Annotated in this window: 53 protein-coding genes and 3 tRNA genes (2 of these 56 cut by a window edge); 7 read left to right on the top strand and 49 right to left on the bottom strand. The window is 45.4% G+C overall.

Annotation, left to right across the window (positions count from 1 at the left end; genetic code table 11):
• The 15 genes from DWX00_RS06215 to DWX00_RS06155 form a co-directional block, all read right to left on the bottom strand.
• On the bottom strand, positions 1 to 591 hold the 5' portion of the coding sequence (locus tag DWX00_RS06215) for a SigB/SigF/SigG family RNA polymerase sigma factor (RefSeq protein WP_055220004.1). Its footprint begins 126 nt before the window's first position; 591 of the gene's 717 nt are visible here — the first part of the coding sequence; it begins with the start codon at positions 589 to 591; its stop codon lies beyond the left edge, outside the window.
• A gap of 33 nt (positions 592 to 624) precedes the next feature.
• On the bottom strand, positions 625 to 1,095 hold the full coding sequence (spoIIAB, locus tag DWX00_RS06210; protein ID WP_270423031.1) for an anti-sigma F factor: 471 nt from the start codon (positions 1,093 to 1,095) through the stop codon (positions 625 to 627).
• Positions 1,096 to 1,133: 38 nt separating this feature from the next.
• Positions 1,134 to 1,457: an anti-sigma factor antagonist gene (locus DWX00_RS06205; protein WP_022461763.1), complete on the bottom strand. Its 324-nt coding sequence runs from the start codon at positions 1,455 to 1,457 to the stop codon at positions 1,134 to 1,136.
• A gap of 207 nt (positions 1,458 to 1,664) precedes the next feature.
• Positions 1,665 to 3,080, bottom strand: a complete 1,416-nt coding sequence (locus tag DWX00_RS06200; RefSeq protein ID WP_022461762.1) for a tetratricopeptide repeat protein — start codon at positions 3,078 to 3,080, stop codon at positions 1,665 to 1,667.
• Between the two features lie 9 nt (positions 3,081 to 3,089).
• The gene (locus DWX00_RS19850; RefSeq protein WP_022461761.1) at positions 3,090 to 3,263 is read right to left on the bottom strand and encodes a hypothetical protein; all 174 of its coding nucleotides are present in this window, start codon (positions 3,261 to 3,263) and stop codon (positions 3,090 to 3,092) included.
• 26 nt (positions 3,264 to 3,289) lie between these two features.
• The gene (locus tag DWX00_RS06195; protein WP_055220006.1) at positions 3,290 to 4,585 is read right to left on the bottom strand and encodes a bifunctional folylpolyglutamate synthase/dihydrofolate synthase; all 1,296 of its coding nucleotides are present in this window, start codon (positions 4,583 to 4,585) and stop codon (positions 3,290 to 3,292) included.
• A gap of 182 nt (positions 4,586 to 4,767) precedes the next feature.
• A complete protein-coding gene (locus DWX00_RS06190; RefSeq protein WP_070100823.1) occupies positions 4,768 to 6,984 on the bottom strand; it encodes an LTA synthase family protein in 2,217 nt (738 codons plus the stop codon).
• Positions 6,985 to 9,636 (bottom strand): valine--tRNA ligase, encoded by a 2,652-nt coding sequence (locus DWX00_RS06185; protein ID WP_118594857.1) that lies wholly within the window; start codon positions 9,634 to 9,636, stop codon positions 6,985 to 6,987. It abuts the gene before it with no gap.
• 426 nt (positions 9,637 to 10,062) lie between these two features.
• Positions 10,063 to 10,863, bottom strand: a complete 801-nt coding sequence (locus tag DWX00_RS06180; RefSeq protein WP_055220012.1) for an MBL fold metallo-hydrolase — start codon at positions 10,861 to 10,863, stop codon at positions 10,063 to 10,065.
• A gap of 72 nt (positions 10,864 to 10,935) precedes the next feature.
• Entirely contained in the window at positions 10,936 to 11,376 is a 441-nt protein-coding gene (locus tag DWX00_RS06175; protein ID WP_226906325.1) for an SseB family protein, read from the bottom strand.
• Between the two features lie 83 nt (positions 11,377 to 11,459).
• Positions 11,460 to 12,419: a hypothetical protein gene (locus tag DWX00_RS06170; RefSeq protein ID WP_118594856.1), complete on the bottom strand. Its 960-nt coding sequence runs from the start codon at positions 12,417 to 12,419 to the stop codon at positions 11,460 to 11,462.
• Between the two features lie 18 nt (positions 12,420 to 12,437).
• The gene (locus DWX00_RS06165; RefSeq protein ID WP_118594855.1) at positions 12,438 to 13,010 is read right to left on the bottom strand and encodes a M48 family metallopeptidase; all 573 of its coding nucleotides are present in this window, start codon (positions 13,008 to 13,010) and stop codon (positions 12,438 to 12,440) included.
• Positions 13,011 to 13,167: 157 nt separating this feature from the next.
• Positions 13,168 to 13,305: a hypothetical protein gene (locus DWX00_RS19595; RefSeq protein WP_156327580.1), complete on the bottom strand. Its 138-nt coding sequence runs from the start codon at positions 13,303 to 13,305 to the stop codon at positions 13,168 to 13,170.
• A gap of 22 nt (positions 13,306 to 13,327) precedes the next feature.
• Positions 13,328 to 14,083, bottom strand: a complete 756-nt coding sequence (locus tag DWX00_RS06160) for a transglycosylase domain-containing protein (protein ID WP_238046220.1) — start codon at positions 14,081 to 14,083, stop codon at positions 13,328 to 13,330.
• A gap of 292 nt (positions 14,084 to 14,375) precedes the next feature.
• Positions 14,376 to 14,936, bottom strand: a complete 561-nt coding sequence (locus DWX00_RS06155) for a biotin transporter BioY (protein WP_022461328.1) — start codon at positions 14,934 to 14,936, stop codon at positions 14,376 to 14,378.
• Between the two features lie 278 nt (positions 14,937 to 15,214).
• Here DWX00_RS06155 and DWX00_RS06150 point away from each other — a divergent pair, with 278 nt between their 5' ends.
• Positions 15,215 to 16,588, top strand: a complete 1,374-nt coding sequence (locus tag DWX00_RS06150) for an MATE family efflux transporter (RefSeq protein ID WP_118594854.1) — start codon at positions 15,215 to 15,217, stop codon at positions 16,586 to 16,588.
• 206 nt (positions 16,589 to 16,794) lie between these two features.
• Here the strand turns inward: DWX00_RS06150 and DWX00_RS06145 are convergent, their stop codons facing one another.
• On the bottom strand, positions 16,795 to 19,224 hold the full coding sequence (locus DWX00_RS06145) for a glycoside hydrolase family 3 protein (protein ID WP_118594853.1): 2,430 nt from the start codon (positions 19,222 to 19,224) through the stop codon (positions 16,795 to 16,797).
• 405 nt (positions 19,225 to 19,629) lie between these two features.
• Here DWX00_RS06145 and DWX00_RS06140 point away from each other — a divergent pair, with 405 nt between their 5' ends.
• From DWX00_RS06140 to DWX00_RS06130, 3 genes are read left to right on the top strand one after another with little or no spacing between them, the layout of a single operon-like run.
• Entirely contained in the window at positions 19,630 to 20,745 is a 1,116-nt protein-coding gene (locus DWX00_RS06140; RefSeq protein ID WP_055220026.1) for an MGDG synthase family glycosyltransferase, read from the top strand.
• Between the two features lie 6 nt (positions 20,746 to 20,751).
• Complete coding sequence (locus DWX00_RS06135; RefSeq protein ID WP_243037969.1) at positions 20,752 to 21,408, top strand: glycerol-3-phosphate acyltransferase; 657 nt, start codon at positions 20,752 to 20,754, stop codon at positions 21,406 to 21,408.
• Positions 21,409 to 21,463: 55 nt separating this feature from the next.
• Positions 21,464 to 22,651, top strand: coding sequence for a pyridoxal phosphate-dependent aminotransferase (locus tag DWX00_RS06130; RefSeq protein ID WP_118594852.1), 1,188 nt, complete (start codon positions 21,464 to 21,466; stop codon positions 22,649 to 22,651).
• 271 nt (positions 22,652 to 22,922) lie between these two features.
• Here the strand turns inward: DWX00_RS06130 and DWX00_RS19590 are convergent.
• The 22 genes from DWX00_RS19590 to DWX00_RS06040 form a co-directional block, all read right to left on the bottom strand.
• Positions 22,923 to 23,041 (bottom strand) — tRNA-Phe (locus DWX00_RS19590).
• A 280-nt stretch (positions 23,042 to 23,321) separates the two neighbouring features.
• Positions 23,322 to 24,011, bottom strand: a complete 690-nt coding sequence (locus DWX00_RS06125) for a hypothetical protein (protein WP_117814101.1) — start codon at positions 24,009 to 24,011, stop codon at positions 23,322 to 23,324.
• A gap of 97 nt (positions 24,012 to 24,108) precedes the next feature.
• The gene (locus tag DWX00_RS06120; protein ID WP_055228117.1) at positions 24,109 to 25,569 is read right to left on the bottom strand and encodes a DUF2828 family protein; all 1,461 of its coding nucleotides are present in this window, start codon (positions 25,567 to 25,569) and stop codon (positions 24,109 to 24,111) included.
• Between the two features lie 212 nt (positions 25,570 to 25,781).
• Positions 25,782 to 25,904: transfer RNA gene (locus tag DWX00_RS19585), tRNA-Phe, on the bottom strand.
• A 345-nt stretch (positions 25,905 to 26,249) separates the two neighbouring features.
• Positions 26,250 to 26,876 (bottom strand): HD domain-containing protein, encoded by a 627-nt coding sequence (locus tag DWX00_RS06115; protein WP_117804915.1) that lies wholly within the window; start codon positions 26,874 to 26,876, stop codon positions 26,250 to 26,252.
• Between the two features lie 207 nt (positions 26,877 to 27,083).
• On the bottom strand, positions 27,084 to 29,141 hold the full coding sequence (locus DWX00_RS06110; protein WP_118594850.1) for an AAA family ATPase: 2,058 nt from the start codon (positions 29,139 to 29,141) through the stop codon (positions 27,084 to 27,086).
• Positions 29,142 to 29,244: 103 nt separating this feature from the next.
• Positions 29,245 to 29,736, bottom strand: a complete 492-nt coding sequence (locus DWX00_RS06105; RefSeq protein WP_055228060.1) for a DnaB-like helicase C-terminal domain-containing protein — start codon at positions 29,734 to 29,736, stop codon at positions 29,245 to 29,247.
• Positions 29,733 to 30,557 carry a hypothetical protein gene (locus DWX00_RS06100; RefSeq protein ID WP_055228061.1) on the bottom strand — a complete coding sequence of 275 codons (825 nt, stop codon included), beginning with the start codon at positions 30,555 to 30,557 and terminating at the stop codon, positions 29,733 to 29,735. Before DWX00_RS06100 ends, DWX00_RS06105 begins: the two co-directional genes overlap by 4 nt.
• Positions 30,558 to 30,571: 14 nt before the next feature.
• Positions 30,572 to 31,882 (bottom strand): hypothetical protein, encoded by a 1,311-nt coding sequence (locus DWX00_RS06095; RefSeq protein WP_055228062.1) that lies wholly within the window; start codon positions 31,880 to 31,882, stop codon positions 30,572 to 30,574.
• A 49-nt stretch (positions 31,883 to 31,931) separates the two neighbouring features.
• Positions 31,932 to 32,498 (bottom strand): hypothetical protein, encoded by a 567-nt coding sequence (locus tag DWX00_RS06090; RefSeq protein WP_117509817.1) that lies wholly within the window; start codon positions 32,496 to 32,498, stop codon positions 31,932 to 31,934.
• Positions 32,488 to 33,078 carry a GNAT family N-acetyltransferase gene (locus DWX00_RS06085; protein WP_055228064.1) on the bottom strand — a complete coding sequence of 197 codons (591 nt, stop codon included), beginning with the start codon at positions 33,076 to 33,078 and terminating at the stop codon, positions 32,488 to 32,490. Before DWX00_RS06085 ends, DWX00_RS06090 begins: the two co-directional genes overlap by 11 nt.
• A gap of 54 nt (positions 33,079 to 33,132) precedes the next feature.
• Positions 33,133 to 33,237, bottom strand: a tRNA-OTHER gene (locus tag DWX00_RS19580).
• 12 nt (positions 33,238 to 33,249) lie between these two features.
• Positions 33,250 to 33,411, bottom strand: a complete 162-nt coding sequence (locus DWX00_RS19575; RefSeq protein ID WP_158578767.1) for a hypothetical protein — start codon at positions 33,409 to 33,411, stop codon at positions 33,250 to 33,252.
• 214 nt (positions 33,412 to 33,625) lie between these two features.
• Entirely contained in the window at positions 33,626 to 34,453 is an 828-nt protein-coding gene (locus DWX00_RS06080) for a hypothetical protein (protein WP_147398240.1), read from the bottom strand.
• A 32-nt stretch (positions 34,454 to 34,485) separates the two neighbouring features.
• Positions 34,486 to 34,929 carry a DUF4253 domain-containing protein gene (locus DWX00_RS06075; protein ID WP_055220049.1) on the bottom strand — a complete coding sequence of 148 codons (444 nt, stop codon included), beginning with the start codon at positions 34,927 to 34,929 and terminating at the stop codon, positions 34,486 to 34,488.
• Positions 34,930 to 34,951: 22 nt separating this feature from the next.
• A complete protein-coding gene (locus tag DWX00_RS06070; protein ID WP_055228065.1) occupies positions 34,952 to 35,149 on the bottom strand; it encodes a hypothetical protein in 198 nt (65 codons plus the stop codon).
• Positions 35,150 to 35,209: 60 nt separating this feature from the next.
• Positions 35,210 to 35,785 (bottom strand): hypothetical protein, encoded by a 576-nt coding sequence (locus DWX00_RS06065; RefSeq protein ID WP_055228066.1) that lies wholly within the window; start codon positions 35,783 to 35,785, stop codon positions 35,210 to 35,212.
• Positions 35,786 to 35,926: 141 nt separating this feature from the next.
• Positions 35,927 to 36,373: a hypothetical protein gene (locus DWX00_RS06060; protein ID WP_055228067.1), complete on the bottom strand. Its 447-nt coding sequence runs from the start codon at positions 36,371 to 36,373 to the stop codon at positions 35,927 to 35,929.
• A 96-nt stretch (positions 36,374 to 36,469) separates the two neighbouring features.
• Entirely contained in the window at positions 36,470 to 37,153 is a 684-nt protein-coding gene (locus DWX00_RS06055) for a hypothetical protein (RefSeq protein WP_147398239.1), read from the bottom strand.
• 231 nt (positions 37,154 to 37,384) lie between these two features.
• A complete protein-coding gene (locus DWX00_RS06050; protein ID WP_118594848.1) occupies positions 37,385 to 38,203 on the bottom strand; it encodes an endonuclease/exonuclease/phosphatase family protein in 819 nt (272 codons plus the stop codon).
• A gap of 19 nt (positions 38,204 to 38,222) precedes the next feature.
• Entirely contained in the window at positions 38,223 to 38,711 is a 489-nt protein-coding gene (locus DWX00_RS06045) for an HAD domain-containing protein (RefSeq protein ID WP_118594847.1), read from the bottom strand.
• A gap of 110 nt (positions 38,712 to 38,821) precedes the next feature.
• Positions 38,822 to 39,118 carry a hypothetical protein gene (locus DWX00_RS06040; RefSeq protein ID WP_118594846.1) on the bottom strand — a complete coding sequence of 99 codons (297 nt, stop codon included), beginning with the start codon at positions 39,116 to 39,118 and terminating at the stop codon, positions 38,822 to 38,824.
• 551 nt (positions 39,119 to 39,669) lie between these two features.
• Here DWX00_RS06040 and DWX00_RS06035 point away from each other — a divergent pair.
• The 3 genes from DWX00_RS06035 (at position 39,670) to DWX00_RS06025 (ending at position 45,260) form a co-directional block, all read left to right on the top strand.
• On the top strand, positions 39,670 to 40,377 hold the full coding sequence (locus DWX00_RS06035; RefSeq protein ID WP_118594845.1) for a hypothetical protein: 708 nt from the start codon (positions 39,670 to 39,672) through the stop codon (positions 40,375 to 40,377).
• Between the two features lie 390 nt (positions 40,378 to 40,767).
• A complete protein-coding gene (locus DWX00_RS06030) occupies positions 40,768 to 44,244 on the top strand; it encodes an RNA dependent RNA polymerase (RefSeq protein ID WP_118594844.1) in 3,477 nt (1,158 codons plus the stop codon).
• Entirely contained in the window at positions 44,238 to 45,260 is a 1,023-nt protein-coding gene (locus tag DWX00_RS06025; protein ID WP_118594843.1) for a hypothetical protein, read from the top strand. Before DWX00_RS06030 ends, DWX00_RS06025 begins: the two co-directional genes overlap by 7 nt.
• Before the next feature lie 124 nt (positions 45,261 to 45,384).
• Here DWX00_RS06025 and DWX00_RS06020 read toward each other — a convergent pair whose 3' ends face one another.
• From DWX00_RS06020 to DWX00_RS05970, 11 genes are all read right to left on the bottom strand, one after another.
• Positions 45,385 to 46,062 carry a hypothetical protein gene (locus DWX00_RS06020; RefSeq protein WP_118594842.1) on the bottom strand — a complete coding sequence of 226 codons (678 nt, stop codon included), beginning with the start codon at positions 46,060 to 46,062 and terminating at the stop codon, positions 45,385 to 45,387.
• Positions 46,063 to 46,106: 44 nt separating this feature from the next.
• Positions 46,107 to 46,403: a hypothetical protein gene (locus tag DWX00_RS06015; protein WP_118594841.1), complete on the bottom strand. Its 297-nt coding sequence runs from the start codon at positions 46,401 to 46,403 to the stop codon at positions 46,107 to 46,109.
• Positions 46,404 to 46,432: 29 nt separating this feature from the next.
• Positions 46,433 to 46,678, bottom strand: a complete 246-nt coding sequence (locus DWX00_RS06010) for a hypothetical protein (protein WP_118594840.1) — start codon at positions 46,676 to 46,678, stop codon at positions 46,433 to 46,435.
• Positions 46,679 to 46,990: 312 nt separating this feature from the next.
• Positions 46,991 to 47,695, bottom strand: a complete 705-nt coding sequence (locus DWX00_RS06005) for a metallophosphoesterase (RefSeq protein ID WP_118594839.1) — start codon at positions 47,693 to 47,695, stop codon at positions 46,991 to 46,993.
• The gene (locus DWX00_RS06000) at positions 47,692 to 48,084 is read right to left on the bottom strand and encodes a response regulator (RefSeq protein ID WP_118594838.1); all 393 of its coding nucleotides are present in this window, start codon (positions 48,082 to 48,084) and stop codon (positions 47,692 to 47,694) included. Before DWX00_RS06000 ends, DWX00_RS06005 begins: the two co-directional genes overlap by 4 nt.
• 96 nt (positions 48,085 to 48,180) lie before the next feature.
• Positions 48,181 to 49,029, bottom strand: a complete 849-nt coding sequence (locus tag DWX00_RS05995) for a TIGR02452 family protein (protein WP_118594837.1) — start codon at positions 49,027 to 49,029, stop codon at positions 48,181 to 48,183.
• Positions 49,030 to 49,116: 87 nt separating this feature from the next.
• Positions 49,117 to 49,344: a hypothetical protein gene (locus DWX00_RS05990; protein WP_118594836.1), complete on the bottom strand. Its 228-nt coding sequence runs from the start codon at positions 49,342 to 49,344 to the stop codon at positions 49,117 to 49,119.
• 123 nt (positions 49,345 to 49,467) lie between these two features.
• On the bottom strand, positions 49,468 to 51,210 hold the full coding sequence (locus tag DWX00_RS05985; protein ID WP_118594835.1) for an AAA family ATPase: 1,743 nt from the start codon (positions 51,208 to 51,210) through the stop codon (positions 49,468 to 49,470).
• Positions 51,211 to 51,463: 253 nt separating this feature from the next.
• Entirely contained in the window at positions 51,464 to 52,459 is a 996-nt protein-coding gene (locus DWX00_RS19845; RefSeq protein ID WP_199669500.1) for a hypothetical protein, read from the bottom strand.
• A 278-nt stretch (positions 52,460 to 52,737) separates the two neighbouring features.
• Positions 52,738 to 54,657: a hypothetical protein gene (locus DWX00_RS05975; RefSeq protein ID WP_118594834.1), complete on the bottom strand. Its 1,920-nt coding sequence runs from the start codon at positions 54,655 to 54,657 to the stop codon at positions 52,738 to 52,740.
• Positions 54,658 to 54,781: 124 nt separating this feature from the next.
• On the bottom strand, positions 54,782 to 57,671 hold the 3' portion of the coding sequence (locus tag DWX00_RS05970; protein ID WP_118594833.1) for a PEGA domain-containing protein. Its footprint extends 959 nt past the window's final position; only the last 2,890 of its 3,849 coding nucleotides appear in the window; its start codon lies beyond the right edge, outside the window; its stop codon occupies positions 54,782 to 54,784.

Genomic DNA, 57,671 nt, shown 5'->3' with positions numbered 1-57,671 from the left:
GAGCTGCCGCTCCTTCGCGGGCAGTCGTCCCAACAGCTCTTCCAAGAAAATCCGGTTCAGCAGCTTTTCCTGCCCGTTCTCTTTTTCCGGAATGCGGTCCATCAGAGAAATATCGTGGTTTTCCCCCTGATAGATGGTCTTCTGCAGCGATTCCACCTCCGCGCCGGACTCCATCGCCTCCACGATTTCCTCCACGGTAACATCAAGCTCCCCCGCTATCTCCGCCAGCGTCGGATCGCGCCCGTTCTCCCGCTCCAGCCGCTCCCGCACCGCATACGCTTTCCACGCCAGTTCCCGGATCGGGCGGCTCACCTTCACCATCCCCTCCGACCGCAGAAACCGCCGGATCTCCCCCGCAATCATCGGAACCGCATACGTCGAAAAACAGACTTCAAACGAAGGATCAAATTTATCAATCGCCTTCAACAGCCCAATGCTCCCGATCTGGCACAAATCCTCCATCTCCACCCCGCGGTTTGCAAACCGCCTCACCATGCTCCAGACCAGTCCCATATTTTCCTCTGCCAGTGTATCCCTTGCCGCTTTATCCCCTTCGTGTGCCTTTTCGATCAGGGCAAGCGTATGTTCCATGCATTCTGACTCCTATGACTTCCGATCCGGCCCTTACATTTCCGGATGCACACCGATTTTCCGTTTCATCACCACTTCCGTCCCCCATCCCGGATGCGACCTTACTTCCAGCTCATCCATAAACGCCTCCATAAACGAAAACCCCATCCCCGACCGCTCCAGCTCCGGGCAGGTCGTAAACATCGGCTCCATCGCCTTCTCCACATTTTCGATCCCGACGCCGGTATCTTTTACCGTCACCTGAAACACCTTCTCCTCCAGATCCAGCACACACTTCATCTGAATTTTCCCTTTTTCCTGCCGGTATCCGTGAATCATCGCATTCGTAACCGCCTCCGAAATCGCCGTCTTGACATCCGCCACTTCCTCCACCGTCGGATTCAGCTGCGCCAGAAACGCCGCCGCAGACACCCGCGCAAAACTCTCATTGCAGGGACGGCTCTCAAATTCCAGCGTCATCGTATTCCACCGCATCTTCTCTTCTGTTTTCATCCTTTCTCGCATCATCCCATTCCCCTTTCTGCCCACTCCCCGTCCAAAACCTACTTCCACGTCTTCTCCTCTTCCACCTCAATCACCCGCGTCACCCCCGACATCACCAGAATCCTCCGCATCCGCTCTCCCACATGCACCGCTCTCACCTTCCCGCCAATCAGCTCCATCTCCCGAAACCTCCCCATCACCAGTCCAATCCCCGAACTGTCCATAAACACCGTCTTCCGAAAATCAAACACCACCTCCCTCACATTCCTCTCCACCAAAATCTCCCCCGCCTCCTCCCGAAGCCGGTCAGCCACAAAATGATCCACCTCTTCCGGAAGCCGAATCGTCATCACCGCATCCTTCACCCAAACACGATTATCCATTTCCTATCCTCCCTCTTTCCTGTCATAAAATAAAAAACACAAAAGATTTTTCGCCGTAAAGCGAATTTCATCTTTTGTGTTTTATCTTCTCACTTTTATACTTTTTTGCCCTTCGTCCCACGCAACCTCCGCGTAGTCAGTGGTATCAGCCCGACGAAACAGCGCCGCATCTCCTGCGGCATTCTGCCCCGTGGGCATCCGTCCTCACTATTCCTCCGTCTTCACAGTCCCCCCCAGCGCCTCAATCTGCTGCTCGGCCTTAGTAGCCTTCTGGGTTCCCGGGAACTTATCGATGATCTCCTGGAACACCGAAATCGCATTATCGGTATCCCCACTCAGCCGATACGCATGCGCCAGATAGTTAAGCACCGTATAGTCACTGTCGTTGATATTCTTAGCCTTCGAAAGCTTATCAATCGCCTCAGTGTAATTCGCATCGTCAAATGCATTCACACCCGACTGCGAAAGCTCCTGGAACATAGACGACTGCATGCTCTTGTAAATAGTGTCATACACAGCCTTTGCGTCCACAGAAAGCACCTCCGGGTTGACCTCGGTCAGTGCGTTTGTTGCGTTGCTCGTGTTGCCCTGCTGCTGCGCTTCCACAGCCTTTAAAAGGTTCTCGTAGGAAGCCGCCGTATCCTGTGCCGTCTGGATCTGCTGCTGCGCAGAAGCCGTCGTTTCGTTCAGAGAATCCACCTGGCTCTGGAGCTGGTTCAGCTGGGCCTCCTGGCTCGCCATCTTGCCGCTGTATTCCACAACCTTCTCGTCCGCCTGCCGGTTAATTCGCTGCGTATTCGCAGGCCCGATCAGGAACCACACAACCAGTGCGCCAAGCACCAGCCCAATACCGATATTCAGCATCGTTGCCGCTGTAGACGTCTCGCGGAACGTCGGCGGAATAATCACCGTATCCCCGCTTACCACGCGCTCACGCTCGTCCTCGCGCTGCTCCTCCGTACGCTCCCTGCGGCCGAACCGCCGCGGCTCCAGCGACGTCTGCGTACCCGTCTGGAAATCAACCTCCTTCAGGAAACGAAGCGTCGTCGAGTTCGTCTTGTCAATTTTCGCCGCCTTTTTCAGAATCTTCCGCGCTTTCTCATACTCACCCTTGTGAATATAAATCAGCGCCAGCAGATGATATCCCTTGATCAGCTTCGGATTCTGGTTCAGAATCTTGCGCAGCTGGATCGCAGCCACATCCTCATTGTTCTCGCGGCAGCATTTCAGCGCACTGTTGTATTTCTTGATCGTCTGATTGATCATATCCAGCTTCGCCTGCTCCGCCTGCAGCGTCGCAATATACTCCGTCGCCACATTATTCTCCGGCATAATATTCTTGCTGATGATCCACTCACTTAACGCCGCAACCGCTTCACCCGTCTCAAAATAGACAAGGCCTAACAAGTTCCGCGCATGGATATTGTATTTGTTAAACTTCAGGCTCCGCCGCAGCATATCGATCGCTCCGGAAAGATCCCGGATCTCCGCCTTGTCGAGGCCCAGATTGTAGTACATATTCGAAAGAGAAAAACATTTTCTCTGTACTCTCAGGTTAAAACCACAGTTGGGACAGATCTCCATTCCGACGTCCACAACCGATTTACAATTCATACAGTTCATTCCGGCACCTTACTCTTCCTTTTCCGCTTCTGTCTCGTTTTCCTGTTCCGGCTTGTCGTTTTTCATCATTTCTTTCAAAATGTCGATCACATCCGTCAGATCACGGCTGTAAATCGCATCCTCCACCTCATCCACATCGAGACACGGTTTAAACTTCTTCAGTTCTTCTTCGTAATTTAACATAAACAAAAAATTCCTTCCTGTATTCACTAACCATTCCGCTTTGCAAGATATGCTTTCAGTTCGCCCGCCAGATACAGAGAACCCACGCAGAACAGCATGCCGCTGCCCTTTTTGCCCAGTGCCTTCTCATACGCTGCCCCGATCTCCGGTTCCGCGCAGACATCCGTGCATCCTGCTTTTCTGAAGTCCTCTGCAAGCACTTCCGCCGGTACGACGCGGCTTCCGTCGATCTGCGTTGCAACAACATGGGACGGATGAATTCCCTCGCAGATTTCACCGATCATCTCATGATAGTGCTTGTCTGCAACTGCCGTGAACAGAATCGTGATCTCGTTTTCTTTCGCAAAATAGCCTGCCGTGCTGACAAACTGTGCAATGCCGTCCTCGTTGTGCGCGCCGTCGATGATGACGCCCGGCGCAGCCATTTCCATACGGCACGGCCATTTGATCTTCGAAAGGCCTTCCGCAAGCACGTTCTTAGGAATGTCGTGCACGTCCTGCAGAATATGCATCATGTAGAACGCAAGGCTTGCATTCATCATCTGGTATTTTGCCACATACGGAATCGCAAGCTCTGCTTTTTCGCCGCCCGGATATGCAAAGGTAAAGGTGATACCCTCGCGGCTCTGTGTTTTCATCTCATAGAACGACGGCTCCATCGGCCATGCCGGGCTTCCCATCTCTTTCGCCTTTGCGGCAATGACAGAAGCCGGACCTGGCTGGCTGGCGTCGTAGATTACCGGGACACCGGCTTTGATGATGCCGGCTTTCTCTCCCGCAATCGCCTCGAGGGTGTCGCCGAGATACTCGGTGTGGTCGCGGCTGATGGACGTGATGATGCATGCCAGCGGCTTTTCGACCACATTTGTCGCATCCAGCCGTCCGCCAAGGCCGGTCTCCATGACCAGGTATTCCACGCCGGCTTCTTTGAAAATCAGCATTCCCATCAGGAACAGCGTCTCAAAATAGCTCGGATGGCCTTCGCCCTCCGCCTCGTATTCTTTGGCTGCTTTTTCCACTTTGAGAAATGCGTCGAGAAACTGCTCATCCGACACATCTTCCCCGTTGATCTGGAACCGCTCGTTGATGCGTACAAGGTGCGGGGAGGTAAAAAGTCCTGTCTTTTTGCCGCCTGCAAGCAGCATCGCATTCAAGTACGCGCAGACGCTTCCCTTTCCGTTCGTGCCCGCCACATGGATAATTTTGATCCCTTCCTGCGGATTCCCAAGGCGCGAAAGAAGCTCCCTCGTATGTTCCGGCGGATGCTTCACCGTAAATTTCGGTATTGTTTCGATATAATCAACTGCTTCTGTATAATTCACTTTATTTCACCATTCTTCAGTATTTTAGGGCTGCTTTCAAACCCTAGTATCATTATAATCGAGTGACCGGATATGTCCATAGCAATTTTCAAAATTTTGTCCCGACTTTTCGACTTTCCCCGTAAAAAGATACAGTGGGACGTCAAAATCCGCCCCACTGTATGATCTTTCGGACACTCTTTTTAATTCTGCAGACCGCCGTCTTCGGCCGGTTTATCGCTGTTTTCTGTTTTTGACGGCTCAATCTTGTCGCCTTCGCCCTCCGGCGCACCGGACGGCGCTGCCGTCAGTTCATCCTGCGGCGCAGTGCTCGTATTGGCATTTTCCTGCGTCACATCTGTTTTCGTGCTGTCCGGGTTCGGCGTCGGCGTCGGTGTAGATACCGTTTTTGGCTCTTCATACATCATCGGCTCTGTCCTTGTCAGCACCTTCTTCGTCGAGCTGTTGCTCTGCTGCGCGATTGTAATCTGATCACCGTCTTCCAGGGTCAGACTATGCACCATCAGAATCGACGGGCTGACATAAACGGTATCCTGTATCTCCTCGTTGACTTCCACACGGCTCGATGCCGTAAAGTTTTCTCCGTAAAAATACCAGGTATCTTCTCCGGATTTTTCGATTCGTTCCAGTGTTACCGGCAGAGCACCCATCTGCAGCTTCACACGCTCATACGGTGTCTCTCCGTCTTCTCCGTAAACGTACCGTTTTCCATACAGCATATCATACTGCAGCACCTCGAGATCCACCTGATAATTCTTCGTATTCCGTCTCGTCTGATGATACCGGAAAATGGTTCCGTCATGAATTCCCACACGGTTCATAACCTCTGCTGCAATCTGGTAGGAAGCAATGTTTTCCTGTTTTCTTTTCAGTCCCATATTATCCCAGATTACGTATTCGGTCTGATACAGATAGCGGTTCTCCAGATCTTCTACTTTCAGTCCCATCGTTGGCAGATGGTCCCCGTACATCACAAGTACCACCGGCTCCGGATAATCCGCAAGCTTTGTCGTCAGCTCTTTGACAAATTTGTCCATCTCATGGATCTGATTTACATAATATTCCCAGGAGTAATTATTTTTTTCCCGGTCTTCCGCGCCTGTCACTGTAATCTCCGGATCGTCAAGCACCGGCTCTGTCGGATAATCACCGTGGCCCTGTACCGAAATCGTATAGATATAATCCGGTTCGTCTGTCGCATCGAGCGTTTTTATGATCTCTTTTGTCAGAATATGGTCTTTTACCCATCCTGTCGCCGTCACATCCGAGATATCCGGCATATATTCCTCCGAGGTAAAGGTATCAAAACCAAGACGTGAGAATACACTTCTTCTGGAATAGAAGTTTGCTTCATTGTTGTGGATCGCATGGGTCGCATAGCCAAGATTCTTTAAAACATACGGCGCACTCTCACAGGTCTCCTCTGAAAGCACCGATTTGTACGGATACTCACCCGCTCCGAAATACCGGAGGCTCATGCCGGAAATAGTTTCAAACTCTGTGTTTGCTGTTCCGGCTCCCACCACCGGCACGCGGAGATAACCGGAAGAATAATCCTTCATCAGCTGCCGGTAATACGGGATCGGATCCTCGGAAATGTTGAGGAAATTAACCAGCTCCGGATCGAAAAAGGACTCCAGCTGCAAAAAGATAATATTCGGTTTTACCGTATCATCCTCTTTTTGTTCGCCTTCACTCGTCTCAATCTGTTTCACGAGCTGTTCGGAATAGCCGTTCGGCTCTGAAATTCCCGTATCAAACAGGGTGACTGCCAGACAGTACGGATAGCCGTAATCCTGGTAGGCAAATGCGATGTTGACGAAATAGCTGGAAAGCACACGCTTTGCAAGCGCCAGATTTGTTGCTCCCGTAAAGAGTACAATTACCAGAGCAATCAACGGCACATTCAGATACCAGCGGATTTTCCCCTGAAATTTCGGTCCTTTGATCCAGACCCATACAAAAAATGCCAATAATGCCACAAGGGCTGCTACGACGAGGATCATGGTACCTTTCGACAGATACTTCGTCACGACCTTTGCGCCGTCACTTAAATTCCGCAAGTCCGGTCCGGTAAACGGCGTGACGCGGTTTGCCAGAATCACACCGTTAATGATGCCGAGCAGCAGCCAGAAACAGCTCATCACCAGCCGTACCAGCACACGTCTGCGGAACAGATAAACTACCATAAAAGTAGTGAAGATCAAAAATGCATTGTACAAAAAGACCCATGGGCTTTCCACCATGTAGCTCCATGCAGATGCCAGCGAATGGCGGGAAAATGCTTCAATCACCAGATACAGAATACAGCATCCCAGGGCCTGCAGCGGCAAAGAGAGCCAGTTGCAGACTTTCACTACGGTTTCCTTGTTTCCATGCAGTTTTTTTCCTTTTTTCATTTATTTTTTCAGCTGCTCCAATCTTGTCTGAACCTGCTCCATCATCTGCTGATAGTTCGCCAGTTTTTCTTTCTCTGCCTGAACTTTTGCTTCCGGAGCTTTGTTAATAAAGTTCGGGTTGCCAAGCATGCCGTTGGAACGTGCGATCTCTTTTGTCAGACGCTCTTCCTCTTTTTCAAGGCGGGCGATCTCTTTTTCAAGGTCAACCAGCTCGGCAAACGGGATATAGATCGTCGCCTGCGGGATCACTGCGGATACTGCGTCGTCTGCAATACCGGCTTTATCTGCCTGTACGTGAACTTCGCTTGCACCTGCCAGTGTTCCGAAGAATACGGCGCCGTTTCGGAAGGTTTCCTGTACAGCAGCATCTTCCGTTACAACGAATACGCTTGCTTTCTTTGACGGCGGTACGTTCATACTGGTGCGGACACCACGGATGCTTCTTACCGCCTCTTTCATCATCTCAACGGCTGCCTCATCCTCTGCGTATGCAAAGTCTTCGGTCTCTTTCGGCCATGCGGCGATCATGATGGAATCCTCGTCCGGATTCAGTGTGCAGTAGATTTCCTCTGTGATGAACGGCATAAACGGATGCAACAGCTTTAATGCATTGCCAAGAACGGTTTTTAAGGTCCACAGTGCAGCGCCCTTCGTCTCGTCGGTCTCGCTGTACAGACGCGGTTTTACCATCTCGATGTACCAGTCGCAGAACTCCTCCCAGATAAAGTCGTAAACCTTCTGTACGGCGATACCGAGCTCGTAGCGGTCCATGTTGTCCGTTACTTCCGTTGCCAGCGTGTTTACCTTAGAAAGAATCCATTTATCTGCCAGTGTCAGTTTGTCTTTTGGCATTTCAGACGGAACTTCTGCTTTTTCCAGGTTCATCATGATGAAACGGGAAGCGTTCCATACTTTGTTTGCGAAGTTACGGCTGGCTTCTACACGCTCCCAGTAGAAACGCATATCGTTTCCAGGTGCATTACCGGTCATCAAAGTCAGACGGAGAGCATCTGCACCGTATTTGTCAATGACTTCGAGCGGATCGATACCGTTTCCGAGGGATTTACTCATCTTGCGACCCTGGGAATCACGAACGAGTCCGTGGATCAGTACGTGGTGGAACGGAACCTGTTTAGTCTGCTCCAGTGCGGAGAATACCATACGGATAACCCAGAAGAAGATGATGTCGTATCCGGTTACGAGTACGTCGGTCGGATAGAAGTAATCAAATTCCGGTGTTTTCTCCGGCCATCCTAAAGTGGAGAACGGCCACAGAGCGGAGCTGAACCAGGTATCCAGGGTATCCGGGTCCTGGGTGAGATGGGTGCTGCCGCATTTCGGGCATTTTTCCGGCATTCCACCTCTTACAACCGTGATCTCGCCACAGTCATCACAGGTATAGGCCGGGATACGATGACCCCACCAGAGCTGACGGGAAATACACCAGTCGTGGATATTGTTCAGCCAGTTCTGATAAATCTTGCTGAAACGATCCGGGATGAAGTTTACTTCCCCGTTCTTCTCTGCTTCGCTGGCAGCGGCAGCCATATCCGCCATTTTTACAAACCACTGTGGTTTGATCATCGGCTCTACGGTTGTCTTACATCTGTCGTGGGTTCCTACGTTGTGAACGTGATCCACTACTTTTACAAGAAGGCCAAGCTTCTCGAGATCCTCTACCATGGCTTTTCTTGCCTCGTAGCGGTCCATGCCGGCGTATTTGCCGCACTTGTTGTTCATGGTTCCGTCATCGTTTAAGATGTTGATCTCTTCGAGGTTGTGGCGTTTTCCTACCTCAAAATCGTTCGGGTCGTGTGCCGGTGTAATTTTAACGCATCCAGTTCCGAACTCTTTGTCTACGTAAGCATCTGCGATAACCGGGATTTCACGGTCGGTCAGCGGCAGTTTCAGCATTTTTCCTACAATATCGGTGTATCTTTCATCCTCCGGATTGACAGCTACGGCAGTATCGCCGAGCAGAGTCTCCGGACGGGTCGTTGCGATTTCTACGAAGCGGCCTTCTTCTCCAACTACCGGGTAGTTGATGTGCCAGAAGTGGCCTGCCTGCTCCTGATATTCAACCTCTGCATCGGAGATGGAAGTCTGGCATACCGGGCACCAGTTGATGATGCGGCTTCCTTTGTAGATCCATCCTTTTTCATACAGACGGCAGAATACTTCTTCTACGGCTTTGGAGCATCCCTCGTCCATGGTGAAGCGTTCTCTCTCCCAGTCTGCAGAGGAGCCGATCTTTCTTAACTGGCTGTTGATGCGTCCGCCGTACTCTTTCTTCCACTCCCAGCAGTGCTCCAGGAATTTTTCGCGTCCGATTTCATCTTTGTCGATGCCCTGCTCTTTGAGCATATTGGTAACTTTTACCTCGGTTGCAATCGCCGCATGGTCGGTTCCCGGCTGCCAGAGGACTTCATATCCCTCCATCCGTTTGAAACGGCAGAGAATATCCTGCATGGTGTTGTCGAGTGCATGGCCCATGTGAAGCTGTCCGGTTACGTTCGGAGGCGGCATCATAATGGTAAACGGTTTTTTGTTCGGGTTTACAGTGGCGTGGAAATATCCTTTATCCAGCCATTTCTGATACAGTCTGTCCTCGAGTCCCTTCGGATCGTAGGTCTTTGCGAGTTCTTTGCTCATGAGATCCTCCTTTTATGTTTGGTGTATTGTGGTATTTATTCCCGCAGAGGCTTGTCTTAAATCAAAAACGCCCTTCACATACACATAACATGCATGCAAAGGGCGAAAATTCCGCGGTACCACCTTAATTTGTATCTCGTTTCGGAGTCTGTAACGTGACTCATGCGTGAGAACCTAATCATCACATCTTCTGTGCTTTTCAGCTCTCCGGTTCAGAAGCTACCTTCCATGACCACCTTCCCGGACAGCCTTTCAGCCGGTGAACCATCCTCTCTTTTGGGGCCTGCCATGTACTCCTCTTCCTCATAACCTTTTCTTTTTCTGTTGGAATAGAAACTGCATTTATCATAATCGCGTTTTTTTATTTTGTCAAGCCGCCGCGGGCAAAAACCTTTCTTCTTATGGAAGTTTTAAGATTTCACGCGCTTATTTTCGGTGAATCCGCGATGCACAGTACTGCATTTCTGCGCGGCCGTACGACGCGTAGCGGACCTGTTCTTTCGAAAACGGCTTCGCATTGCTTGGCCGTCCCAGGTTTTCGCCGTGGATCACCTGATCCACAAGGTCGATGAGATCTGCGAGAACGCCGAGGCTGAGCGGATTGTAAACCGGATGCGCCGTCGATTCAAACACCTGCGTGTGATGACCGCCGAAGAATTTCATGCGGCCGCCCCTCTTCACAAGCCACACCATCAGTCCGACCAGCCCGTCGTAATACTCTTCCAGGCTCGTTCCGCCCGGCACCTGCATCCAGACACCGCAGCCGCTTCCGATCGCATCTCCGGTGAACAGGTAATTCTGTTTCGTCTCAAGCACAACGACGCTGCCCGGCGTATGGCCCGGTGTCTGACAGACGGCCAGCTCTGTGCCGCCGAGCGGAATCACGGAATCGGTACGGATGTCATGAATCTCCTCCCACGGTTTTAATTTTCCCGCTGTCAGCATCACAAGCGTCTCTGGATCCATCTTCTTTTCATCGTGGCACATGTACACCTCATCAAACTCATCCATGTGATACATGTGATCCGGATGCGCATGCGTGATGACCAGCAGAAGCGGCTTGTCCGTCAGCTCACGGATCACCGGCAGAATCTTTGTGCCTGCCGTAATGCCGGTATCAATGACAGCCGCTTTTTCTTCACCTTCTACTACATAGAACGATGAATTTCCTGCGTCCAAAATACAGTAAATTTTTTCCCCGATTTCTGTTACCTGAAAACCCTCCATGATGTAAAACCTCCTTAAAATAATAATGTACCCTCGGAGTCTTTCTGTGCTTGCTTTTTTCCTTTCGGCAATTCAGTGCCCCGCATTCTCTTCCCCGATGATAATCGAAAGCAGCGTATGATCCAGCATGATCGTGCGGTTCCACGGATTGAAAATCACACCGCTGATCTCCTTTGTTTCGGATGCCATGTGGATCAGCTGTTCCAGACTCACGAGAAACGTAGATTTCACGCTGCTGCTCCCCTTTAATTCCTCATCAAAGCTCGTAAACGCGGCCCACCAGACTTTTCCGTCTGCGCTCTTTACCGTTCCGATCCGGATCTGATCGTCGCCGGATGGCGGTTCCACGGAAAGAATCGCCTGTCCGCCCTCTTTCATTCTGCGGCGGATTACCGTCAGCACATGTGCCAGCAGTTCCGGCGTCGGCTCCTTTTGCAGTCCCAGAATTGCTTCCTCTATCGTTTCATTCCCCTGCAGCCCTTCGTCCTTTAGAGTTTCCATTTCTTTTGCCATTGCTCTTGTCCTTTCTTTTTCGCTTTTCCCACACAGAATCTGTGTACCATCATCCCCGGCAGCTTCGGCACTTCCGATGACCTTTACTCTGCGCCTACCCAGATGCCATCTTCCCCGCAGAATCTGCACTCTTTTGATACATCCAAAACGTTTTCCATCCGCTTTAAGATCTGATCGTACTTCCCTTCCCGCATCAATGCAATCGTCACCTGATCCGTTCCGATCTGCAGATGGCGGAAGCCGCGTTTTCCTTCCTCTGTCCACGGCAGAGTCAGCTCCAGTTCAAAGCCGCCGCTGCTTCCGTACAGCTCACCCGGCTGTTCGTCCGCAAACAGCTCGAAAAGCGGCTGATAATATGCTTTGAAATAATTCTCCTCTGGAAACCAAAGTGTCCCGTCCCCGGTCCGCTCCGGCTCTTTTACAACGGCATTCAGATAGCCTCTCTCGTAATACGTCATGCACGCCGCGCTCTTCGCCAACGGATTTTCATTGATCTTCTCGATCTCCGACGCCGCCCGGCATCCATTTCCAAAGGCCGCCTGGCTGTTCTCGCTCCTGCCGACCGGCTCCCAGACGCTCCATGCGTTCTGCTTTCCGTATCCGATCAGATCCTGGCGGTATGCACCGTTGTATTTTACAAATTTTTTCTCCCCCGGCTGCTCGATCAGGTTCAGCGGTACCATACAGTCAATTCCGTACAGCTTCTGCGCAATCAGCCGCGTGTAGATGATGCCGAGATAATGACAGATTGCACTGCGCTCCGCCGTGTCGAGATACATAATCTGCTCCGCTTTTGCCAGCTGGTCGCCGCGTGTTTCGAGCACACTCTCCACCATCGCAATCCGTGACTGCAGCTCCGCCTTCCGTTTTCCGCGGTAGCGCGCCGACAGACGGCCGTACGGCATCGTGCTTGCAAGAACCGCGTGCAGCAGCTCCAGATTCGTGTATTCGATCATAATATCTTTCTTATTTAAACCGAGCTCCGCGTCGGTATCGACTTCCGTCACATTGATGATATATGTTTTTTCTTCGGTCAGTATCATTTGTTTTGCCTCTCTTTTTCAGTACTCTCTTCCATGCTCCTTCAGCCAGCTCTGCCACACTTTGTAATCGGGCATCTGCTGTGCCACCACCGCGTAAAACCGTGCGGAATGGTTCATCTCTTTCCGGTGCGCCAGCTCGTGGATAACGACGTAATCCATCACGCGCTCCGGCATCAGCACCAGTTTCCAGTTGTAGTTCAGGTTTCCGGCGCTGCTGCAGCTGCCCCAGCGGGTTTTCTGCTCACGAATTGTGATTCTGCCATACGTTACGCCCATCTCTTTTGCAAAATGTGCCGTCTTTTCCGCCAGCATCTGCGCCGCACGTTTAACCACCGCTTTTCGCTCTGCTTCCGTCAGACGGTTCGCTGCTTTCTGCTCTGCGGCCGCCAACGCTTTTTCCCGGTGTGTGTGAATCCAATCCTGTTTTTCTTTTAAGAATGCTTCGATTTTGTATTTTGCCATCCGTTTCGGTGCGCGCACCACCACGCTTCCATCCGCTTTGACCTGGACGGCGAGCGTTTTGCGGGCGGAATACACGATCTCATAGGGAATCTGTTTTAAAATCCGTTCTGCGCTGTCTTTCTGTTCCATTTATTTTTCCTCAAAAGCTGTCTGTTTTACCATTTTTTTGCCTGTTTTTCATTATACCTTTTTCCCGGCGGAAACGCAATCGGATTGCTCACAGAAAAAAAACGCGAGCAGAATCACCGTTTTTCTTCCGGCAATTCTGCTCACATTTTTCTTTCTCTTATTTCAGCTCAATTTTTTTCTGCTTTCTTCGGATGCACAGCCTCACAAATAAAATCGCCGCCTGCACACAGAGAATCATCACCAAAATTCCAATCATGGACAGCGCTGTTGCCCCCAGTCTGATCAGTTTTCCCATTCTTTTTTCCTCACTTTTCTTTCTATCGTGCCAGAACCGGATCGGCTGCCGCATCCCACAGCAGGCTGTCCGTCTCACTTTGTTCCAGGTATCCATATTTTACCATTGCCGCCAGCACCTGCTTTTCCCGCTGCAGCGCCAGATCCGCGTGGCGCGACGGTGCGTAGGCGGACGGTGCATTCGGGATTCCGGCGAGGAGAATGGCTTCGCTGTCGGTCAGATCCTGCGGCTCTTTTCCGAAATAACCACGCGATGCTTCTTTGAGTCCGTAATAGCCATCCCCGAAATAAATAGTGTTGATGTACAGCTCCAGAATTTCTTCCTTGGAGAGCTGTCGTTCCACATAGAGTGCTGTCCACGCCTCTGCCGCTTTTCTGGCAAGTGTCTTATTCTGATCGTAATACATGTTTTTTACCAGCTGCTGTGTGATAGTACTGCCTCCCTGCTCCGGTTTCATCACGCGGATGTCATGTACAACCGCGCGCGCCATGCTGATCCAGTCTATCCCGTGATGTGTGTAATACCGGTGATCCTCGACAGCAAGCACCGCTTTTTTGTACAGCTCCGGCACCTGTTTCAGGGGAACCCACTGTGCTTCGCTTCTGATTTCCTCTACCGCCTGCGCGAGCGGCTTTTCCTTCACTGCCTTCTGATAGGAAACATATCCCTGGATTGCCCAGAACATTCCGGCCGTCAGCAGGATCAGGCAGAAAAATGCCAGAAAACCTCCAACCATTTTTCCCGCTGTTCCCCGGTGTTTTCGTGTTCTTTTTCTCATAGTTTCAAACCCCTTTGTTGTTCTTTCCTGCTTTCTATCCTACCATATCTCCCTTAACGCCTTCTTGCCTCTTTCTTAGGAATTCATTAAAATTTTGAAACTGTATGAAATGCATTTTGCACGTTTTTTCAAATAACCGCTGCTGCTGCGGAATACTTTAACCGAATCAGGCAAGTAGCGAAGCGGATTGCGAATATCCGCTTGACAAAACAGAAAAAGACAGACACCTGGCAGATTGTCAGGATGCCTGTCTCTTGTTTTTATCTTTTGGTTTTTCAGAAACGCTCTGTGATTATGCTGCGGTTCCGTAGTTCATTACATGAGCTGCTGACAGTGCTTTTCGAACGGCTACACCGAGAATTTCAGCTACTACAACGGAAATCACATCTTTTACGATGTACGGAACGGAAACTGCAAGGAACGAAGCCGGGATCGTGTTTCCTGTTACAATGGAAAACTGTACCACACCGAATGCGTGACATACCGCAAGACCTGCGATTCCAAGAACGAATGGTTTGCCCGGGAAGCCTTTTTTAATTCCGGCACCGCAGAGCATTGCCATCGGAATAAATCCGAAAATAAAGCCGCCGGCCGGTCCGAGAAGAGCGCCGAATCCACCGCTCATGCCGGCATAAACCGGAACGCCGATCGCGCCGAGGATCAGATAAAGAGCGGACGATGCACCTCCCAATTTCCAGCCAAGCACGTAGCCGCAAAATGCCATTGCAAAGGTCTGCAGCGTCACCGGAACGCCGGTCGGAAGCGGAATCGTCACAATGGACAGTACCGCAAGCACTGCCGTCATCATGCCGGTCAGTACAATCTGTTTTGTGGTAAGTTTTGATTTTTTCATGAATGTAAGTCCTCCTCGCAGGTTCTTGTATCCAATTCTTTCTGCTTTCGAATTGTTAACCTTGTTTCAATATAGGTTAATATTTCATTTTTGTCAATCCCTTTTTTAAAAATGCAGAGAGTTCTGCTACGATTCTGTTACACTTCCTGAAAATAGCGGTCACCCTCTTGTTTTCTGTTTTCTTTCTATGGTATACTATATAGTCTCGGAGTTTTTCCGGGAATGTTCACCCGATACAAACGATGAATTTTTATTCCATTTGAAAGGAGATACCCTCTATGAAACCTTCCGAAAATCCTCTCGGCTCGGAACCGGTCAGCTCTCTTTTGCGGCGTTTTGCGATTCCGAGCGTCATCGCGATGCTCGTCAGCGCCCTCTATAACATGGTAGACCAGCTCTTTATCGGTCACAGCATCGGCGTGCTCGGAAACGCAGCGACCAACGTAGCGTTCCCACTCAGCATGGTCTGCACATCCATCGGTCTGCTCTGCGGCATCGGCGGTGCTGCAAACTTCAATCTCTGCATGGGCAGAAAGGATCCGGAGCACGCGAAATCCTATGTTGGAAATGCCATCTCCATGCTGGCAATCCTCGGTGTGATCCTCTGCGTTGCCGTTCAGCTTTTTCTGCGTCCGATGATGCTTCTCTTTGGTGCGACGCCGGATGTCATTGATTACGCCTGTACTTACACCAGAATTACCTCCATCGGCTTCCCGTTTCTGATCGTCACAATCGGCGGCTCCAACCTGATCCGCGCGGATGGCAGCCCGAAATTTTCCATGCTGTGCAACCTGGTCGGCGCGATCGTCAACACGATTCTCGACCCGCTGTTCATCTTCGTTTTCCACATGGGCATGGCAGGTGCAGCGCTCGCCACGATCACCGGACAGATTTTATCATTCGCGCTCGTTGTCTTCTATCTGCGCGGTTTTAAAACGCTGCCGCTTTCTCTTTCCGATCTGAAGCCAAAAATAGCCTGCTGGGCACGGATCGCTGCGCTTGGTGCAACTCCGGCATTCAATCAGGTGGCAATGATGGTTGTTCAGATCGTTATGAACAACACACTGACCTACTACGGCTCCAATTCCGTCTATGGAAGCGACATTCCGCTTGCATGCGCCGGTATTATTTCAAAGGTGAATATGCTGTTCTTCTCCTTTGTCATCGGCATTTCCCAGGGACTTCAGCCGATTGTCAGCTTCAACTTCGGTGCACAGAAATATGACCGCGTGAAGGACGCTTATAAAAAAGCAGTTTTTGCGGCGACTGCCATTTCCATCGTCGCCTTCCTCTGCTTCCAGCTCTTTCCGCGCCAGATTATCGGCATTTTTGGTTCCGGTTCAGAAGAGTACCTGCATTTTGCAGAGCGGTACTTCCGTATTTTCCTGTTTTTCACATTCCTGAACGGTATCCAGCCGGTCAGCTCAAACTTCTTTACCTCAATCGGAGCACCGAAGAAGGGTATTTTTCTTTCGCTGACGAGACAGATTATTTTCCTGCTTCCGCTGCTGCTGATTTTTCCGTATCTCTTCGGCATTGACGGCGTGATGTACACTGCACCGATTGCAGACCTTGCAGCCGCATCAGTCAGCATCGTTATGGTCGTGCGGGAATTTAAGATCATGGCAGAGCTACAGAAGGCTACTGCCTGAAAACAGGTTTCTTTCCCGGAGCGTTTCTGCAAAAGACTTTTCGTGAGCTGCGGTCGCCAGAGTCTTGCTACAGATCATTGCCGTGTAAACAGGAAAGAATCCTGTCCGGAAAGTAAAAAATCGTATGCTGTTGCTTTTTCCACAACAGCATACGATTTTTTTATGCGTTATCTACACTTTTCTTTATTTATTCACATGCATCCACATCAGTCCATGCGAAGAATCATGGTCAGGATTCGTTTTGCACAAAGAGCGATTTCGTCGCGGGTGATGTATCCCTTCTCAAATGCCTCCTGTACGCGCTCCTCGTATCCGTTTGCCATCTTGATATCATTTCCGGCTTTTGTCTCGCGGTAATGCTCGCCGTGTGTCCACCAGTCGGTCGTTACCATTCCCTTAAAGTCCCACTCACCGCGCAGAATACCGGTCAAAAGATCCTTGTTCTCAGATGCCTGAACGCCGTTGATCAGGTTGTAGGACGACATGATTGTGTATGGATCTGCCTCTTTTACGATGATCTCGAAGGCTTTCAGGTAAATCTCACGCAGCGCACGCTCGGAAACGCGGGAATCGCTGTCTTTTCGGTTTGTTTCTTTGTTGTTGCAGCAGAAGTGTTTCACACTTGCCCCGATATGCTCGGACTGCATACCGCGTACCATTGCCGCACCGGATTTTCCGGCTACAAGCGGATCCTCGGAATAATACTCAAAGTTTCTTCCGCAGAGCGGGCTTCTGTGAATGTTGACAGCCGGGGTCAGCCAGATGCCGATGTTGTTTTCTTTGACTTCCTCTCCGCCGGCTTTACCGATCTCTTCGATCAGCTCCGGATCCCAGGTGCAGGCAAGCAATGTTGCGCACGGCCATGCGGTCGTGTTGACGCCACACTGCGGCTGAATGCGAAGGCCTGCCGGTCCGTCTGCGGTCATGATATTCGGGATGCCGTACTCAGGCAGATTTCCCATGCCAAACGTGTTGGCAACTCCTGTGTTCGGCTGACCGCCGAGCAGATGAATGAGTGCTTCTGTCGGAAGCTTATCTACAAACTCGTCGAGCGTTTCTTTTCCCTCGGCCACATTCATCAGGTTCGGATTCGTCTTTGCTGCTTCCATAAGCTCGCCAAAGCTCTTTCTCTCCTGTGCTTTGACTGCCGGGAGGAAACCTTCCAGAGTCAGCTTATCCTGACGCTCCAGTCCTTCTTCCTCGACAGGGCCGTTATCGGTCGGAAGCGCTTCGTAGGTTCCATCCGCAAGGAGACGTTTTTCCAGCTTATGCGGAGCGGCAAGGCTGGTGTACTGTGCAGTCACTTCTGCCTCTGCCAGATCGTAGGTGAAGTCCAGTTTCTTCGCATCTCTTACATTGTTTCCAACGTAGAAGACGTAGCTTCCTGCCTCAAGAACATAGGCAGATTTTGCAACCTTTCCAAGATCATCAAAAGATGCCATATCTTCCACTGTAAAGGAAAGAACGACTCTCTGTGTCTCGCCTGGCTGCAGCAGTCTTGTTTTCCGGTAAGCGCCGAGCTCTTTGGCCGGTTTGCCAAGCTTGCCCTGCGGTGCGCCATAGTAGAGCTGTACAACTTCTTTTCCGGCACGTTTTCCGGTGTTGGTAACAGCTGCTTTTACAACAATCTTTCCATCCTTCTCTTCTGCCCCCAGAACTTCTGTCTCAAAGCTGGTGTAGGAAAGACCGAAGCCGAACGGATAATTGACCTTCTCCGCTGCGCCCGGAATCGTCTCGAAATAACGGTAACCAACGTAGATATCCTCGTTGTAATCCACGTAATAAACGGATTTATGGAAGTTCTCGGTGGATGGATAATCCTCGAGGGTTGCTGCGTAGGTATCAACCAGTTTACCCGATGGGTTGACGTCGCCTGTTACAACGTCCGCTGCCGCGAGGCCGCCTTCCATGCCGCCCTGCCATGCCATCAGCACCGCCGGAATCTCTTTGCAGTCTTTGAACCAGCTGGTATCAACCATACCGCCGACGTTCATGACAACGATGACATTTTTAAAGTTTGCTTTTACTTTTTCTACCATGGCTGCTTCGCCGTTTGTCAGGCAGAAGTCGCCGTTTTCGAAGATGCTGGCGCTCAGCTCGATCTGTTTTTTCTCATCCTCAAACAGCTCATAGCCTTCCTCGGTGATCTGGCATTTGCGGTCCCAGCCCTCGCCGGAGAAGCGGCAGATGGTGATGATTGCGGTATCGGTATATGCTTTTGCTTTCTGTACCAGCTCGTCCGGTACTTCCGGCTCTCTTGTCATGCCCGGTACAGCACCTGCAGCATACTGTTCTTTTACATTTTTCTCATAGAATTCCGGAAGTTCATGGAACAGAGAAACCTCCCCCTCGGCCTCTTTGATCTTCATGCCTTCGTAGAAGTTGCGGATATACGCAACGGTAACGTCACCGCTTCCGCCGCCGCCTTTTACGTAATCAATCGTTCCTTTTCCAAATAAAGCTACTTTTGTGCCTTTTGCGAGCGGCAATGTCTCGTTCTCGTTTTTCACCAGAACCATACCCTCGCCTGCTGCTTTTCTGGAAAGTGCGATATGTTCCGCGCTTCCTGTTACCCTTTTTCCGTCTTTTCCCAGCGGCAGAACCGGCTGGTAAAGACTTCTCTGCCATTTACCCATTTTAAGCTTACCTCCTGTATTTTCCGGTGCGCAGATCGCTTTCCGAACGCGCCCCATTCTGTCTTTATGATACGAAGTTTTGGAATAGATGTCAATTGATTTTTCAGCATTTTATCCTGTTTTTCGTTTCTTTTTCTTTTGATTTTATTCTATTTTGCCAATTTTTCAGGCATCCGTTGTTTCTTTTCTTTCTCTCAATATCTTGATCCGCAGGTGGATGCTACCTCTGCGTCTCCCCGGTGTTTCTGCAGCTTGTCGCTTTTCTGTTATATCAGACACTTTTCTCATTTTGTGGATTGTCCGAAAAATAACAGCGTTCTATACTAAAGCGTGTCTGAAAACAAATCATCGGCATCCCCTTTTTCAGGTTCTCTTTGGGATACAACAAAAGAATGGAGTTTTCTTATGAAGGTACTGATTTTATCCTGCAATACTGGCGGTGGCCACAATGCTGCGGCCTCTGCATTAAAAGAAAGTCTGAATTTTTATCACCACGAAGCCGAGGTTCTGGATCTGATGAGCCTCGGACGAAAGCATACCTCCGCACTGGTCGGCGGAGCTTATGTGAAGCTCGTCTCCGTTTTTCCGGCCGGCTTCGGCGCACTCTATCAGCTTGGTGAGCTGGTACGGAAATTTCCCTGGAAATCCCCCGTTTACTATGCAAATGCGCGGCTTGGAAATGCGCTTGCAGATTATATTGATCAAAACCATTTTAATGCCGTTGTCACCACACATCTTTATCCGGCGGAAACACTGACCTGGATGAAACAGAAAGGACGGCTGACGATTCCCTGCGTTGCCGTTGCCACCGATTACGCGTGCATTCCGTTCTGGGAAGAGACGAACTGCGATTACTATGTGGTTCCGCACAAGGATCTGATCCCGGAGTTTGCATCCTGCGGCATCCCGGAAGAAAAACTGCTTCCTCTCGGTATTCCGGTGCGGCCCGCATTTGCGCGCCCTGCATCCAAAGAGGATGTGCGCCGCCATCTCGGTCTTCCCGAGAATGCTCCGCTGTTTCTCGTCATGAGCGGCAGTATGGGATTCGGCAAAGTGCATCTGCTCGCACATGAACTCGTTTCCCGGCTGGAAAACGGCGAACAGGCTGTGATCATCTGCGGAAATAATAAAAAACGGATGCGTTCGCTCCGGCTGCAGTTCCATAAGAACCCAAATGTACATATCATCGGTTTTACACGCCACGTTGCGGAATATATGGCCGCTGCCGATGTGCTGTTTACAAAGCCCGGGGGCTTAAGCAGTACCGAGGCCGCTGTGCGGCGCGTTCCGCTTGTCCACACTGATCCGATTCCGGGTTGCGAAACAAAAAACCGTGCTTTTTTTGTCTCACGCGGAATGTCCGTGACCGGCGCACATCAGAAAGAGCTGGCAGAGGCCGGTATTTCGCTTGCCCGCGATGATGCACGTCAGATTGCGATGCGCGATGCCCAGCATCAAAACAGCCATCCGCAGGCGGGAACGTCAATTACACACCTTTTGGAAAAATTAATTTCGGAGTAACTGCTTATGATGCTTACTGCTTATCTGTTTTATAGTTTCTTCGGGTACCTCTCGGGCAGCGTACTGTATTCGTACCTGATTCCAAAATACTTCTGCCACGTGGATGTCCGAACTGTGAATGAAGATCAGAATCCCGGTGCCTTCAACGCCTTTTCAGTGGCCGGACCGCGGATTGGACTGCTCTGCGTCCTGTGCGATATCGGGAAGGGATTTCTGCCGGTGTTTCTGGCGGCGCACAGTTCCGCTGTTTCGATGGGTTCCTGGATTTTCGCCCTGATTCTGCTCGCCCCGGTGGCCGGACACGCATGGCCGTTTCTGCAGCCTGCGAAAGGCGGAAAGGCGATCTCTGTCTCGTTCGGCGTGCTGCTCGGCCTCCTGCCGGATCTGCGGCCGGTGCTTCTTCTGGCGGCGTTTTATCTGACGTTTTCGTTGATTCTCATTATCCAGCCACACAGTCTGCGCTCGATCGTTTCGTTCTCCGGGTTTGCCGTTGCCGCACAAATTTCCCGCTTTCTTCCGTCCGTGCGGCTCGGCAGTCTGCTGATATCACTCGTGGTGTGCTTCCGCCATCTTTTCAGCCTGCGGGAGCATGAGACCGAAAATGCTGCATTTACAATTCAGTCTTTGTCTGCTAAAATAAGGAAAAAGCAGAAAAAAGAATAATATTTACAGTTCATTTAAAACAGCGGCAAACAATTTACTTCAGGAGGATTGACACATGATTTCAGAAAAAATGGTAACTCTCGGCACAAAAAAATCGGTAATCCGCGAGATTTTCGAATACAGTAAAAAACGCGCTGCCGAGATCGGATCAGAAAATGTCTTTGATTTCAGTATCGGAAATCCAAACGTCCCGGCTCCGGTCTCCGTTCATGAGACCATCAAGGAGCTGCTTGATTCCAAAGACGATTACTATCTCTTCGGCTACACCTCCGCGCAAGGCGATGCCGATACCCGCGCCGCCGTTGCAGCCGACCTGAACAAACGCTTTGGTACCGCGTTCCATGCCGACAACTTCTATATGACCTGCGGTGCAGCCGCTTCGCTCCGCATCGTCCTTGGCGCTTTAACCGTTCCGGGCGACGAGTATATCGTATTTACCCCGTACTTTCCGGAATACCGTGTTTTCATCGAATCTGCAGGCGCAGCCATGATCGAAACGCCGGCTGATTCTTCCACGTTCCAGATCGACTTTGACCGCCTCTCGGCCGCTGTCACAGCGCACACCAAAGGCGTTTTCGTCAATTCTCCGAACAATCCGTCCGGCGTTGTCTACACAGAAGAAAGCATTCAGAAGCTCGCTGCTTTTCTGGAAGCAAAATCTGCCGAATACGGCCATCCGATTTATCTGATCGTTGATGAACCGTACCGCGAGCTTGTCTACGGAGACGTGGAAGTTCCGTATCTGACAAAATATTACAAAAACACGCTGGTCTGCTACTCCTACAGCAAATCCCTCTCCCTGCCGGGCGAGCGTATCGGCTACGTTCTCGTTCCGGATGAGGTCGATGATGCAAGAACCATCTACGCAGCCGTCTGCGGTGCCGGACGCGCCCTCGGCTTCGTCTGCGCACCAAGCCTGATCCAACACGTCATCGCCAAATGCGCAGGACAGGTTTCTGATCTTTCGGTCTACAAGAAAAACCGCGATCTGCTGTATGATTCATTAACCGCCTACGGCTTCACCTGCGTTCACCCGGACGGCGCTTTCTATCTCTTCATGAAAACTCCGGAACCGGATGCGTATGCGTTCTGTGAGAAAGCGAAAAAGTACGAACTTCTTCTGGTACCAGGCGACGATTTCGGTGCACCGGGATTCGTGCGGATTGCTTATTGCGTTACTACTGCGCAGATTGAGCGGGCACTGCCGGCGTTTAAGGAACTGGCGGGAGAGTATTTTGGATAATTTTTCAACTGTCAACTTTTCTTAAATAGATGTTGGGGTCAAAAGGCTTTTTGACCCCTTTGACCCCGGTATCTTACATATAGTAAAAAACAGACACTGCTTCATCTTTGAAACGCAGCGTCCGTTTTTCTTTTATTCTCCTACATCCTGTTTTCCAATCACAACTTTACATCTTTTCTTCCACATCCCTGTTCTGACACACGCATACCGCTCGCTTTCGATGATCTGTTCCATCGCTGCCGCTCCTTTCTTTTGAGCTATCTCAATCGCATAAGGCGGGCAGGACTTGAACCTGCATTCTGTGCCTTATCCTCTACGAAAAATTTGCTGTACGTTCCACAAACATGAAACATTTTTCTGCACAGGTTTTGCCCGTTAAACTACCGCCTTATTTTCAGCCACATTTTTTGTGGATACTGATGTGTATCAAATGCTGTTCCACTCTGACTTGCTTTATATCATCGGTGGAGATGCTATTTTCCTGCCTCAGCCTTCTCTCTAAAGCTCAGGATTTCCTTCAGAGACCTTGGTTCATAATTCATCCATGGCTTCATACATCCCACATTGTATGCCTGCGGTCTGCACTCATAAATGTGTCTGCTGCATTCCTGCTTTCTGCACGTCTCTGTTCTTTTTGTGAATGTCCGTGCTTTGTTCTGTATATACTATATTACATATTTTCGATTTTTGCATTTAACTTCTGGTTTAATTTTTCATGTGATATGTTTTCTGGTTTTTCCCAGCTCCACACAGTACTGTCCAGACCTGATTTCCCTTTGGACAGTGCCTTTAGCTCTTCCACGCAGAATTCCGTCGCGCGTACGATGTACTCGTTGGCCATTTGTCTGGTAAGGATGGACAATTTCTCTTCTTTTCTCTGGACGAATTCCCCGCGGACTTCTTTTATAAGACCTTTCACATCGAATTCAGCAAGCTGTGCCAATGGCTCTTCTGTAAGATCCAGCTCCTGGATCATTTCCTGGAAAAGTCCATATTTTTTCGAAACATATTCATTTAATATCTCGTAGTCACGATGCAGTTTTTCTACATTTCCAGGAACGCTCGAATTCCAGCCATGCTCCCCATACATAAATCTCCGATACAGCATATCCTGGATCAGATGAAGATAATAGCCGAGATATAAATCATCCTTCTCCATGTATTTCCCGTATCTGTCGCGGAAACATTCGAGATCGTATGTGTATCTGGTATTTTCGCAGATTTTCTTCTTTAAATGGCTATTTCCCGCCACCGCCCCATCCGGCAGAATCACCCCAAGGAACAGGCGGTTGATATCTCGAAACGAGACTTTCTTTCTCATCTCCTGTACAATTGCCAAGTGAATCATGCTTGATGCCATAGTGTCCTCTTTTCCTTTATTCTTCTGCATTCTTTTTTTCAATATCAGCTTTACATCTTTTGAAAGCTTTCTATCCATACTGCTAACTTTAACATTTTTATGCCGCATTTCCAATTCTGACGCATGCGTACCGCTCGCTCTCAATCACTTTTTCCATCGATTTAACCGGCGTGCTGTCAATATTGTTCAGGAGATTCTGGAATGTCGTAACCGACTGGCCGCTGTATAGCTGGACACCTTTTCTCCGACTGTCGGCATGGAAAATATCGTTTCGACTGTCTACATTCCAGAAAATAATATTCGGTAATTGGTAGCCGCAATACTCGTACTTTTCTTTCATATGATCATAAAACATCCAATTGCGGTCTCCGCATCTGTCGATCTCCATGTCAGATACAACGATCAGCGCTTTCGGCATTTCTTCCGGCGGTACATCGTGATCCATCGCTGTTTCCAGAACCCGCTCAAATGCAGCCTGAAGATTAGTATTCATCCCCCATTCCGTACGCTCGACGTATTTGATTTTCTGCAGCAAGGTTTCCCCTCTCAGAGAAACAAATTCCGGCTTCTGGCTGAACGTCATGAAAAGATTGTGGTAAGCGCCCCGGTTCCGCTCTGCAAAGTAAATAGCAAGACCAATGGATGTCGCCAAGGGTCTTCCACTCATGGAACCGGAAACATCTGCAATGACAATTGCATTCGTTTCCTGCGCCACATAATCCGGCAGCTGCCTCCACTGCGCCTCCAATACCTGATTCCATTGACGTCCATACAGAACTTTTTCCACGAGATCGTACGGGTACAGCGTCTCCGCATGAATCTTTTCTTTTCCATCCAGTGCCTTCGCCAGATACTGGTTAAAACGCTTTTCATCATGTTTTCGAAATGCGTTCCTGTAAATCATCATGGCTCTTCCGGAGACCTCCGGGTAAACGATCTCCTCCCACTTTCTTTCTGACATTTTCACTTCCAGCACGCCGATATATTTCCGCAGGGAACGGACGATTCTTTTGAAGTTGTAAACCGGATAGCCGAGTTTCTGCGCCGTCAGAATGCCGAGTTTTCTCGTCTCCGTATTTTTAGAGTCTGCCGTTTTGATCCATTTAGCAAGCAGGGAAACGCTTTTTCCCTCCTGGAAGTTTTTCAGATCTGCTTCCAGCTGCTGCTTCATGGCACTCCACATCTCGTCCTCAACGCCAGTTCCGATCAGGCAGTACCAGTCGTCAAAACGGCCGAAAACACCAATCAGGTCAAGGTTGGCAATAACTGCCTGCGGATGGTACTCGGCAAGATACTGTAGTAGAATCCGAAAGACACGTCTCTCGCCGAGACCTTCCCGGATATCACGCGCATAAAACAGGATTTTCAATGCGAACAGCGGGTCTGCCTGATATGCTTCCGCAAACAGAAGCTCAATTCTTTCCGGATCCGCTCTGCGCAGGGATCCAATTGTCGCAAACAGATCCAGCCGCGCATCGCCGGTTGTGTTCCGTGCTGCTGCTCCATTTTCTGTATAAGTTTTTGTCGCCTGCTCCCGTATCCATTCTGCAAAATCCATCGCTGCCGCTCCTTTCCTTCCACTGTTTTCTCCAGACATCCTTTTCTGGATCTATGGACTCCATTCTTTCTCGTTTGCTCTTCTGTTTTTTTCTGAGTGAGGGCCGGATTTGAACCGGCATCTTCGCCATTACCACTGGAAAAAAGTTTGCCGTTACGGTCACGCACATGACCGTTTTTTCGCGCTCTTTCTTTTAAGCTACCTCACTCGCGTAAGGCGGGCAGGACTTGAACCTGCATTCTGTGCCTCCCTATTCTCCTCAAAAAGTTGCTGTGTGTTCCACAAACATGAAACCTTTTTTTCTGCACAGGTTTTGCCCGTTAAACTACCGCCTTATTCTGTTATTTTAGTGTTTCTGTCTTCTGTCCCCAGCTCAGGATTTCCTTTCGGGATCTTGATTCATAATTCATCCATGGTTTCATGCATCTTTTCCAGATCATTTTCTGTAATAGCATTTTTCCCAGTGATTTTTTTCTTCCCGATTCGGATTTCAGGGTCTCTCACCGTAAAATTTCCAGTCGCAGATATCCCATGTCTCAGAAATTTTTCGAAATGCTTTTGATTTTCCCCACAGTGTTTTCGCCCGTCGAACCCTCTTATTTGCCGCGCGCTTTGCCCAACGGGAATTTTTGCATCGGCCTTTGCTGACGGGCGTTTTTTTACAGCTTCGGCTCATCAGCCTACTCCCCATCCAGAATTTTCTGATAGAGAAGTCTGCCTTCCTCACCGGCAAGCCGTCCGCAGATTTCTGCCCGCTCGGCGATAACAGGGATCTGGATATGTGCTTTGGCATCTGCCGTCTGTAGCAGCATCAGGTTTTGAAACATCGCAAAGCTGGCCATTTTTGTGTGGCGTCTGACGTGCTTTAATTTCACACTGACATGATCATCGTGGTATTTCACGTAATAAAGAAGTTCCTGTACATCGAAACACGGAATCACATACCCCTGCCGGTCCAGCTCCGGGATCACGATATCGCGCACGATTTCCATGCTTTTTTCGGGATGACCGTAGTAATGCATGTCCGGATCACCCTCGCGTTTTCCCCTGCACTGCGCTTCTGGCTTTCCGATATCGTGCAGCAGCGCCGCCAGATAGACCATGTCATTTTCCATCCTCCGCGGAAGATTGCAGACCACATGGAGGGAATGCATCCATAAGTCATACTGATGTGCACTGTTCTTCTGATCATAGCCGAACATGGTTCGTACGGCCGGAATCAGCGCTGCGATTTCTTCTCGTCTCACATCCATCTCTTCCGCAGTTTCTGCTGTTTTCAACACATTCAACAGCTCGCTTAACTTCATGTGTTCACTCCCCCTTTCTGGTCTTTTTGTGAATATTTGTGTTTTGTTATATATAGACGTTGGGGTCAAAAGGTTTTTTGACCCCTTTGATACCAGATTGCTACGTGCTTTGCACTCCCGCAATCTTCATGTATATACTGTATCACATGCTTTCGTTTTCTGCACTTAACCGCTGGTTTAATTTTTTTTGCTGATTTTTTATGCTGTTCAACCGGCACAAAATCCGATCTGCCGGCTCTGCGGTTTCTTTTTCAGACCGATCATCTCGAAATCGTCCGCCGTCAGAAGACAGGCCTCCTCTTTTCCCAGCGTACCATTCTGATGTTCCCGAATGAGGCGGTCTGCCTGGCGCATGATAGCGTGGTCCAGCAGGTTTCTGACAAACCGTCCATTGCCGTAATTTTCTTCCCGACAGGCATCGGCGCAGATGGAAAAGCATTTTTCCCTTGTTCTTTCGTCCATCCGGTATTCCGATTTTTCCAGCATCAGATCCAGAATCTGCGTCAGTTCTACCGGTGAGTAATCCGGGAAATTCAGGTGAAAGGCAATGCGGCTTGCAAGACCTTCATTCTGCTCCAGAAACTCCTTCATCTTCTCCGGATATCCTGCAAAAATGACAATGACCTCATCCCGGTAATTCTCCATCTCCTGCACAATGGTATTGATCGCCTCGGCGCCATACGTGCGGTTGTCTTCTACAAGAGAATACGCCTCATCGATAAACAGAATGCCGCCACGCGCCGCCTGAAATTTACTCTCAACAATCTGTGCCGTCCAGCCGACATATTTTCCGACCAGATCCTGTCTGCCGCACTCTACAATGTGGCCATATTTCAGCACTTCCTCTTCCTTCAAGACCTGGGATAGCAGACGCGCCACGGTTGTCTTTGCTGTCCCTGGATTTCCGGAAAACAGCATATGCATGGATGACTGAACCCCCGGAAGACCCATCTGTTTCCGCATTTTCTGCATTTTGGCCGCCGCCAGAATCTCATCTGTCACTTTCTTTACATCCGACAGGCCTACCATTTTCTGCAGCTCCACATACGGCTTGTCTGTCTTCTTTTTCAGTTGAATTTTGACGAGGTCTTTTTGTTTGTAGGCCTTGTAAATATGCGTTTTTAATCCGCTTCCGTACCATCTGTTGTAGGCAGAAAAGATATCCGATACAGAATACAATTTCTTTTCTTTCGGAAGATACCGCGTCAGCTCTTCTATCGTGTAGTCGTGATACTCTGTCTTATCCGCCAGACGTTTCAAATAGCCCGTCGCCCGTTCCAGATCTCCCTGGCCTTCCTGAATCTGAATCAGATCCGCGTTGGAAAGAATTTCCGCTATCGTCTCATCCGATACGCTGCGGCTTCCGGAAATGTCCACAAAGATAAACAATGTAGAATTTCCATACTCATTCAGTTTCTTCCCAAGTGTTTTCGCCAGATCATAATTGCCGGTGGCATACATTCCTGTACTCTTTTCACCTTCCAGATTCAGAATCACTGTTCCGCCTCTAGCACTGGAGAAAATATTGTCAAAATTATCTTCCCGCTCTGCCTTGTATGTCATCTTCTGCACATCGTAAACTCTGCCGCTCAGCAATCGTTGATTCTCCAGCAGTGCCGGAATCAGAAGATCTATCATATCATCCGCAGCCGCTTTGTCACCGGCTGTGATCAGATAATGAACCGGATGCCCAACAAAACGTTTTTCATTTTCCGGGGCGTAAATCCGCTCCATTTCGTCATAGAAGCTTTCCGATGCCATAATTTCCTGCATCTGCTCCGCCTGCTTTTGTCTGGTCATATTTTGAGCGGTATAAATCCGTTCACTTACCTGATACGCAACAGGTTCAAAAAAACTGTGATGTTCTGGTTCTATCGCAAGTTTTAATTTTTCCTTCAGCGACCCGCTGTAACACTCCGTCCAGTTATTCCGTTCTGCCCGAACCAGTTCTTTGCAAAACGCATCATTTGTGATCTCCTCATACGCAAGCAACTCAATTTCCGGCAGTATCTTCTGAATACAATCCACACATACCCGGGGAACCACTTCCATCTCAAGTGCAGCCACAATCGTCATCTGACCATTCAGAATATCACTGATCATAATGAAAAACTTCTTTTCTGTACGGTAGGCAGTGTAAAACTTGCTGTTCCATTCCGCAGCATCACTCCGTCTGGAATAGAGACGCTCATATCCTTCCTTCGTTGAATCCTCCTGTTCCAGATTCAGTTTTGAACAGTCTGCTGTGTATTTGTAAAGAATCATTCGCTGCTACCTCCCTTGGAGCTTTTACTGGTAATCCTTCTGTTGTCTCTTTCTACCTGCTATCTTACCACCTGCCGTATCCCATATGTGGACAGGTTCTTGTCTATACGAAAACCAGACAATTTTCTGGTTTTTCTATTTCTCCATAACAGGTACTTACTTCTTTTTTCTTCTGCATTTCTGTACAGTATTTCGACACTGGAATAACGGCTACAATCACAACATGTTCTTTTTTCTCGCAGTTTCCCAGCAAGCCAATCATATACCGCAGCTCTTCTTTTCTGTCGGCAAAATTTTTTCTGCTTGTCATCATCGGCACTTCATCAATCACAAAAACAGAAATTGCTCCATTCTCTGCTTTCTGCGCTATGATTTCTGCCATTCTCTCCACCATCATCGCTGGTGTATCATCAATTTCTATCTTGGAAAGCTCCTCCTGCCCGTACATGCTCTGCAGAATCTTCCACATCTCCTTCTTTTCATGCTGCAGTGAAAAAAGGAGAACTCCATCCTCGCTGGTTTTTCGCTCTTTCCAGCCATATGCAACCGCTTTTTTCGTTTTTCCGCTCGCCGCAGATCCCGCCAGGAAAATCATCCTTCTGCCCCTCCCTCATCTTTCAGAAAAATTTCAAGCATACGTCCAATTACCATATTGTCTCGTTCTACCAGATCTCTGGCTGTTCCAAACATGAATCGAAATCTCAAATCGAAAATCATTCTGGCCTGCTGTTCATCCAGTCCATACTGCTTTTCCAGTGCCAACGCTGCAATCCCCTCATTTGGGTAGTCCGCTTTCATGATCTGGCAAAGTTCATCTTCATGGCATTGTGCCCAGCTTTGTGCTTCCAGCGTGTGTTTTCTTTCCAGAAGCATGTTCTTTCTTCTTACCAGATACTCTGCAAAATACTCCAGCTCTTCCTGGCTGTATCCGATCCACTGACCCGAAATATCCCAAAGTGGTTCTATTTGTTTCATTTCCCGAAGAAGATGCTCTTTTTCCTCCAGAAAAGCTTTCCATCTCCCCTGTTTTTCCCGTTCAAGCGGCTCTTTTTCTTTCTCAGGAGCTTTTTCCCACTTCTGCAGTATTTCATTATAGTCCTCCGCTTTTTCCACCATGGTAAGAAATACCTGTTTTGCTTCAGAATTTTTTCTCATAACAGAATACAGAATAGCCAAAAGTGCATCCAGTACATATATTTTATTTTGCCCGCACTTTTTCTCCAAATATTCCTGTTTCGAAACAAACAGCCTAATCACGCCATCTCTGTTGTTTGTGCGAGACGGAACGATGATATAGGCCTTATCCTTTTCTTCAGGAAAATCTTCTGCCCTTCCTTCAAACACGACTTCCGTGGCATCTTCAACGCAGATTTCCGTCAGTGGATCAAAACATTCCAGAAATTCTAAAATACCCATATTGCACCTCTCCTTTATTTCCCGATCTGATCTGCGGTTCTTTTCGTTTTCCCGGGTTTCCGCTTTTTGGCCTTTCGGATATAATTTTCACTGAACTGCTTTTCCCGTTCAATCCAGTCCTGCGTTCTCTTCTCAATCACAAATGGAAGTTCTCTCCAGATCATCCTGAGCTGTTCTTCTGTGATCTCCGGCACTTTCTTTAAAATTGCCTCCCGCAGATATACACCGCCTCCGCTGCAGGAATCCGGGAAACAGTTTTCTTCGCTGATAGCATCCAGAATTTCTTTATAATATTTTCGATACATCTGATATGCTTCGTAATGTGCAATACGGTTCACATGATCTTCGATTCTGGATTCCTCCTCCTGTTTCAGAATTGTTTTCTTGTTGATTCCGCCGCTGTTCACATTCGCATAATACATCGCATATGCTTTAGCTTCTTCCAGACTTTGGAATGTGCGGAGAAATCTGCCGAAGTTATGAATATCACCATCTGAAAACGTAATCCAGTCATAATATGCCAATTCCGGCGGAAAATGATTTTCTTTTCCGTAAAGCTCTGCACATTCCTGTCTGCTGACAGAATGATAATCCCACGGACCGATGATATCATCGTAATCCGCGTAGAAAAGAATATAGGCTTCCACCTTTGCATCACTGTATATCAGCATCGGGCTGTGCTCCTCGTACTGATACAGAATCGAGTATTTTACACCCTTGATTTTTCCGTCATTCCTTCTCATCAACAGTGCGTAAACGCCCATCTCAGAATTGTCCGGAATATTGTTCACATGCATCGGCTTCCAGTTAAATTCGTTCTCCGTCAGTTTCTCCTTCTCGCGTTTTTTCCGGCGTTCCGCCATTTCCCGATCCATTCTTTCCCTGTACAGAACGCTTCCGATGTAATCATATCGTTCCAGATGCTCCACGCCAATTGCCCGGCCGGCCAGATCGATGGCATAAAAATGCCAGAAATTTTCCTTTTCCCGTTTCGCCTCCGCAGCCGCTTTGCTGTACTCATCCAGAATGTCTTCCCGGATCAGTGCATTTTCTTTCTCCAGATATTTCCAGCCGTGATCTTCTGCTTTATATTTATGACGATAACCAATTCTTTCATCGGTCGTCTCAAAGATCGGGAAAAGCTCGGTACTTTTGTAAAATGGTGTCTCTTCAAATCCGAAAATATACTCTTTTCCCTCTTTGCTGAGCAGACATACACATCCCGGGCCGCCCATTCCAGAAGGGGGATCCTCCTGTGCAAACACAACGGTTTTCCAGAAGTCTTCTGTTAAATCTGGTAAATCAAACGTGTGATCTCTATCCATATCTCTGGCTCTCTTCCTTTCCTTTTTCCGTTGCATAAAAAGTTCTCTTTTATTCTGTTCTCAGATCTTCTCTCGGCTGATTGGAAAGCACAATCACCATCTGCTTTCTGTGAACCGTTTCATACTGAACATCCATCCACATTTTCTCAACATGTGGACACTCTTCCATTCCGATGCCGTACACATACATATCATCGTATTTCTCCGGTATCTCACTCCGATATTCATAGTATTCAGATGACCAGTCATTTCGATTTACGATAGAAAAATGTCTGCCGATCTGCAGATACGGTTTTAGATCCCGGAACAAAAGCTTCTGTTCCACACTCCGTTTGATATCCCGCGGTTCTTCCGAAATCATAAGTTCCATCGCCGGATTCATTGTATCATCTTTACTGCACCAACATTCTCCTTCCGGTTCCGGCAAAGCCGTATAGACATCTCTGGAAAATTCCACATCCACCATTCCGACTCCATAGATGTAAAAGCCGGCATATTTCTGTTCCGGAATGTCTGACATCATCAGATAATCGTGGTAATAACCATCCTCAAAACAGATGGATAAGCGGACATTGCGTGCAACATATTTTCTCAGTTCTTCAAATTTAATTGCCATCAGAAAACTCCTCCTTTGTCAGTACCAGTTTTACTACTTCGTGTGCGAAAAAATTATCTTCTTTTTCGAAAATGTTACCCAGCACAACCATGACCGGGCCGTCCTCTACTTCTCTGAACCCCAGCTTCCGCAGCAGGCTGATCGTTGGTTCATTTTCTGTCTGGGTTGTCACATACAGCTTATCGATGAAAAGATTCTTTCCGTTTGCAGAAACCCCATCACCAAAGAGCTGATTAATCAGCTCTCGGCTGGCTTCTTCACAGTAGCCGTTTCTTCGGTATTCTCTGGCGATATAAAATTCAATTTCGTATTCGTCTTCCATTTCTCTATGTACGCCTACGTAACCAATAAACTTGTCTTTCTGCTGTTTGGGAAAAATGGAATAGGTGCAAAGCTCATGATCGGTTCTCTCAAAGTAGTTGGCAAACCCCATCACATGTTTTTCGGATGGGCTGACTCCGCAGAATATGTAGAAGTCGCCATCATCCCGCAGCATTTGTAAAAATGCCTCGGAGTCTCTGTCCGTCCGGCTTGGGAGAAGGAATAATCTTTCAGTTTCGATTGCAGATCCTGTGTTCATTTGTGATCTCGTCTCCATTCTTTTGTACGTTGACTGTGAGTTTTCATGTTTCAGGAGTGAGGGCTGGAATCGAACCAGCGACAATAGATCTTTTGCTGTACCGACCACACCCATGATCGGCTTGGTTTCTCTGCTCTACCATGGCTGAGCTACCTCACTCATATTTCTCTTTTAACTTTTGTATTCCTTATGTGATTCCACTCCGTCAGGAACCAGCCTGCTCCGCCGGAATATCTCCGCCGGTTCTTCTGCGATCTCACTCCAGCCGGCTTTCAACAGGAATTCTTTTGTTACGTCTGCTTCCTGAATTGCGAAAAGTTCGTTCAACGTCATATCGAGTTGTTCCTCCTGATCTGTTCGGTATTCTGATGCATCCGCCGGTGTTCTGATGTACTCCTATTATTCCACTTCTCTCCGGCATTTGCATTGAACTTGTGGTTTACTTTCCGGGTATGCCTTATCTTATCATGGAACCGTTCCTGCATGTGGACACTCTTTTGGCCACTTCTTCTGTTGCCTTTCTTTTACATCGGGAAGTTTCTGTCCATTACCAGATTCTTGTTTTCTCAATTGCCGCAAGAAATGCCAGCATAGAAATTCTATTATTGGTCAGTGTACCGGATTCCGACAGAAAATCATAAATCACTGTGCATTCCTTTCTTTTCAGGACAGCTTCCGCCAAGGTATACAAAGCTTTCACAAATTCCTGCTCGGCACGATAATATTCTTCTAAGGCTTCTTTATCCTCACGTCCGTTAACCGGATCAAAACATGCCCTCACATACGCTGCTCTGGCTGCTTTCCGCTGCATCTCAAGATATTCTGCCTGCACCTGATCTGCGATTCCATCCAGTTCCTTTTGCAGCGTGTTGTAAATTTCATTCAGCTCCGTGCGTTCGTACTTCTCTTTCGTGTCGTAAGGCGGTACCTTTGTTTTCCATTGGGATGCCAGTTTGAAGCTTTTGTTTTTCAAATCGACAACATACGCATAGCGTGGACGCATGGTTCCACTCCACAATCCGGTTCGCAAAAACGGATGATTGGAATAGAAAAATTCGTAGGAACAGGCTGAAAAATCAGCCCCAGGTTTATCATATTTTTCCTGGTTGTATTTATGTTTAAACATAATAAGGGCTTTATCTTCTACCGTGGCGTCATACAGAAATCCGCCATATGGATCGTCTAATCTTTCCTCTCGCAGCCACCGGACATCAAACGGAGCGCGCGTCAGAAATTTCATTCCTACATCGCCCCACCACATCGTGTCGTTTGTATTGTGGAAGAAATGACCATAGATGCGGATGTCGCGGTAAAAATTGTCGGTTTGCGGTGTGATGATTGAAGAAACTTGTTTTGCCAGATCATTTACATTCATAAAAACCTCTTTTTTATTTTTTAAGCTATGCACTAATCCCACCATAATGTAATCCTCCCTGTTCTGCTGATTGTCTCGATCTGCTGATTTTCTTTTCCGTTTACAATTTCTGCACAAAGCTCCACCGTTTCTTCTGTAATCTCGACCGCCTCCTTTTTCGAAATCCGACGATCACTTTGAAAGGTCAGCGTATCATGCGAAAGCTCCACCAGCTTTAATCCATATTTTTCTTCCCATCTTTTTGCCACCCGTCCCATGGTTTCGCTGTCCGGGCAAGAATTGAAATCGCCCCAATACCTGCCCAGACAGCTGAATATCTCATATGCATGCGTCACATCAAAATTCACCCGGATGCCTTCCGGTTCTTTTTCTTTCTCCCGGAAAATCCATTCATCTCCGCTGCATGCCCTTTGCAGATGCTTTTCCTTCCAGACACACAACTCCATAGAATCCATCTCACAGATAATTGTCGTCATATCTTTCGCCTCCACCATATTTTTATTTGCATGTCCTTTTCTTATGCTTTTCGGCTCTGCATGCTCTTATTTCCTTCTTTTCCACCTTCCCACCGCTGTTCGCATTCTGGCGCACAGCCTCTTTCAGTATTGCCGCTTTAAAGGCTTTCGGTGTGCTTCCCATCCATTTGCTCATCTCTAATACGCAGTTATATTTTTTGTAATCCACTTTTTTAGCCATTTTTCTTTCTCCATTCTTTGTACTCATTTATTTCGCTGCATTTCCAAAACAGCTCTCAAATCACGCATCCGGAAACAGATCGTATTTTTCATTTTCGACGAAACCATTTTCTCTGAGTTCTTTGATAAACCGAATGGCTGTTTCAGCTCCCCATTTCCCCTGCAGAAGCATCATAAGCGGAATGTGAATATCCCGGAACTGTCCAAGCGGCCATTCGAACATATGCCGTTCTAATACATTCATCCCACTAAGCTGCAGCATTTCTTCTTCAAAACGCTCTTCATACGCAAAATCAAAATACTCCGTATCTACCCAGAAACGGCCGCCGTTGCCAAGCTCTCTGTTTACTTCATTGGCAAACAAAATGCAGTTCTCCATATTCCACTCATTGATCATGATGGGATGAATGAACCACAGCAGGCGGATCTGATCATTTTTCAGCACCTCCATCGTACCTTGGATTTCCAGCGGCGGAACCAGATTATTTTCATTCTCTAACAAGTAAAACATGTGCCATGCTTCCGGGTACATCTGACGCACTTTTGATGTGTTGTCCTTTTTTATTACACGAATGCCAAATAGCTCCCTCTCGCGTTTTACAATTCTTCCTACGACTTCCATGCTCTCTTTTTTCATATGTTCTTCCTCCTGTATTGATACTACATGTAGGTTCAGATACTGCACAGACTGAAGTTCTGTGCAGTATCGTATCATGATTCACTGTCCTTCTGGTGTCAGATTTTTGTCCGAACTGCCGCACTCTGAAATTTATGGCTCTTACATTGCCAGATATTGCTCTGCCATGCAGCACAGACTTTCCTCGTCAATGACCTCCAGGAAGGCATCTTCATCCCCGTATAACGCCTTGCCAATATGTTTGATCGCCTGAATTCCAACCATAAGCTCCTCTTCCTCCGGGTATTGACAATAGTTTAACAATCTCCGTATTGTCTTGAGGCTCACTGATTCATCCTCTTCAATATATTCTGATAATTCTATATCCCGCAGGATGCTGGAGGCTACAAAATTATATCTTCTTGCCGTTGTCATGAATCTTTCTGTATTGAACCAGAAACTGATACCATCCTTGTTATCCCGCAGGACATTCGAGAATTTCTTCAGCAGATGGGCTTTTTGAATGGTTGTAACTTTGATCCGCTCCCGTTTTGCCTTGCCCGGGGTATGATAAGCATCTTTCTTAGTAAATTGAATTTGTTTTCCCATTTTGTCCCTCCAACTTTTTTCTTCTGATCTTGTCTTTGTTGTGGGAGAGATATCCCGACCGAAATCGACAATATCTCTCCGCCCTGTTTCACGGCCTTATCGTTCGAGATAAGGCTTTAACTCACTCTCTGCAAACGTTTCGATCTTCGCATCCAGTTCTGACAGCTTCTCCATAAATCGAACCATCAGCTTTTGAAATGCCTGCTCCGACTTTATTTCCACAATTCCTTTCTCATTGCGCTTTGCTTCCTCTTCGGAAAAGATCTCCGTCGTATCTTCAAATACATATGGTTCAACAACCTGATCCATGAAGTTCATCATTGCCTTGTATACTGCTGTCGGCAATGCAATTTTCTTCACCTCGATCATATTGCGAATGTCGTAATATACGTTTTCATCCTCAATATCCATGTCGCTGACAAATTTTCTGAGTCTTTCATAGCACTCCATAATCTGCTGTTTCTGAAAATCAGTTGTTGTATTCATGATCTTTCTCTCCTCTTCATTCAGTTTAATTGGTTCAGCTGTTCTTTCCCGCAGTCCACCCTCCGGTAATTCCAGATATGCTTCCAGCTGTTCCAGCAAGCCTGGAATTCTCGGATCTGGCCCATTTGATGTTGCTCTTTCCCAGTCCTTTACCGTATTATGTGATATCCCAAGTGCGTCGCCAATCATCTCATGAAGCCTTGCCTTACTGGGTACTGCTTTCCCCTTGAATTCGCCCGTTTTCTTGATCAGATTGAGTACGGTTCTATATTTTGCATTATCAAATTTCATCATTTCGCTTCCTCCTTTTTCTTTAATCCGCGATTTTATCATACAATATTTGTTCCTTCTAAAAAGGGTAGGAACAGTGTGAGCAAAAAGGTAAGCAGTTTTCCTAACATTTTCATTCTCCTCCTTTCCTTTTGCCCCATAAAAAGTGTAACCGCTGCATCAGCAAACATCTTGCTACACAACGGTCACACTTTTCCGGGGGTATTATTTTTATAGTCTACAGCTTCATCAGATTTACTTTTTCTGATCTTTCTCTGTACTAAGATATCCCTTTACGATCGCATGGTCCGGAAATCCAGGTTCCACGGATACTCTTCGGCGGTGTTCTTTATCATGGGTTTGAAAATCTTTCCCCCACGGATACGCAATCCGATCGCGCCTTACAAATTCTCTGTCATAATCTCCAAGCTCAACTACAATATCGCGTGTAATCAAATGATCTTCTGCAAATTCATATGCATATCCTCTGTCTGCGTGTTCCTCAAAGATGCTTTGACCGCATGGCGTGTGTCTCTCGAATCCACCCTGTGAAAGAATATGGTCAACCACTTGTAGATTCCAGCTTGCCTCCGTCGTCTCCCGCCGCAGGTTATTGCAGTCTGCAATCATAAGCACTGGATGTTTCTTTTCCTTTGCCTTATTCACAACAAATTCCAGTTCTTCGGCACGCTGGCTGTAATCCACCATTCGAATCCGAAATCCGGCAACGGTAAGAAGCTGTCCGTCCTGGTCTTCCAGATCCACCAGTAAGAAATTCGGATGATTGTTTTCCATCGTCGTAACCACCGAATCATCCACTGCAAGAAAAGTGTATACGTCCTTCTTCCAGAGAATTCCAACTTCATTTGTTCCATCATTCTGCGTGACTGCATGCTGATATCCGGCTCGCTCCATCTCAGCCCAGAAATAACCAATCGTGCTGTGTTGAAACAGTTCTGTTAACACAATAATGTCTGCATTCTGGTCGATCAGTTCATCGATCACAAACTGTGGAATCCCCTTTCCCATACCACTGCGCTGATTGATGTTCCATCCAATTACTTTGCTCTTCATTTGCTTTTCCTCCATTTGGTTAAAATAATTTTACATAATTCAGAAATACCATCGTCTCCACAGCCGGCGTTCCGGCTGCGAACCGAGCCTGCTCTATCCCCTCGGTAAGCAGCAGCCGCTCCCAAAGTTTTGGATAACTCTGGAAATCAAATCTGCAATCATCCAGAATCACATATTCTTTGATCTCTGGATGTTCTTCCAGGTATGCTGCAATTCCGGCACCTCTTTTGTACATCCTGTCCTGCGTGTGTCCCGATATAATCAGGCCATATCGGGCGAGCTTGGAAACCAGATATCTGTAATCTTCATCTGTGGGTTCTAGTTCCTTCCAGTCAGATGACAGAACGATATCCGCTCCGCCAAACTTGCTGATTGTCTTTGCCAGAACCTCCACGCGCGCATCGTCAATTCCCTGATATCCTTTTGGGGTTTGCTGGACGGTGGTCCTGGTATTCAGGACGCCATCGACATCCAGAAATACTACAAAATTTTTATGTTTTTTGCCCATTTGTGTTCTCCTTTCCCTGCCCTTGCAAAAAAGCAGCCGAATAGATCAAATCTATCCGACTGCTTTTCCGGGGGTGTTGTTTTTATTGTTTTAATTATCTGGTGTTTTTATTACCATTCACTGCAGTCCTTATCGTATACTTCTTCTCGCTCTTCTTCTGTGTACGATGACAACCACTCACTCTCCACATCATTTCGATCAACAATTTCCTGATCAAAACTGCCTCGATGACCGCAGTTCAGGCATTCATATTTGTCGCAATCAGATTGGCTCACGACCAGACCGCCTTTGAAGCCACAATGTGGGCACTCGTATTCATTCGCATATTGCTGTGCCCTTAAATACACATTCGGATTTAACTGCTGTTCTTCATATTCGGGATTTTCAAATAACTTAGAATTTAACATGTTGGATGTCCTCCATTTTTTTATTTTTCCCGAAAAGTAGTCAGCATCAAATCCTCTGACAAAATTCCGGGGGTATTATTTTTATTGTCTTGTATTGTTCTTGTCTTCTTTTTCACACTGGACAGACAGCACACTGGTTGTATTCTGTTGTCTTTGTTTCTATTCTATTTTTCTACTGTCCACAATCATTTTCATGCACCTCTCTTTCCTGTAAGATTTTCAAAATAATACTCCATTGTGCGCTGCGTTAAATAGAAATGGTTGAATTCAGACATTCCTAACACGAACGATCAGAATGCAGGCAGGCTCAAATTCGGCAAGTTCTTATTTTGCTGAAAAATATTCGACAAATTTTGATTGTCGTCTTGTAATATTACTTTTCCGGGGGTATTATTTTTTATAGATGTTCCTGTAACAAAAAGACTTTGCAACTTTCAAAACTAAAACTGAGCAATAGCATATCCCTCTTATCACTAAGAATGCCTTGCTCACGATACTAATTATGTCAGAAATCTGATTAGCCATCTTAACTTGGCAGAATGGAGATTAACATGAAGATTGAATTTACAGTAGAAGATTATTTTAACGAATTACAATCCATGGAAAAATATTATGGGCAGGAAGAAGAATTGTATCCATGGATTTACATGCTATTACAGATGGTTGAGATTAGGGAAAAAAATATATTAAAGGAAGATTATGACAAACTTTGTATCATAGATGTGCATAATGCTCAACATGCAGAGAGTGATTATGACCTAAAGAAACTTATGCAAGGTCATGTCACTGATTTTGCTATTGTTGATCCAAATTCTGATTCTGTTTGTGGTTGTGTCGAAATCAAAAAAATAGACCTTGCTAAGCCTTTGGAATTGAAAGAGGGCACTTTGAATGTGGACACTCTATCCTATCAATTCGACTTTGATTTTAAAAAATCTAATGATACATCCTCATCATTCAAACCTTCACCTGATGATTACAGACGTCTTGAAAATTGGATAAAAAAAAATATAGTATATGAAGACGTATCTAATAATATTCCAATAAAATTATCAATAGAATCATCAACAGAATCACCAACAGAATTATCAATAGTCTTGAAGTCAGCTCAAGCTTCAATAAAAGACAACACTATCAGTGATAAAGACAGCTCTCGTCGAATAACTTATTACATTGATATTGCCATAGATAACTGTTCCAAAGAAATTATAAACTTAATACGCCTTTCTCCAAAAAAGGATTTCGTAAATTTTTGTTAAAAAAATAATGTAACAGTAGACATAAAGACTACCAGAAATGCTGCTATTTCGGATTCTGAACTATCATCTCTAAGCGAAAAGGATAATAAACAACTCGTATGGCATCTTATAAATTTTAAAAAAGTTTTATACACCAATGGTCTGGTATTCTACTATATTTTTATGGTGGACAATGACATACTGGTTGAAAAAATTGCCGATTTAACCACATACTATTCCAAGGCTTGTAAGTCCCATACTTGCTTCGCATCTATGACTCCAGATGAACGTCTATCTGCATACGCAGAATGGAATAAGTTAATTGCAGGTCTTACAGATATTGATTGGCATCACGCCCCCATTACGAAAATAGATTAGTTTTCACACTTTTTAAGAATATGGAGATAACATATGTCCAATACCAAACAAATAATCATAACCCTCAACGCCAAATCTCTTTTTGATTATTTTCCCAAAAAGCCCACTGAAAGTGATCAATGTTTCAAACTGGATTTCTCCGACCCCGTTCACAGCTACGTGGTCACACTGGAAATCACGCGAGAAGATTGTCCTCTTTTTCATCAGATTTATGAAGTTCTGAAGAAAAAACAGGGCTCTTCCTTTCAGGTCACGGAGAAAACTTTATATGATAAATTCCTTATCGTTGATTTTCAGGATATCTTTCTTTCCTTTGACAAATCTTCCGATCCCAAATGGAAACTGAAAGATCAGGAATTTCTTCAGAAAGATGCGCAGGATCTGATCGAGCATGGGTTTGATCTTTATTTTCCAGATTCTGACAAAGCTGTCCATATGTCTGCATTTGATAAGAGTGGAAACATGACCCGGCACAGCAGGATTTCGTTCATTGATGAAACTCTTTACGATGAATTAAATCTCCGTCTCAATTTAGGAATTGATTTTTTCGGAAATAAAATCAAAATAACAGAAAGTAAATATTATGCCTACCGGGGATTGTATCTGTCTTCTTCCAAAAGAATTGATTCTGAAAAATTACGTCTTACTCCTGAGACATTTGTAGTTGTGCAGGACGAACGGATAGCCTCCGGTAAACGTGAAAACAAACCAGCGACTGGATATAATTATCAGCGGAATGTCCCCTTATTAACAGCAGAAAAAACAACGAATTCAGATGAAACAATAAATTACCAATTTTTAAAACCGAAAACGGAAGAGTTTTTCTATGTAGATATTCCTTTCGATGGTTCTGGCTTTATCACTCCAACCTATTCATGTTATGTCAATACTTCTCTTGGAACATCCGACGCAACCTCTTTTCAAATAAGGCTCCCCTTTATAAAAGGAATGCTTCATGAGGTTGATGTTCACGCATTTTTAAGGGAACATAACAGCGATAACGATTCACACACAAACTTGTATACTGATGCCTTTGGATTTAAACGTGACCTGTATAAAGCCCATGTTTTTGTTACCAAAAGTATGTTTAAGGCATATAGCTGGTTAAAGCAGTATTGTGAAGCTGCAAAAAAAGAGGGTAAAACCATTGATCCGATGGAATTTTATTGCAATGCATTAAAAAAATACGACCATGCATTATATATTTCGGGTACTAATTTACCTTATGGACAGTCAAAATATACGCATTTAAGCTATCAGATGATTAATACCCTTGATTTTTCTGAAACACAATTTGAGCATATTTTAAACAGCCATTGCTCCTTTATTAAAAACCCCATTAATTATTTAAAAAGTTGTGATGGTCTGCTGGATACTGAAAACATGGTCAGTGACGATGAGGCAAACGACACGGATGAATTAGAAAATATTTTTGCTGACACTGAATCGCCGGTATGGAAAAAGGCTCTCTTTAAGAATCCTGCTCTTGTAAATGATATCTATATAAAATCGCAATTGCAGAACATTCAAAAAGGGCTTTTAACAAAACTGGTGAGCGGAAAACTGCTTGTAGAAGGCCAAACACGGTATTTGTGCCGGGATCTGCTGCCATTGCTTGTAAGCCTGTTGGAAAAAGAGACCGATATGGGCGGCTTTTTTACATACTATTTATTTGATCGGTTCTATCTTCCTATGACCTCAAATCAACAGTTAGACAAAAAATGGGATTATCTTTCCTATTATGCCTTTTTCAGAAGCCCGCATCTTTCAAGAAATGAACAGTTTATTATGCGGCGTTTTACAAATACCGATGAAGTGCATTACACAAAAATAGGACATGTAAATTATAATTCCTTTAAAAAGCATCTTAAAGTTTATCAAAAATATTTCGGTAAATTAACTGGTATTGTTATGGTTCCACGAGGTTCCGTTGCTCCTTTATGTTTAGGCGGCGCTGATTTTGACGGCGATTTGGTTAACGTTATATTTGATCAGGATGTTGTAAACGCAGTTGCATCTGGATGCTACGATACAGAAACGTATCCATACCGTATTCTTCCCATTATCACAATTCCTGCTTTGGATTCTCCTGCTGTTGAATTAAAGGCACATGTTCCATTCGAACATATCAAAAATACCTTTTCCAACCGGATCGGACTGATTTCCAATGCATCCATTTCCATTGGGCAGACCGAGTATGGCAAACCGTTAAATTCATCATCAAATTCCACGAACCAGGTACTTGTGACAAAGCCAAATGCTTCATCAGCTCCTGTTCCTCCTTCGTGTGAACATTGTACCTTATTGACCGGTTTGGAAATTGATGCAGCCAAAAATGGAAAGCACCCTAATTTAGATCCCATTCTAAAGGAGCAAACGCATCAGAATTCCTATCTGACGTTTTTGAAAAAATGGAAACAGTTGCGCTCAGAAGAAAATTATTATTTCAGCAATTTGACTGTCAAAAACAGTAAATCTTCCAACGAAGAGAAGTTCACGATTTCCGCAAAGGATTGTCGGACAAACGCAACTTTTTCTGTTCCAGATTATGGAACCTGTATTAACAAATTGCCTGGCCGTTTTAGAGATGAATTGGAAAAATACAAAGCGAAAGAAAAAGTCCGCGATAATACCTTAAAGTTGTTCCTCGCGCCGAAAAAAACATCTGCTAAAAATAGTGCAGCGATCAAAATTTTTGAAACGCAATGCCGTGAGATTTTATCCACGCATTTCTTTTACATCCATTCTCTTCTTCCTATTATAAGAGAAGAAAAAAAAGAGGTTTTCTATGCACCGGAAAATCTTCTGAGAAATTTGTTTCAAATTTATGATGAAGAAACTGCGATTCAGCTTCAAAGAATTACGGTTCCAGCCTTAAAAAGTAAAATACAAGAGCATATTACGGAAAGCAATTCCATTCAGGACATGCGCACACGTCTTCTTCAGGAGCAATGGCTTCTTCAGCCTTCTGATCATCGTGGAAAGGCATTGGAGTACATCATTGGAAATGGATTCAAAGAAGCTTCCCTTGATGAAACGGGGCGAGAACTGCTGTTCCATTTTTATCAGCAGGGATACAAAACGTTATGGTTAATCCTTTCCTGTATAAAGGTGCCAACACAGGATGCCCCTTTTGATGTTCTAAAAGAAAAAGCGATAAAACAAATGGAAAAGTCAGAAGAGAAAAGAAAGTCAAAAAAGGCTCCTAAGGAAGAACTTCCGCCCATCTCTTCCTATGTGGCTTCAAATTCGGACTTCATCAGACACCTGGACAACGCTGCCCGTGATTTTTACGTAAATAATGATGCAAATGCACAACGCAAGATCTACCGTATTTGTCTCCGCGAACTGGAAGAACTGATTGACCATTCATCTGTCGATATGGGACAGCTTATTACCACATTGCATAAGCTCACAAGAACAAGCTCTGAAAACCGGAATTTCTTCTGGGATGCATTTGTGTGGGAAGATATCGATTCTCATTTGAAAGGAAGTGATACTACATGTTGAATGAAAGAGCGGAATTCGAAGCATATATAACAAATCCCGAATCAAGCTCGCCAAGAATTCAGCCTAAATTACTTACTGGAAATTTCAGTACGGACTGCGGTTTATATGGAATTGAACAGATTCTGGTTGTACTTGCAAGAGGATATATTTTTGACACTTACCGTGAAGATGAAATTTATTCAGATGGGTTTGTTCGCCCTGAACTTTTGAGTGATGCAAAACTCTTTTTACAACGCTGGCTTGGCTTCCATTTTGAGCATGCGGATTCTCCGGAAAGTAATCCCACTTCCCACCGACAAGCTTCGAATGGGACAGACTATTTTCGTGAGGCAAACGGATGGTTTAAAAAATATTGGATGGCACATTGTGAGAAAAACGAGAAGGAAAAAGAAACTCTTTGGAAGAACCTGGAGAGCAAATGGACCGAAACTTTGTCTGTCAACGATTATCGGGAAAATCAAATAACATTGAATTCCGTAATTGCCCAGGCACTCAATCGTGGGCCATTAAAAGAACAGTATTTGGTCTTTCGGAAAGATCCTTCCGGCGCTTCTGTAAAAAATGAAAAAGAACGTTTTTCTTATTTATACAGTCTGAAAGCTGGCGATGATGGTAAAATACACACACTGTATGAAAAAACACGTGAACGCTTACTCAAAAATATAGCCGCGTATCTCTTAAGTCAAAAATACCATCCCAAAGGTCAAACATTTGTACTGCTCTATAGAGGTCAGCTCCTCAACTGGTATGGTATTGATGATGCGAAAGGGGCGCGAAGCATCTGGTATTTCCCACGCTGCGTATGGGGGCTGGAAACGAAGGAACAAATTATGGAAGCTTACAGCCGAGAAAGTCAATGGAACTTTATCAAATTTTCTGTCAACCAGGCATTTCTCTCCTATTTTGACTTTCACCTGATTGATCCATCACAGGCTTGTGATGTTGATACGTCTAAATACTGGATTCTCCAGGATATGGGGCATGGGAGCAAGAGTTTGAGATGCTTGAATGAATAATTGGGGAGGTGGCGTTAAACCGCCACCTCAGTCAACAACTACCAATGTTCCCTCTTAACCGATGTTTTCAAACGTTTGTTTTTGATTTTAAAACGTTTTTATGCATCAATAGTGCATTTGAACATCAATACTCTTCAATAATCTTTCCTTTAAAAATCACTTTTTTATCACCCAACTTTTGTATTTTTATATTTCCATTTATAATTTCTTTAGAAATCCGATCTTCAATCATATTATTTCTAGGTGATTTATTCCAAAAATAAGCTCTTGTCATATACGCAAATAAAGTCTCGACAACTTGTGCCTTTTGTTCCTCTGAAAATCCATCAAGAATATCTTTCGGAATATTTCCTCGTTGTTGCTCTAAAAATAAATCATTATCAAAAATAAGAATTTTAAATTTTTTATATTGTTCTGCTATGAATCTATATTTTTGACAATCTACCTCTTGCGCATAATCAAACTCTGGTGTATTTTCATGAAAAACTGAAGGAAACTTCCTATATGCAGACCCTGGTTGCATACGTACAAGTTCAGATATTATCTCATTCAAAATTTTATTACCACTGCCAACTTGAATAGTAATCCAAGATTCATCCCTGTTATCATCTGGAATATTAGCCAATAACGCAAATGCATATTTCTTTTCACAATGTTTTTTTAACCACAAACTTGTCGGATCATCCTTTCTATGAGAATCAATATTTTTTATTTCTCTTTCCTCAATGTTTATTTCACAAATACTTTTTCCAAAGTTTTTCAAATCTGAATCCTTAAATACGCAAATTTTATCATCAGTCATTAAATATTACCTCCATCTCTCTGCAAATAAGAAATTTAGACAAATTATATGTATTCCTTATTTCCATCTTCCATCACAACAATCTTCCCCTCCACATCATAAACATAAAAATCATGCACAAATTTCGCCAATCCACATTCTTTCAATTCATCCGCAATTTGCTGCGCTTTCTCCTGTGTAATCTCTTCCTGATACAGATACCCAACATACTCTTCATACTCAAATCCTCTTTTTTCAAAGAACTCCAAAAGCTCTTTCTGCACTTCCTGCGGATTTTTTCCTGCCTGTCTGATTTTTGCTAGATCTGTATTTATTTTTATTCTGGATCTCTTTTGAATCATTTGTTTTCCTCTTTTCCTGGCTGTTTTACCTACTCTGCCGTAAAGGTTTCGTCCTTGAAAAGTTCTGCCCAGGCAACAACTTCATCTGTATCAACAATCATCCCGCCTAAGCCAAGATTTGCGTAAAAATACTTCTCAGTTTCGTTGTATCCGCCAATGGTCCATTCATATTCATCTTTTGCACTTTTCCATACCAGAAAACACCATGTGCCATCCTTTGGTAATCCTTTTTCCGAAACAAGATGCCATTTTTGTACGCTCAAATTAAAATTCATTTTCTTCCCCTCCTCCGCGTATTGAAGCTTTCTTGAATAACAGCCACGAAAAATATCTCCTTAGTCAAAGTGGATATTCTCAATCCGCTTCGCTACTTGCTTGATTCGGTTAAATGAAACTGTCGCGATCTGTATAAACACTAAGACTGTTTCTTTGTATCATCACAATGTTCTTACTCAAAGTATGTCGCACTTTCCGTTATTCTGCAAGCGAAAACAAGAAATTTCTCTACAACTTTATCACAATACTGTTCTCATATTTTCCACCATAAAGTATTTCTCTTCTGTCCGCCTAATTTGTTCTGATGCATTTTATTCTGCATAATATTCTTCCCCTGTATCCAGGCAAATCGCCGCCAGTCTTCCATTGTTTTCGCCTACTCCGCAGTCGATCGCAATGAGATTATTTTTCTTAAAGATATATCCTGGTCTGCTGTTTCCAAGAATATTCTGCGTAGGAGTGTGTCCGCTTACCACAGTAATGTTTTTGAAATATGCGATGTCAAAATCGGTTCTTTTCCACACAAGTTCCTCCACGGAATACTCCTCAAGCCGCCTTGATTCCGAAAAATGTTCCAGCCCTGCGTGAATCAGCCAATATTCCCCATTATTTATAATTTTCTTCCCATACAGACGAAATGATTCTATATATTCCACTATCTGTCGACGCTCTTCCTGCGGAAGTTTCAAGAACTCCTGAATTGTGCTGATTCCGCCGTTCAACGTCCATTCTGCAAAAGACTGACGTGCCTGTGATGACAGTTTATGAAGAAAGCCATTCGAAAGTTCCGGTACCAGAAGTTTCAGACACGGAAGAGCCATGAGCTCATGGTTGCCCATAATGGGAATGATATTAGGATTTGCCATCATATATTTCAAGATCTTCATGGAATCCGGCCCCCGGTCGACTACGTCACCCAGTACATAGAGTGTATCATCTTTTCCAAGGGGTATCTGCTCCATCAGGTTCCTGAACAGCTCATATTGTCCGTGAATATCACTCATCGCATAAATCATTTGCTTTTTTCCATCTCTCTTACAAGATCACAAAGTTCTTCTTCCCAGTCACTGATTTCCGAATACCAGATACATCCATACACACCTGGAAGTTTCATATTCCTTGAGGAACATACGATAATGTTGGTTTGATTTCCCCGCTCCTGCAGAATCTGAACTAATTTTTCTCCCGCTTCTGTATCGCTGATGGCTCCTGACCTCATTGGAAAATGCATATCTGTGATAATCAGATCGAACGGCTCTCCTGCGCTTTCTGCATCTTTCAACATTTTCAGACCATCTTCCACATTAGACACCTGCTCAACCGATGCCACACCACAGCGATTACCTAATATTTTTCGAATTGCATTTGCCTTATAAACACTGTCCTCGAAGTTCAGAACTTTCATATTCTACAGCCGTCCCTCTCATTTTTGTTGTTTGTGCTTTTCATACGCTCGTATCTTCTGTTCGCTTTTGTGTTCTTTCAGAACACCATTTAGATTCTATTTTCTACTTCCAAGCACCATATTGAATGCATCATAATTCTGCGTGTTGTTTCTGCCGCAGAACACCGCGTATTCTATCGTTTCAAAATAGGATGCATATTTTTCCTGTACGCTCCGAAATGCACGTGCTACAATTCTCGGCGGGTTACAGAAAGCGCCACAGCCAAACGCGCCTAAAATCAGAACTTCCGCTCCGTTCGATGCTGCCGCCTGAAAAACACGTTCCAGTCTTTGCATCTGAAGTTCGTACAGTGCTTTCTCACTAATCTTAACCGGCGCATTTCCTGCGGACGGATTCATGGCATTGCTTGGTTTCTTTCGGAGGTTCGGAGCTGCACAGGTAATGATGTCTACCTGATACCAGTCTTTTTCTTCCATTCGTTCCGGCACAGAGGTGTCGGTCTTAAATATGACGACTCCCGGTGTATACAGCAGATCATCATTATAAAGTGGATCGCCTGTTTTCCGGTGCTGTTGATAGAACTGATGCCACATCGTTTCTGTATCCAGACATGGATACAGTGTGCTGCATCGGCAAAGGCATTCTTCCTGCGCCGTACTTCCCCGTGTTACACCGCCGCCGGGATTAGTTGCAGATGCAAAATTCAGGACGCAGACTCGCTTTCCGGATTTTGCGTATGCAGAGGCGGCTTCGAAGCTTCTTTTAGATGAAACAATCGTTTTGCAAGGTGATTTTCCAGATTCAGGAAGTGCAATCGCCTGAGATGGAACATACAGTTTTTGGTTCTGAATTGAAAGCTGAACTCCCTGCTGAAGCTTCTGGCTTGCTTTTATCATATCCATGGAATCCTGAAATATCGCGATATTATTACTTCTTCTATCCATTACACTTCTCCTCCCGTATTCCTATCATACAATGCTGTTCTGTTGAAAATCATACACCTTATCCTCCAGCTTCGTCCAGGCTTTTACTTAGTCCGCATCGATAAAGCAGCCCCTTGCCTGTCGGAATGCACCTGGCTGCTTGCCGCCTTCCGTGGCATATAATCCTGTATCCCAGCAGCCTGCTGATAAGCTGTTGTCTTTCAGGATCCGTAAGCATACCTCGAAGTCATTTGGATAATCGCCATCCTTTATGTAGTGGAACCCGGTGAATGTAACGCGAATATTCTCTGCCATGTTTGCTGTCTTTTCTTCCATCTTTTTTCTCCTCATGGTAGGCTTTTTCTTTTGAATATTACCATTTTATCTCATATCGAACGGAAAATGTTGACAGAAACTTGTCCGTATATAAAATTCAGGGCAATATCTCTGCCCTGAATTTTATAACAAATTGTAACGATTCAGAGCCCCATCCCGATTCCGCTTACGCTGCATCTCTTCTTCCATCACACAACACTGTTTTAAATGAAATGCAATCCCATACTGCACCATTTTTTTATAGCCCTCCTGCCACAGTGTCTGCGTATAATCTTTATCCCGAATCTGCTCCAATGCCTTCCGGCAATCTCTTTCCAGATCTTTTTTCTCATCTGTATACTTCACTTCTATCACAATTCCTGTTTCTGCATTTCCCATTTCAATCACAATATCGCTGAATCCTTCTCCCGATTCTCGATTGGAAGATACACGCCAGTCATTTTTATAGCTTAAGATTCCAAGCAGAATTCCATGATAGAAATTTTCTTTCAGTGATTTCCGCACAAAGGTATCGCGTACGCTAACTGTCTTCTGCAAATACAAATTCAAAAGGCTTTCCACCTCTGCTGATTTTCCCCCAAGCAGTGCCTGGCAGAACTGTTCTGCCATTTTCCCGTCTTTTTTCACTTCCTGCTGAAACAATGTAAGAATCCGTTCTGTTATGATATTTCGAATTTCCCGGTTTGGAATTGCAAGGCAATAGCGGCCATCGCTTTCTCTTCCGCGCTGTGTCAGGTATCCAGTCATGAAAAGTGTACTCCACAGATGATCCATGGTCGAATACAGGTCATTGTAGGTAACCATTTCATCGATTTGTTTGATCACTGTTTTTCCATTTACCAGCCATTCCAGTTCTGTTTTTGTGAGCATATCCGGTTCATTGATGCTGTCGATAAAATGATGAATCACACTGTTCCCGCTTGTATTCATCCAGTAATTTTCCGGCTCGGCCTCTGGATTATGGATATGATCATTGCAGTAATTCACAACATCCCATGGACAGTACACATCTGCTTTTCCGAATCGGTATCCGTCATACCATTCTTTTACCTCGTCATATCGGTCATCCATTTCATAGTCATGCAGCATGGTCTTTACTTCTTCATCTGTAAAGCCGAAGGTTTCATCAAATTCTGTATTTGTAATCGAATATACTTTGAAATTGTTCAGTCCGGTAAAGATGCTTTCTTTTGCAATTCGCAGGCAGCCCGTCAAAACGGCAAAGGCAAGACTACTGTTTGTCTTTAAAACATTTCCGAACATATTTCGAAGCAGCAATGCCATCTCATCATAATATCCATTTTCATGGGCTTTTGCCATCGGAACATCGTATTCGTCAATCAGGACAACCACTTGCTGTTCATAGTGAACTTCCAACAGTTCTGTCAGTTCCTGAAGACTGCTGGTAATGGTGTCTTCTTCCATATTTCTTGTCAAAAGTTCTGAAAAAAGTACTTTATCAACCCGGCTCAATTTGTCACTTTCCAGAAGAAATTGAAATCTTCTTGCCTCACGATTGATTGTTTTTATGAGCTGCGCACGGGCTTTTTCATAGGAATCGGCATCAATTCCTTTTAAGCTGATGGAAATAACGGGATATTTTCCCATATATTGTTCACAAATCTCTGTATTCTTAGAAATCTTCAAGCCGTCAAAAAGTGCTGGATCCGTTCCAATTTCAAAGAAATGCTGAATCATACTCATATTCAGGGATTTTCCAAAACGGCGTGGGCGCGTAAAAAGCGTGACCTCACTTCCGTTATTTAAAATCTGTTCTACAAGGGAAGTTTTATCTACATAATAGTAATTTCCATTGCGAATCTTTTTAAAGTTGTCAATCCCGGTCGGGAGTTTTGGTTTTCTCATCTTGAAACCTTCCTTTCCAACTTTTGCGGCTTTTGACACCAGCGGCTGTGCTTATGATCTGATCTCTATTTTAGCTGGTTTTATTTGCTTTGGCAATGGTTCTTATCGGTTTCTAATCTGTCCAATTTCATAATCTTGCATCAACTCCCGCTAATAGAAAAACATAATAACCTTCTTTCATTTTTTTATTCTTTATTTCTATCTTGAGATACTCTTTCCATTGTTTTTTCACACTTTTTTGCCGATAATTTACTTAATCCCAAAGCCACTCTCCCAGATTTCCTAAATCATTTCCATCTTCATCATACAGTTCACCTGTGCTTCGATCAAAGTAATCGCCGCTTCCCTCAATTTTATTTCCATTTTCATCTACGTACCAGCTATGATACATTCCTGCACTCCAGTCATCTCCATTAGAATTACTGCTGGATCCGGAGCCACTACTGCTATCATTGCTGCTGTTATCGTAATAATAGTCGCTTTCTTCTGTCCCTGAATCACCGCTATATGCACTTTCTGAGTTCTGGCCTGCCTCGACTGCTGCAGCTTCTTCTGCCGCTTTTCTCTCTGCTTCTTCCTGTGCCGCTTTCGCCGCTGCTTCCTCTTCTGCTTTCTTTTTCGCCTCTTCCTCAGCTTTTTTCTTTGCTTCTTCCTCTGCTTTCTTCCGGGCCTCTTCTTCCGCTTTTTCGATCGCGGTTACTCTGTCATTGTATTTCTTCACGTATTCATCAATCGTACTGTTATATTCGTCAAAGCTGTCCTGTTCGACGGTATTATACTTTTCGAATTCATCTTTTAACGTGTCTTTGAATGCCGTAAATTCACTGACAGCATTTTTGAGTGTTTCCTTATCATCCACTTTTTCAACATCATCGCCGATTTTATCCACGATTGTTTTGATCGTATCGTCATACTCGGAGACAAAGGAGTTCTTCATCTGTGCAACTATTTTTTCATAATGAGAAGAGCATTCCTCATAAGCGCCTTCTGTCTTTTTATACTTTTCTGCACTCTCCGCTTCTTGTTTCAGCACTTCCAGTTTTTTATCCCGGTCTTCTTCGTTTTCAAACTTTTGATATTCCGCATCAATCTCACTGTTTTTTGTCTCAATCGCCTGTAAACGAAGTTCTTCCTGGTGACGGTCATACGCTTTCTTCGTCAAAACTCCGATGACACAAATGCAGACAATCGCAATACCAATTACAGCAAGCATGATGACTGTCTTTTTGTTTTTGTTCTTTGTTTCCATCTCGAAACACTCCTCCTTTTTCTTTCTGTTTCCCGAAAAATCCATGTTTTCTATGTTCTTTTCCATATTTTTATTGATTTTTCGTTACTCATTTTTTCATCACATTCATTATATCGCAGCTCGTTTTTCTTTACTATTTCTTTTTATGTAATTTCCAAAAAATCCTCACTCTTTGATTTCACAAGATTTTAAAATAACACTTTCCTTCCATCTTATCTTACGTGATGTTGAAATACCCCGGAACACAGTTCATCTCTTCCTGCCCTCCGGGGTATTGCTTAATCTAATTCAGCCACTTTAAAGCTCTTCAAAATGCGAATCACCTGTTCTTCTTCTTTTTCTGTAAATGTACCGTCTGGTGCTTCTGCGATAAATGCAACTGGTGTCGGATAGTCAAAAGAAAATTCGTCTACGTCCCCAGCCTGACCTGCAAATTCAATCTCGCCAAGACGGGATGTCGGTATCACTGCGAACAACGTGCTGTCTACAGGAACATAATCATCATCAATGCCAGCCATCATCTCGCCTGTGATATGTACTCGTGCTACCATAAATTCGCCAAGATCTGAACAGTCACGATCGGTTCCCCATGGATATCCAGGCACGAAATTAGAAGTGTCTGCCTGTGAAACCTGTGCCTTCAGCATATCACGCGAATAGCCGCCAAGCGCGCCTTGGCAGTACCAAAACGAAACGGTAACACCTCTCTCGTTTGTCAGAACAACGTTTTCTCTGACCGCATCCATGGAACCGCCAACTTCCTCCGTCTGAATTTCCCAGCCTTTTGGGATTTCAAACTGGAATGCCGTGCTGTCACACTGATTTACTTCTCCATACCGTGTAACATAGATATCTCCCTGCTCTCCAGTTTCCGTCCATTCCATATCCTTCTGCCAGTCTGCACTTGACTCCCAGTGTTTTGACCAGATTGGATCAAAGGTCCGGTCAAAAAGATCTGTTTCCTGCATTTTTTTATCAATGACCGGGATATCAACCACTGCTTTTCCTTTGATTCTCGGGCTGATGGAAAGCTCCAGTGAGCCCGCATATCCACCCAGGTCGTCCTTCATGGATACCTTTGCCTGGCCTTCTGCTTTTCCAACTGCTCCGCCGGAAAGATTCAGGCCAGCGCTGTCATATAATTTTGCGCTCAGCCGGATGTCAATGTATGCTTCCAGCCTTCCGTTCACCTCAACCGTACTCCACTCAAGTCCGTCTGAATTCAGATTTCCTTCTTTGACTTCTTCTACTTTGCCTGTTCTGCTGTCATACTGGAATCCCAGGGTGCTGTCGGCTGTTGCACCGTAAGAGCTGTGAATGCCGCCCTCCAGACTTCCCGCTGCCCCGACAACGGCTTCCATATGATTTGTAATAACAATCGGTACAATACCGGCGTTGAACTCGATATTCGGCAGTTTTCGTTCGTAAACGGTTTTTTCCTTTTCAAATTCTTTCTCGCTGTTTGCGCCGCATTCCAGGGCAATACCGGCTTTGCTCCTTACTGCAATTCCACACTGGACTTCACCGTCTTCGATATCAATCTGAAGTTCCAGCCAGCATCCCCATCCTGCCTCTCCGGAAAACTGAACGGGTTCTTCTTCAACATTGATTGAGACACTGTAATCGTAATCACTGTTTTCTTCCTCTGTCTCTTCTTCCGATTCATCTTCGGACAGTCTTTTAATGGTATAAGCGCTGTTATTTTCTGTTTCACTTGCACCATCCTCCGTCAGCCGGAACTGTTTGATAATATGTGCCTTTTCGAATACATCCAGCAGGGTCGCCGGCTCTGTTTCTACCCGGTAACCCTGATTCGTTTTTTCTTTCTGCACTACTTTTCGAATAAATCCAGAAGGCGCTGCACTGATTTCTCCCGCAACAAGAACATCTCCGGTCTGGTAACCAGGATCTTTTTCAAAGGTAAGACTGTTGTCAGAAACTTCCGTTGGCTGATCTTCTGATTTCATCTCATTGGTAATCACCTTTACATTGTCTTTTACAATGATGTCAGGATCATCCGTACTGTTTTCTGCTGTGTTCTCATCCGATGTGCTGTTTTCCGATACACTTATATTCTGTTCTTCCGGATTCTGTTCCGGCTTTATACTCTTCTGTGTATTTTGAGCAGCAAAAATTCCAAACAGAATCAATGCCAGAATGATTATGCCTGCCAATACTGCGCGGATCCATTTTTTCATCTGTACCTGCTCCTTATTCTGCCTGTCAAAGCGGATATTCGCAATCCGCTTCGCTACTTACTTGATTCGTTTAAAATGTGGTGCATCAGATTTATTGATTCACCACATTTTAAACTTCTTTGTATTACGGAGTTACCGTTTCATCTTCTGCCACGTTTTCATCATCTGGCTCTGATTCTGATTTGGATACTGCTTCACCAGGTTTTTCTGCTTCCGACTCTGAAATCACGCTCTCTGCAGTTGTTTCCGGTAATGGAGTTTCCTCAACAACCACTTTCTGCTCTGGCTGTTTTTTGTTTCGTACCTTTCCAGCGTACATTTCAATCTCTTCTGTGTCATCCACATCATCCATTTCCTGATCAATTCCACCGATGGTGTATGGGTCATTCTGATATTCAAGCGTGTTTACAGATTTAATGGTTTTGGTCGCTCCATCGAAATCAAAAACATGCCATAAGGTTCCTGGCTGATTTGTCGGAATCGTGTATGTTGCAATGTTTTTGCCTTCGAGATAAACCTGAACTTTTGCTCCAGAAAGAGACATTTCATTGGCCACTTCACTGTAACTGTTGGTATAATCGTGTACGAAATAGCTGAACTTTTCGTCTGCTTTTACGTTACGTACTGTAATGGTTTCCGGACCATAACTACTTGTATCATCTACGTCTAAGTTTCCAACAGAATTTCCTTCGAAATCTGTCTGTCCGAACCAGATATGATACGGTTTGTCCGACGAGTAGCATGCAAGATGAGAATCCAGATCCCACGGCTCTTCGCCCCAGGTTAATACGATGCGGAGTTCTCCTGCGGTTTCACCGTTCCCATCTCCCGGTACAAGAACAATATTTGCTGTTTCAATCTGGTCTCCCGCTACTGTGATATTTTTGTAATTCGTCACATAGCCTTCTTTGCTGATTTCAAGCGTATAATTTCCATTTTCCATTGAAAGAGTATAGTCTGCATTTTCAAATACTCCTTCTGTCACAGCATCACCCGTTTGATTGTTCCAGCCTTTGCGTACAATGTAGGCTGTTTCTGTAATACCATCTCCCGTGACTGCATCGGTTATCGTTCCCTCTACAGAACCTGTATTAAAATCATCATGGCGCTCCACCATATAGATATCTTCTACATATCTGATTTCACTGTTCTGAACCAGAACTTCCGCAACCTTGTACGTCTGATAAGACGTTGCGGATACTGTAATTTCATAAGTTCCATCCTGCAGATTTTTGGTGCTGTACTTGCCAAACACATCGGTATAGAGAATTCTTTCTGTTTCTGTTCCTTTCTCTCTCCAGACTCCAGCTCCTCCTGAAAAAACAGCAATTTCATTTTCTTCTGTTTCAAGGTTCCAGGCTCCATGGCTTCCGCCTCCACTGCCGCCTCCGGCTACGCTGTTTCCACCATTGCCGCTGCCTGCTCTGACTTTTCTGGAAATTCTGACTCTCGCGTTTTCTATCGGCAAACGTGTTTTGCTCGAGTAAACATATCCTGTGATACCGCCGCTGGCGTACGTACATTTTTCAACGCGGACTCCATTTTCCTTATGCATTTTTATTCTCAAGTTGTTGTTTTCATCATTTTGAAGCGGTTTGAATTCCAGATCAAAATCGAAATATTTCTTCAATACATCTCCAAGCAGGGAATCTGTATCCAGTCCATTTGTTGAGTATGGATATACCTTGATATCCTCGCATGCAAGACTTCCATTTTCTAAATCATGGTATGCAAATTCTGCCTCAACGCCTAAGCCTAAATCTGCATAATAGCCTGCTAAATCAAAAACACTGTACAAAGTCAACAGACCTTTTATACCAATACCGCCTTCCATATTTCCCTTTGCCTCAAGGGTATCAACACCATGATGAAAATCGAAAATGCCTCTCCATGTTCCATCTTTATATTCAAATCCCTGTGTTGATTCAACGCTATATGAAATATGTAAGGATCCATCTGCTTTGTATGAACAGAAAAGTACAATATCAAAGGTAAAACCGGTAGCCCCTATTGCAATTGGAAAACGCATTAATTCTACCTGACCACTGTCAGCAAATTCTTTTTCCGCCGTAATATCTTCATTTGCATTTTCCGTGACAGCAAGTTTAAGTTCATTTACCGAAACACCATTTACTCCAACGTCAACATTTACAACGCACAGAATTTCAGGAATTTCAAAATCAATTTTTCCTTTTCCTTCATCATTCGAACCAATATTAAATTCAAAATTCTTTTCGTAGCCAACATCAATAACACCACCTGCTCCTATATTAGCCTGTGTTGCAATTCCGTATTCATCCGTGTCGGCAGCTCCTCCGATAAGTGCTGTACCGCCTCCGACAAAATCAATTTTGCTGACCACTTCCCATAATTCTGGCTTTATGCATGTCAGAATCAGTTTCTCGCCATCCTCTGTTACCGTAGTTGCTTTGAGCGCGATACCTGAAATATAAACTTCATTCGCAGGAAGGATCATAACACTTCCTTCTCCGATTTTTTCTGTCTCGGTTGTTTTCGGAAGTGTAACTGTATAGGTTCCATCCGCATTCTCTACAACTGTATAATCTGTGATATTTTCCAGTTCTTTTTTCAATACACCATCTACGTACTGTGTATTATCATGCGGCTCTTCACCAATTGTTGTGTCTTCCTGTCTGATTTCATCAATTTCACAGAAAATCGATTTAACATCTTTCTTGGAAAGCAACGCATGCGGCTGGAACTGGTTTTCTGTATTTAATTCCAGAAATCCTTTCCCTACTGCAATTGCTGCTTCATTTTGATATGTAATACTATCCCAATCCGTCCAACTGTTCGTATCATACGAATGTATTCCATTGAATCCCATTGCATGTACTGCCGTATAAGCCGCAAATTCACGTGTTGCCGGTTCATCTGGATAGAAAAACGGGATATCCTGCTCCAGATCTTCGATATCCGGTGGCGGCAGGATTCCATATTTCTCTGCGATTTCGATTGCTGCTTCATACGCATTTCCTGCCGTATCCGCATAA

Origin of the sequence: Blautia sp. AF17-9LB, assembly GCF_003479185.1 — a bacterium.
Lineage (GTDB): Bacteria > Bacillota > Clostridia > Lachnospirales > Lachnospiraceae > Fusicatenibacter > Fusicatenibacter saccharivorans.
Note: the sequence above shows the minus strand (reverse complement) of the source record. Positions and strands in the feature narration are given on the sequence as shown.

Coding starts and splice junctions, on each gene's coding strand:
- spoIIAB (WP_270423031.1), bottom strand. CDS start 1,095: ATGCGAGAAAGGATGAAAACAGAAGAGAAGATGCGGTGGAATACGATG.
- DWX00_RS06205 (WP_022461763.1), bottom strand. CDS start 1,457: ATGGATAATCGTGTTTGGGTGAAGGATGCGGTGATGACGATTCGGCTT.
- DWX00_RS06200 (WP_022461762.1), bottom strand. CDS start 3,080: ATGAACTGTATGAATTGTAAATCGGTTGTGGACGTCGGAATGGAGATC.
- DWX00_RS19850 (WP_022461761.1), bottom strand. CDS start 3,263: ATGTTAAATTACGAAGAAGAACTGAAGAAGTTTAAACCGTGTCTCGAT.
- DWX00_RS06190 (WP_070100823.1), bottom strand. CDS start 6,984: ATGAAAAAAGGAAAAAAACTGCATGGAAACAAGGAAACCGTAGTGAAA.
- DWX00_RS06185 (WP_118594857.1), bottom strand. CDS start 9,636: ATGAGCAAAGAACTCGCAAAGACCTACGATCCGAAGGGACTCGAGGAC.
- DWX00_RS06180 (WP_055220012.1), bottom strand. CDS start 10,863: ATGGAGGGTTTTCAGGTAACAGAAATCGGGGAAAAAATTTACTGTATT.
- DWX00_RS06175 (WP_226906325.1), bottom strand. CDS start 11,376: ATGGCAAAAGAAATGGAAACTCTAAAGGACGAAGGGCTGCAGGGGAAT.
- DWX00_RS06170 (WP_118594856.1), bottom strand. CDS start 12,419: ATGATACTGACCGAAGAAAAAACATATATCATCAATGTGACGGAAGTC.
- DWX00_RS06165 (WP_118594855.1), bottom strand. CDS start 13,010: ATGGAACAGAAAGACAGCGCAGAACGGATTTTAAAACAGATTCCCTAT.
- DWX00_RS19595 (WP_156327580.1), bottom strand. CDS start 13,305: ATGGGAAAACTGATCAGACTGGGGGCAACAGCGCTGTCCATGATTGGA.
- DWX00_RS06160 (WP_238046220.1), bottom strand. CDS start 14,083: ATGAGAAAAAGAACACGAAAACACCGGGGAACAGCGGGAAAAATGGTT.
- DWX00_RS06155 (WP_022461328.1), bottom strand. CDS start 14,936: ATGAAAAAATCAAAACTTACCACAAAACAGATTGTACTGACCGGCATG.
- DWX00_RS06150 (WP_118594854.1), top strand. CDS start 15,215: ATGAAACCTTCCGAAAATCCTCTCGGCTCGGAACCGGTCAGCTCTCTT.
- DWX00_RS06145 (WP_118594853.1), bottom strand. CDS start 19,224: ATGGGTAAATGGCAGAGAAGTCTTTACCAGCCGGTTCTGCCGCTGGGA.
- DWX00_RS06140 (WP_055220026.1), top strand. CDS start 19,630: ATGAAGGTACTGATTTTATCCTGCAATACTGGCGGTGGCCACAATGCT.
- DWX00_RS06135 (WP_243037969.1), top strand. CDS start 20,752: ATGATGCTTACTGCTTATCTGTTTTATAGTTTCTTCGGGTACCTCTCG.
- DWX00_RS06130 (WP_118594852.1), top strand. CDS start 21,464: ATGATTTCAGAAAAAATGGTAACTCTCGGCACAAAAAAATCGGTAATC.
- DWX00_RS06125 (WP_117814101.1), bottom strand. CDS start 24,011: ATGGCATCAAGCATGATTCACTTGGCAATTGTACAGGAGATGAGAAAG.
- DWX00_RS06120 (WP_055228117.1), bottom strand. CDS start 25,569: ATGGATTTTGCAGAATGGATACGGGAGCAGGCGACAAAAACTTATACA.
- DWX00_RS06115 (WP_117804915.1), bottom strand. CDS start 26,876: ATGAAGTTAAGCGAGCTGTTGAATGTGTTGAAAACAGCAGAAACTGCG.
- DWX00_RS06110 (WP_118594850.1), bottom strand. CDS start 29,141: ATGATTCTTTACAAATACACAGCAGACTGTTCAAAACTGAATCTGGAA.
- DWX00_RS06105 (WP_055228060.1), bottom strand. CDS start 29,736: ATGATTTTCCTGGCGGGATCTGCGGCGAGCGGAAAAACGAAAAAAGCG.
- DWX00_RS06100 (WP_055228061.1), bottom strand. CDS start 30,557: ATGGGTATTTTAGAATTTCTGGAATGTTTTGATCCACTGACGGAAATC.
- DWX00_RS06095 (WP_055228062.1), bottom strand. CDS start 31,882: ATGGATAGAGATCACACGTTTGATTTACCAGATTTAACAGAAGACTTC.
- DWX00_RS06090 (WP_117509817.1), bottom strand. CDS start 32,498: ATGGCAATTAAATTTGAAGAACTGAGAAAATATGTTGCACGCAATGTC.
- DWX00_RS06085 (WP_055228064.1), bottom strand. CDS start 33,078: ATGAACACAGGATCTGCAATCGAAACTGAAAGATTATTCCTTCTCCCA.
- DWX00_RS19575 (WP_158578767.1), bottom strand. CDS start 33,411: ATGACGTTGAACGAACTTTTCGCAATTCAGGAAGCAGACGTAACAAAA.
- DWX00_RS06080 (WP_147398240.1), bottom strand. CDS start 34,453: ATGAATGTAAATGATCTGGCAAAACAAGTTTCTTCAATCATCACACCG.
- DWX00_RS06075 (WP_055220049.1), bottom strand. CDS start 34,929: ATGACGACAATTATCTGTGAGATGGATTCTATGGAGTTGTGTGTCTGG.
- DWX00_RS06070 (WP_055228065.1), bottom strand. CDS start 35,149: ATGGCTAAAAAAGTGGATTACAAAAAATATAACTGCGTATTAGAGATG.
- DWX00_RS06065 (WP_055228066.1), bottom strand. CDS start 35,785: ATGAAAAAAGAGAGCATGGAAGTCGTAGGAAGAATTGTAAAACGCGAG.
- DWX00_RS06060 (WP_055228067.1), bottom strand. CDS start 36,373: ATGGGAAAACAAATTCAATTTACTAAGAAAGATGCTTATCATACCCCG.
- DWX00_RS06055 (WP_147398239.1), bottom strand. CDS start 37,153: ATGATGAAATTTGATAATGCAAAATATAGAACCGTACTCAATCTGATC.
- DWX00_RS06050 (WP_118594848.1), bottom strand. CDS start 38,203: ATGAAGAGCAAAGTAATTGGATGGAACATCAATCAGCGCAGTGGTATG.
- DWX00_RS06045 (WP_118594847.1), bottom strand. CDS start 38,711: ATGGGCAAAAAACATAAAAATTTTGTAGTATTTCTGGATGTCGATGGC.
- DWX00_RS06040 (WP_118594846.1), bottom strand. CDS start 39,118: ATGTTAAATTCTAAGTTATTTGAAAATCCCGAATATGAAGAACAGCAG.
- DWX00_RS06035 (WP_118594845.1), top strand. CDS start 39,670: ATGAAGATTGAATTTACAGTAGAAGATTATTTTAACGAATTACAATCC.
- DWX00_RS06030 (WP_118594844.1), top strand. CDS start 40,768: ATGTCCAATACCAAACAAATAATCATAACCCTCAACGCCAAATCTCTT.
- DWX00_RS06025 (WP_118594843.1), top strand. CDS start 44,238: ATGTTGAATGAAAGAGCGGAATTCGAAGCATATATAACAAATCCCGAA.
- DWX00_RS06020 (WP_118594842.1), bottom strand. CDS start 46,062: ATGACTGATGATAAAATTTGCGTATTTAAGGATTCAGATTTGAAAAAC.
- DWX00_RS06015 (WP_118594841.1), bottom strand. CDS start 46,403: ATGATTCAAAAGAGATCCAGAATAAAAATAAATACAGATCTAGCAAAA.
- DWX00_RS06010 (WP_118594840.1), bottom strand. CDS start 46,678: ATGAATTTTAATTTGAGCGTACAAAAATGGCATCTTGTTTCGGAAAAA.
- DWX00_RS06005 (WP_118594839.1), bottom strand. CDS start 47,695: ATGATTTATGCGATGAGTGATATTCACGGACAATATGAGCTGTTCAGG.
- DWX00_RS06000 (WP_118594838.1), bottom strand. CDS start 48,084: ATGAAAGTTCTGAACTTCGAGGACAGTGTTTATAAGGCAAATGCAATT.
- DWX00_RS05995 (WP_118594837.1), bottom strand. CDS start 49,029: ATGGATAGAAGAAGTAATAATATCGCGATATTTCAGGATTCCATGGAT.
- DWX00_RS05990 (WP_118594836.1), bottom strand. CDS start 49,344: ATGGAAGAAAAGACAGCAAACATGGCAGAGAATATTCGCGTTACATTC.
- DWX00_RS05985 (WP_118594835.1), bottom strand. CDS start 51,210: ATGAGAAAACCAAAACTCCCGACCGGGATTGACAACTTTAAAAAGATT.
- DWX00_RS19845 (WP_199669500.1), bottom strand. CDS start 52,459: ATGGAAACAAAGAACAAAAACAAAAAGACAGTCATCATGCTTGCTGTA.
- DWX00_RS05975 (WP_118594834.1), bottom strand. CDS start 54,657: ATGAAAAAATGGATCCGCGCAGTATTGGCAGGCATAATCATTCTGGCA.